This is a genomic window from Streptomyces sp. NPDC088254 (assembly GCF_044740925.1).
GTDB lineage: Bacteria > Actinomycetota > Actinomycetes > Streptomycetales > Streptomycetaceae > Streptomyces.
Map to the genome: position 1 here is coordinate 444,929 of NZ_JBIURQ010000005.1, position 57,671 is coordinate 502,599.

Consider the following 57,671-nt stretch of genomic DNA (forward strand, 5'->3'; position numbering starts at 1 on the left):
CGGCCTGCCGCAGGGCGTCCACGTAGTCGGCGACGACGAGCCAGTGGGCGCGGAAGACGCTGGCAGATGGATGACGGTGGCCCTACTTGGCGCCGGCCTCCGACACGTCGTTCGTCCCATGCTGGCACCGCCTCTTATTGAGCCTTTTCAGCGTGGCCACCGATCGGGTGATGGCCTTGGTGCCGCAACGGACGGGGCTCCCGTGCCGTTGGGTGAGGTGTTCGAAGTCTCAACCTGCCGGTCCAGGAGCCCTGTCGGTTCCCTATCCTGCCGCACTCGACCTGCCTCATGCGTTGGTCGAGTGGGTCACGATGCTTATCGTCACTCGTGAGGGTGACCGCCGCTGCAAGCTCCCGCCGCACCAGCGTGCACTCGTCGCTCTCGCCTATCTGCGCAAGCACGACACTCTCGCGCAGATCGCCGCCGGGTCGGCATATCCGTCGGCACCGCCCACGCCTACACCACCGCCGTCGTGCAACTCCTCGCCGACCGGGTGCCGGGCCTGCTCAAGACCCTGCGCGAGCACGACCCGGACTACGTGCTCCTGGATGGCACCCTCAACGAGTGCGACCGCCTGGGCGACGGACGCGCCGACTACTCCAACAAGCACCGACGCCACGGCGTGAACATGCAGGTCGTCACCGATCCCGAAGGCCAGCTTCTGTGGATCTCACCGGCCTTGCCGGGCCGTGCTCACCATCTGACCGCCGCACGCACCCACCGCATCATCCGAATCTGCGAACGCCAGGGCGTCCCGATCGTCGCCGACCGCGCCTACATCGGTGCCGGCTCATGGGCCACCACCGCCATCCGCCGCCCGCCCAACGGCGAACTGTCACCGACCGAACAGACGCTGAACCGGGCACTCGCCCAGGCCCGCGCTCCTGTCGAACGAGACGTCGCCCGCCTGAAGTCCTGACGAATCTTCCGCCGGAGCCGCTGCAGCCCGAACCGCATGACAGACATCGCCGCCGCGGTCCTCGCCCTGGAGAGGCAACGCTGAAAAGGCTCATTGACCCAGTCGTACATGGCCTCGATGAGCGCGTCGGAGGGCGTGCGCCTCTCGGCCTCGGTGAGCGCTTCGAATCGTCCGTGACGGTCGAGTGCAGCATGACCTGGGACTTCGTGGCCCGGATCTCCACCAGTTGCCGGGGGCGGACGCGGCGGGCGGGCACCGAGTAGAGGTTGCCGCCGAACGCGACCAGGCAGTCCTTGCCGACCGGCCGCAGATGCCGCTCGGCCACCAGATACGGGGTCGGCGGCAGCGGCTTGAGGGCCGCATGGTCACGGGCCGCCCGCTCCCCGATGACCTCCCGGTGCGTCTTGTGGATCTGTGACCTGCGCTGCGGGACCCAGGCGGTGAAGGCGGCGTCCATCTCCTCGATCGAGGAGAAGGCCCGGCCGGACAGGACGTGGTCGCGGACGATCAGCACCTGGCGTTCGACACGGCCCTTCCCGGTGGGCCGGTAGGCGGCCAGGACGTCGATGTCGAAGTCGTAGTGGCCGGCGAAGCCGACCGCTTCCGGGTGCAGCGGAACTGCCTCGCCCGGGGCCACGTGACGGCGCACGACGGTCTTGGTGCGGTCGTAGACGATCGTCATCGGCACCCCGCCGAAGTGCGCGAATGCCCGGCGGTGGCAGTCGAAGAAGGTCTGCAGGTCCTGGCTGGTGGTGAAGCAGCAGAACGGGTCGCGGGAGTATGACAAGGTCATGTGGAACGAGTAGACCTTCGCGATGCCCACGTGGGCGAGGACCTTGCCCTCGTCACCCCAATCCACCTGGGCCTGGGCGCCGGGGATCACCTCGAACCGGCGGTGCATGCCCGCCAACTCCTTTGGGGTGATGCCGAGTTCCTCGGCGATCCGGGGACGGGCTTCCTGGACGTAGAGCTTGACGCGCTGGTAGTTGCCGGTGAACCCGTACTCCGCGGCCAGCCGCTCGTGGATCACCGATGCCTTCATCAGGACCTCGGCCCGCAGCATCGAGTCGATCAGCGGCGCGAACTCGTCGATCTTCCTTGCCAGGGACCGCCCTTTCGCCGACCGGCGCGGCGGGGTCGCCGGGCCCGGCGCCGAAAGGTACTTGCGGACCGTCTTGCGGTCCAGCCCCGTCTCCCGGGCGATCTCCGACAGGCTCATCGCCCCGGACTCCAACAGGCCGCGGAATCGCCGCAGTTCCAACCAGCGATGCGGATCCAAAACCACCGTCGACCGCCCCTCCGCCACTTACACCGACCAAGCAGCAGAGTGCCGAGCAGCACCCGTCAGCGCATCAGGAACTGGCCGCGTTCATCCGTACGCGGGTGGGGACGTTCACGTGTACGCCGACAACTGCCGAACGGCAGCAGTTCCGCGAGGGGTTACGGCTCAAGGCGGCCGAGAGGTTCGCCCGGGGCGAGGCGAGTTCGGTGATCGCCAAGGACCTGCGGGTCAGCGTCCGCTCCGTGCAGCGATGGCGGCAGGGGTGGGAGAAGGATGGGCCGCGTGCTCTGCGGTCGCAGGGGCCGGCGTCGTTGCCGAGGCTGAGCGAGAAGCAGTTCGCGCAACTGGAGGCGGAGCTGGCCAAAGGGCCGACCGCGCACAGCTGGCAGGACCAGCGCTGGACCCTGGGCCGGAGCCCTCAAGCTCCACACCGCCGCGCCTCTTGCCCTGCTCCTGCGCGTGCTCGGTCACCGCGGCCTGGACCCTCGGCGAGGTTCCGCCAGGCCTGCCATGCGGCCTCGAAGGCGGGCGCATCGTCCTGGTCATGTAGGGCGCGGACGGTTGCGTGTGCTTGGTCGGCGGTGCGCTGCATCTGCACCAGTTCTTCGAAGGTGTGTGCCACGTGCAGGGATCCTAAGTGTGCCAGTGCTACGGGCAGGCACCGCCGCGCGGGCGTGTAGTGCGCGGCCGCAGCTCCTGGAGAGTGAGGGGAGCTGGGCCGCCGGCGCGGGCGGTACGCTCCAGTTGGCGTACCCCGGCCGTGGACGCGCTCCAGGCCGCCGGTCCCCAGCCCTTGGCCGTGGAGGTAGCACAGGCCCAGGTCGCCGTCGAGGGCGGCGAGCAGGGCCGCCACGCTGCGGATCTGGTGGGAGCACAGGGCTCGCTGTACCTGGTGGCCCTGCTTGTCGTGGCCGAGCAGATCCGCTCCAGTGCCGCAGCGCCCAGGTACGCGCACTGTCGACAGGGGTCGGCCGGCAGCTCGGCCTTCGCTTCACTCAGGAGCCGTTTGTACTCCTCGGGGTGCGCGGAGATCAGGCGCCGGACCGCGATGTCCTCCGCCTCGAAGTAGGTCGGCTCCCACCTCGCCATGCCCTCACCGTACGCCCGGCTCCGCGGTCAGGACTCGGCGATGCGCGGGTCTCCGCCCCCCCGGGAGCGGAAGGTGACCCCGGCATCGGCAAGCAGGCGGTGCACACCTGTGCAGGAGCGCCCGTCTCCTGCGCCGGTGCGCGGATACTCGTGCCGAAGTCGTTCTTCTTCAGGTCCTGGGCCTCCTTCAGGTACTGGGCGAACCGATGATCGGCGCCAGGGCCTGTATGGGGCCCTGATCGCGGGGAGTCGACCCGCCCCGAGTTCGGTCGCCTGCCGGAGAGAGCCGGGTGCGACCTGCGAAGATGGCGCCATGCTGCAGGTGTGCCTCAACGGTGCTCGAAGCCGTGCCGAGTGTTCCCGTTTGCCGGTGACCCCCGACGAGCTGGCAGTGGCGGCCCGTGAGGCTGTCGGCGCCGGCGCCGAGGACGTGCACCTGCACCCCAAGGACCGCGCGGGTCAGGACACGTTGGAAGCCACCGCCGTCGCCGCCGCTGTGAGCGCGGTGCGGGCTGCTGTCCCAGGCATCCCGGTTGGGGTCACCACCGGCGCATGGGCCACGGCAGACCCTTACGTCCGTGCCGCGCACGTCCGGTCCTGGACCGTGCTGCCTGACCACGCCTCCGTGAACTGGCACGAGGACGGCGCCGCCGATGTTGCCGCGGCCTTGCTGGACCGGGGGATCGGCATCGAAGCCGGCATCTACTCGGGTACCCCCGCGGCACGACGGTTTCTGGACTGGCCCGGATCTCGCCGAGTCCTGCGCGTCTTGGCCGAGATCACCGAGGCCACCCCTCGGGACGCGCTCCACGCCGCAACTGGCCTGCTGAATGAACTCAAATCGGTTGCCGTCCCCATTCTCTTGCACGGCGAAGACGCCACCGCGTGGCCCGTCCTGCGACTTGCAGCCTCCCGCCACCTGGATGCCCGTATCGGCTTGGAAGACGTGCTCCATCTCCCCGACGGCACCCCCGCCTCAGGCAACGCCGCCCTCACCCGCGCAGCACGCCAGATCATCCAGCACACACCGCAGCGCACGCCGTAGTGAGTCGTGGTCACATGCTCCGCGTGAGGTCCTTGATCCAGAGCATGGAGGCGCGGAGGTGGAGGCCAGCGAGTACAGCCCGGGCGCGGCGGGGCCGGCCCCGAGCACGCGTCGCCCGGCGAGCGGTTGCGCAGGCTTCCGCTCGGTGGCGGTCTGGACGGCGGGCAGGCGGTCGGCGGTGAGCTGGGCGCGCGGTGCCGGTGCCGGGTCGGTGTCTCGGGCGCGGGAGGCATCGGCGTGGACGGGTCCGGTGCCCAGGGGGGCGGCGGCCGGTCATTGCCCGAGCGTCTCGGCTGCGGACAGAGTTATCTTCCCCGACCCGACGTCTCGCCAGGTGCCGTGGTGGCGGCCGATGCGTTCACGGGTGCCGATGATGCGGAACCCGGCGCGGTGGTGCAGGGCGAGGCGGGCGGTGTTCTGGGGGAAGATGGCGGACTGCACGGTCCAGATGCCGACGGCGTCGGTGGAGGCGAGCAGGGCGGTCAGCAGCGCGAGGCCCACCGTGGCAGGGCTCCCGGTGGGTGTCAGGCCTGCGCCGGGGAGAACGGGTTTGTACCGCTGTCAGGATTCGGCGGCGGACACGTGGCGAGCCAACTCGGTGGCAAGGCGTCGCATGACCGTGCGGTTGGCGTGCCGCATCATGGTCCGCACGACTGGGGCCAGCAGCCGGTCGGCGAGAGGGGCGTGCACCCAGGTGTACGTGAACGAGATGTGGGTCCCACCGGTTCGCAGCGGTTCGATGGCGTAGGTGCCGTGAGCCAGTCGCCGACCGGCCGCGCTGACGTTGTGTTCGACGATGCGCCGCGGCGCATCGGCCTCGATGACCTTGATAGTGACATCGGTCTTCGTGCCGCTCAGCGCGGCGGTGACGGTGGCGCACGATCCGATGCCCCGGGCGGGGCCGCTGTAGCGCCAGTTGGTCAGGTAGTGGTCGGTGAACCGCTCGTGGTGGGCCATGACGTCGAGAAAGCCGTAAACCTGTTCGGGAGTCTGAGGAACGTCGATCCACACGGTGACAGGCTTCATGTACCACACGGTACATGCGGCATGTACCGATTGGTACAGTCGTGACGTGGTCACCATTGATGACTCGCACCCCGAGGGCGAGGCCGTGCAAGGCGCGCACGGGGATCGGCGCGCACAACTGCTGGACGCGGCTGTCGACCACGTGGCGGCACACGGCATAGCGGACCTGAGCCTGCGCGGGCTGGGCACCGCGATCGGTGTCAGTCACCGCATGCTGATCCACTACTTCGGTTCCAGGGAACAGTTGCTCGTCGAGATCGTCCGGACGTCGGAGCGACGCCAGCGCGATGTGCTTTCCCGGCTTCGCCTGGAGCCCGGTCTCTCGCCCGCCGATGTCGCGCGGCTGCTGTGGCGGCAACTGGCGGACCCTCGGCTGGCCGGTCAGGAGCGGCTCTTCTTCGAAATCTGCGGGCATGCGCTGCGCGGCCGCCCCGAGGCCGCCCCGGTCCTCGAAGGGCTGGTGACGGACTGGCTGGAGCCGCTCGTAACAGCCGAGGTCGGTGCGGGGGCGGAGCCTGACGCGGCCCGGAACCGGGCCAGGCTGGGACTCGCCACCGTCCGCGGTCTGCTGCTCGACCTGCTCGCTACCGGTGACCGCGCCGGCGTTGACGCGGCGATGGAGGAGTTCCTCCGGCTGTACTACGGCTGGGAGTGACGAGTCATCGGTCAGGCAAAGCGGCTGGGCCAGACATCGTGCAACCGTTCGAATTATGGTCCCGGAGCTCCGCGTGCGCCTCGACCTGCTTCGTCGGCTTTCTGGGACCCATAAGAAGCGTCTGGAGAACCATCACATTTCGACTTGGCCGCCCACCCCTGCGTCGGCCGGGGGTGTTCACGGTGGTGGTGAGTATCGGCTCGGGCAGCGGGTCCGGTGCCCAGTGGGCGGCGGTCGGTCATTGCCCGATCATCGCGGGTGCGGACGGAGTTCTTCTTCCCCGAGTCGGCCGTGTGCTTCGGGCTGGGCCACGATGCGCTGTGACGGGCGCGTGCGAGGGGGTGAACTTCGGTAAGCACCTGACCGTGGTCCTGGCGGCGGTGCTGCCCCGGGGTGAGCGGAGCGCGCCGGGTCCCGGCGGAACCGGGCCGGTGCTGCCCGTAGGGGTCTCCCAGGGAAGTTGTCGGCCGGCGCTGAGCCTCGCGCGGCATCCCTTGACCAGCAGGTCAGACCCTTGACCACGGGCCTGGCTGCTGACCGGCTGCGGCAAGTTGTGGAGCGACTTGTAGGGCATGTTGTAGAGCTACTCCGAGACGGCGGCGTTCTTCCGTATCGCCAACCTGGGCGGTTCGGCCGACAGTCTGATACGCGTCACCTCGCCCGATCGTTCCCCGTGGCATCTCGCTCGCCCGGCACCGAATGAACGAGGGGAACGGGGCTTACCGCACCGGCATCGATTCCGTCGCGATACCGGCGGGTGGCAGCCTCGCGATGTCGCCACAGGGGGTGGATCTGACGGTGCCGCTCCGGCCGGGAAGTGGAGTTCGGGCGATCTCGTGCCGTTCGCTCTGGAGTTCCGGCGCAGCGGCCGGGTCAAGGTCCTCGTCGTGGCAGTGTGTCTCAGGCCCAGAGTTGGCTGCCCCAGCGGGTCAGGATCAGCATGGCGATGATGCCGATGTGGGTGACCGGGATGACCCAGGTTACCGCCGGCCCGCACCCTCGGTTGCGGTCCTGGCGGCCGGGCTCGGGCCGGAGGCCTTCCTCTCACCGCAAGGTCCACGCCCGCGTCGACCACATCTTCGCCCGCATGAAGAGCTGGAAGATCCTCCGCGACTGCCGCCTCAGAGGCGACGGAGTCCACCACGCCATGCCCGGCATCGCCCGCCTGCACAACCTCACCCTCACCGGACGAGAGACAAACAAGCAGGTCAACCTGCATGCCTTAGGGCATATACGGGACAACCTCCAGGGCGGCGAGTGGACCGTGCCACTTGGAAGTCGCCGTCACCATCGACAGTGCGTCCTGACGAGCGGTAGACAGGCCATCGGGCCCCGGACATCCCATCGGAGGTTTGGGCCCGGACGTGTGACCGGCAGGCCGTCAGGTTGCGGGTGATGCCACATCCGCACCTTCCTGGGCCAACCCGAACGCCACCGCCGCGCTGATACCGCGGCTTTCTCGCGTGATCAAAGCCATGTTCGCAGGCAAGCACGGTGTCTGGCGGTAAGCCGCCGTGACGTTCGATCACTCCCATTCCGGAGTCGACTGGTCGCATAGGCGGCGCGACCGATACGCAACGCACGGTTGTGGAAGAGCTTTCTTCCATCTGTCGCCGACGCGATTATGACTGGAGATATTTATCGAAGTCGTGGCGTCCACCTGCGGTCGTCATAGCGCTCGCTGCTGTCGGCTCGATTTTCATACCGGCCGGCGAGGTATGGCGGTGGGGTTACCTGCTCGGGGTGCTCTTGGTCCTCAACGTGTTGGCCCGACGGGCGCACCGCGATGTGCCGCTGGGGTTGGCTATGGCGCAGTGGATATGGGGGACTGATCATCCGCGCGTCGTGCGGCTGCGTGTCGCGTGGGCGGCGCAGCTCTCACGGCAGGGCCGTATAGGTTTAGCGGTAACCCAGTTGGATGACATCTTGCCGGGCATGATCGAGGTGTGGGGGCCGGACCACCCGGAAACGCTGACGGTCCGCGCTATGCACCTGCGCTTGAGGGGCGATTACGGCGCATTGCCCGGCCGAGTCGCGGCTTTAGAGGAACTGACCGGTGAGATGCTCCGGGCCATGGGGCCGGGCCACCCGGAGACGTTGGCGGCCCGCGGCCTGATGGCAAAGTGGCTTGACCAGGATGGTGACACCAACAGGGCCCTGGCCCTGTACGAAGATGTCGTCAGCGTGAGCAGCGAAACGTTGGGCGCAGGTGACACGCTCACGTTGCGTGCCCGTAGGGCACTGATCGAGCTGCGTTACATCACGGCGAGTGATGCCAACAACATGGACGGCAGGTATGCGGCTTTGGACGAGATGACCGACGCCGTGCGCGACATGCTGTGGGTGCTCGGCCCGGCACACCCGATAACTGTAGGCTCCCAGCGCACTCTCGATCTGTGGATGGAAGAGACTCGCGTAGACATCGCCCTCGGCAAGATCAGGCCGTTCGACGCTCGCCGCAGGGGAGAAGCTGATCCCGGCAGCGTCTGACTGCCACCGAAAGGGCAGGTGACGGCGTCTTTAAGGCCCGGGACTTGGCTAGAGGTTGTCCGGTAACCCGTGTGGCGGTTGCTGCGTTGCCTGGGCATCGGTGGGGTGATCTCAACGGATGATCCGAAGTGGATCGAGCCGTTCTCCGGGCTGTCCGAGGTGCAGTTCGCCAGGCTGGTGGCGTTGGTACGGCGCCGTGGCGGCGACGTTCAGCGCGGCCGCCCCTGGCGACTGCCGCTCAAGGACCGGGTGCTGCTGGTGGCCACGTACTGGCGCACGAACCTCACATTGCGGCAGGTGGCGCCGCTGTTCGGAGTCTCGAAGTCCGCGGCGGACCGCATTCTCGATCACCTCGCGCCCCTGCTGGCCATCTCGCCGGCCCGTCGACCGCGCAAGGACACCATCTATATCGTCGACGGCACCCTGGTGCCCACCCGCGACCGCAGCATCGCCGCTTCCAGCAAGAACTACAGGTACTCGACCAACCTGCAGGTCGTCATCGACGCCAACAGCCATTTGGTCGTGGCGATCGGGACCCCACTGCCCGGCAGTCGCAGCGACTGCCGGGCCTTTGCGGAGTCCGGTGTCGACCGGGCCTGCCGAGGCGCCCCGGTCATCGCCGACGGCGGCTACCAGGGCACCGGCCTGCTCATCCCGCACCGCAAACAACGTGGTCAGACGCATCTCAGCCCGCAGCAGGAGGCGGAGAACGCCGTCCACCGCCGGGCACGGGCCCGGGTCGAACACGCCCTGTCCCGGCTGAATAATTGGAAGATCCTGCGCGACTGCCGGCTCAAAGGCACCGGCGTTCACCAGGCCATGCTCGGCATCGCCCGACTTCACAATCTCGCGCTCACAAGATGAGCTGGCTCGGGTTCACAGCGAAGGTGTCCCGTCCATCCGGCGTCGTGACCCCATCCGGTGAAGTGGAGATAGTCACGACTCCGTCGCCGGCCGTCGCCTCGATGTCGCCCTGGACCTCGCAGGCAACCGTGACCTTCACTGGGTAGACCGACTCGGGGGTCAGCTCAGCGAACCGCGCGAAGATCGAGCTCTTGTCGATCAAAGACCAACGTCGGCCCGGAGCGTCAACGAACTGAACCTCGATGATGCCGGGAAACGGCTCGTCATGCACCCAACGAACCGCTTTAACACCGCAGCTCAGGCACTCAGGCTCCCTTTTAGGTCCGGCCCCCAGCGACAACGAGCGCCAGTATGCCTGAGCCCCCGGGCCTCGTTACGGGACAACCCTTAGGCTGCGGGTTCTCCGGAATGATCACCGTTCCCTCACAGAAGTGGACCCCCCGATGCCTACCACCGCCGGTCCGTTCACCGCCAACGAGCGCCTGGACCCGCAGGAGATGGTCGTCCTGCACCGCGTCTTCCGCCGCGAGATCCCGCTCCTGGCCGACCTGATCGAAGCCGCCGCCCCGGGCGACCGGCGACGCACCGCCGTACTCGCCGACCACCTCGACCTGGTCCTCGGCGCCCTGGGCGAGCACCACGAGGGCGAGGACGATTTGCTGTGGCCCAAGCTGCGCGAGCGCGCCGCCCCCGGCGACAGCGTCGTCTCACGGATGGCCGGCCAGCACGAGGCCATCGCCGACGCGCTCGCCGCGGCCACCGAACTGTCGCACCGCTGGCGCGCCCAGGCCGACCGCGACACCGCCCTGCTCCTTGCCGAAGCGCTGCGCACACTCGACCGGCACGCCGCGGCCCACATGGACGACGAAGAAGAGCACCTCCTGCCCCTGATGGCCGACCACATCACGCCCCGTGAGTGGACCGAGGTCGGTGAACGCGGACGCCGCAGCGTCCCCAAGGCCAAGCTCCTGATCTTCCTGGGCGCGATCCTCGAAGACGCGACCGCACAGGAACGCCAGCTGTTCCTCTCGCAGATGCCCGTCCCCGCCCGCCTCCTGTGGCGCACCCTCGGCGCTCGCCTCTACAAGCGCACCACCGCCCGAGTTCGCCGAAGCGATGCCACGCTCCCCCGGACGTAGCACCCCGACCCCACGTGCAGGACGCCGGACGTCTGAGCCGTAGCCGACGGCGAGGGTGGGGCGCCGCGTCCTGGCCGAGGAACACCACTGGCGCGCCAGCCAGCCGGGGGCAGTGCAGGGCTGGGTCCTCGGCACCGGGCGGGCTGGGCCGCTGCAACTGGCTCCGGTATACCGGGCGCTGCGCAAGGCCTTCGAGGACGGAAAGCACGAGCCAGGGGCGGCGGACTTCTACTACGGCGAGATGGAGATGCGCCGCCACGCCGACGACATCCCCCGCAGCGAAAGGGGGCTACTGACCGCCTACTGGGCGCTGTCCGGCTACGGCCTGCACGCCTCCCGGGCCCTGGCCTGGCTCGGCGTCGCCATGCTCTTCACCATCGTCCTGCTGATGGCCTTCGGCCTCGCCCAGGACACCCCGAAGCAGACCGCGACCGGCACCGTCCCGGCCGGCGGGGGCAAGGTCACTTTCGAGATCGACAAGGACGATCCCCAGAACCCCACCGGCGACCGGTTCACCGGCAAGCGCTTCGAGAAAGCCGTGAACGTCACGCTGAACTCGGTGGTGTTCCGCGCCTTCGGCCAGGACCTGACGACCGCCGGCACCTACATCGAGATGACCTCACGCTTCACCGAACCCGTGCTGTTGGGCCTGGCCGTCCTCGCCATCCGCAACCGCGTCAAACGCTGACAGCCCTGCCCCGGCCAAGCGTGGCCCTGTGCAACGTTCGACGGAACCGTTCACGTGCCCTACTTGCCTGCACCGTCGATCATGCCTCTGAGCTGCACAGAAGCGACCCCTTAGATAACGCCGCTCGTCGCCACGCTCAGGGTTCGATGGCACGCGCTCAAGCTCCGATGTCACGGAACAGCGAGGCCCCGGAGGTGTGACCTCCAGCGATAGTTGGCCAGAGGCGGTGGCAAGACCGCTGGTGACCGGGTTGTGCTCAAAGACGGTTGGCCATTTTGCTCAGAGATAGTTGGCCACTGCGGCCTCGACGTCATCGCGGAGCTGCGTGGAGGCGTGCTTCTTGAGGTGGAGCCAGGTGCGTCCCCACTGCTTGGACGACTTCGCTGGTGCCGAGGGCAGCATGGTGCGCAGGGCCTCCCGGAGCGCTGGTCGTTCCAGGGCGAGCAGCGTGGCGGCTCCGTCCAGGAGGATGGCGGTGGCGACGGCAGAGCGAGGTGGGGCGTCCCACCTCAGTCTTTCCGCGTGGTCTTTTCTCTCGCCGGCTCGTCGTTTCAGCTGATCGACGTGCTCATCGAGTGCGTCCGACAGTCCAGTGGGTGTGAAGTGCCTGCCCTGCGGCCAGGTGGCCTGGAGGATGGCCGACATGACGCGTAGCCCGGTGAAGTAGCGGCTGGCTTCGAGTGGGTCGGTGGCTTCGTTGAGTAAGTCGGTGATCCGGTTCTGCAGACGCCAGAGCGAGGGGGTGATCTCGGGCTGAGGGGGCTGCGCGGCCATGGAATCGAGGCGGGCTCCGCAGAACTGGCGGGTCGGGGTGAGCCCTGTTTCCCGGTTGCGGCACTGGGCCGGGTGCAGACCGCCGTGGGGAGACAGCGGCAGGAGCCGGCTGCCGGCCTGGTCGAAAGCGTGGGCTGATCGTTGGCAGCGTGGGCAGCCATCCCGGAGGAAAGTCTGATGGTCCTGGCAGATGAAGATCACCGGCAGGCGCCATCGGATTTTCCAGGGGCCGCCGTGCCGTTGCTGAATCACTGAGCCGTCTCCGAGGAGGCAGCGCGGGCAGTACCGCGTGAAGGCGGTGAACACCCAAAGGTCGTAGGGGAAGAACCGGTTGGGTCGCGGGTGCAGGGACATGGAGATCGGTGGGTATCGCTCGCTGTCGGGTGCAAGGGTGAGACGTGCGGCTTCGACGGGAGTGAGCTGGGTGGCCTGGGCGAACGCCGTGAGGCGGTCGCCCAGGGCAAGAAGGAGCCGGCCCGAGGTGTAGGAGCCTTTGGACGTCTGGAGGCCGGTTCGTGCGAACAGCATGGTGGGCGACAGATCCAGGCGGTGGGACAGCCTCAGGGTGAGCCCGGGCAGTCCTTCCCCGGGCAGCGGGGCCAGGGCCCGCGGCAGCGGTTCAGGGAGTCGTGACACGGCTGGTCACCGGTCCGCGGCGGCGGGGCCGCAGTCGTCGAGGACGGTGTTCCGGGCGGCTTTGCCCGGCGTCCTCGGCATGGAGGATCCGGGGATGGAGGGGACCTCCCCGGCTTGTGGGTCGCGGTCGGGGTCGTCGAGACTGAGGATGATCTCGTCGAGCAGGTCCTCGTCGAGGGTCTCCTTGCCGCTGTCCATGGCTTCTTGGCAGCCGTCCTCGATGAGGCGTTCGAGAAGACCGACGACGCCATCGGTGCGGCGCATGAGGTACTCGGGCATGGTGCCGGCCGTGAGCAGGCCCGGCTCTGCCTTCAGCAGCCGCAGGCTGTCCTCCAGGCCGGCGAGGTGGTCGTGGAAGGCGGCGATCTGGTCGGGGGTGGTGTAGCGGAAGCGGTCGAGTTCGACCACGTCGAAGCGGCGTTCGGTCTGCGTGGCCTCCAGCCCGTGGACGCGCGTGTGCGTGGACGGTGGCATCACCCACTGGCGAGTCGTGGCATCCCAGTGTCCTTGCCGTAGGAGTCCCGAGCCGAGGATGTCGACGCCAACCAGGACCAGCGTGACGTTCATGCTCATCAGGGCGCGGATCAGGTCCAGGGTGTCCTGGTCGTCGGCCCGATGCATGCGCAGGCGGGTGATGTCGTCCAGGATCAGCGCCTGGGTGCCGTGGTCGTCCAGTGAGTCGGCGACTTGGCGGATCAGCTGGGGCAGGGTCAGCCGCCGGTTCTCGGCGCCGAAGAAGTTGAGGATCGCCTGGCAGGCACCCTTCGGCTTGGCGGTGACGGGTGTTTGGACGTAGGCGACGGGAGCGTGCAGGTCCCGGGCGCCGTCCACGGTGTTCGGGTTGAGGTGATCATGCAGGGCCAGCCAGGCGTCCTCGAAGGCGGCGGCGACCTCGCAGACCGTCTCCGTCTTGCCCTGATAGCCCCAGCCTGTCACCATCACCCCGGCCCGGGTGGATGGCCGTGTCTTGAGCGCGTTGTTGCGCAAGCGGCGGTTGACCAGCCGCGACACCTTCAATGACATGGGCGTTTCCTGCAACGGCAGGTGGACGTGGGTCGCGGTCCGGTGTAAGTCATAAAGCGACCGTTCGCGCGGGCTGAGCGCCTTCCACTCGGCGAGGGACAGCCTCGGCGCGGGAACGAACGAGCGGCGGTTCGTGCGCCAGTCCTGCCAGCCCGTGTAGGTGTCACGGCGCGGAGCCTGCCGCAGCAGCGCCTCAGCGAGATCACTTTCCGGGATGGCGTGACTCACCTGTGCTCCTCGCGTCGGGCGACGGCTTCGGGTTCGTCCTCGTCCGGCGGCAGCAGGAACAGCGTCCGGCGCCGTAGCGTCTCGCCGAGTCGTGGCGGACGGGTGGGCCGCCGCCCCGCAGTCGCGGCCTCGCGTCTGCGGCGCCGATCAGCATCGACGCTGTCCTGAATGGTGCGAGCCTGGTCGGGCCAGGCCAGCACCTCCGCGTCACCGCCCCGGCCGGAAGCCGTGGCCGGCGCCCGGTCGACCGCGACCGCCTCGGCCTGCGCGTGCTGCCGGGACCGTCTGCTGCGTTCACGCTTGGTCATCTGGGTCGGCCACTGGGCGACCGGGATGGCGGAGCCGAGCAACTCCAGCAGGACCGGGAGGAGTTCGGCATCGGAGCGGGGAGCAAGGCCCCGTCTGCGGGCTTCGGCGAGCAGCGTCTCGGCGGCGCGGTCGGAGAATGCCGGGATCTCGGTCGCGCGAGGTAGCCCGGTCCAGCTCAGCACGTGCCAGCGGTCGGGCTCGGCGTCGTCCTGGAAGAACACGGTGCGCCGGTCACGGCGATCCGAACGGATGAGCCACTTGCCCTTGTGCCGGCCGCCCCGGGTGGAGGGCAGGTGGAAACGCGGGTCGTCCAGGACGACGGCGTGATACCAAAGTCCGCCGATCTTCACCCCGCGCCGAGGGTGGATCTTGACGTAGTGGGCCTTCAGAAGGCGGTAGTAGAGCTCCGGCCTGGGGATCTGCAGGGCGAAACCGCCTTGCTGCATCGCCGCGGCGAACAGCGAGTTGGGGCTGTGATCCTCGCCGGGTCCCCAGGCCGGGGCGTACTCGCCCAGGATCCGGTTCTGCCATATCTTCACCACCCAGGTCGCGATCAGGTGCTCCATCCGGGACATCGACAACACCGCGTCGGCTTCCGGGTCGGAGCCGCGGTCGGCGACGTCCGCCCCGGTGAAGCCCAGCAGGTGCTCCAGCAGCAGACTGTTGATCGCGGAGAAGGCCCGCTCGACGGCGAATTTGTCCGTGGGCCGAAGTGTGCGGGCGGGAAGGATGTTGCAGCCCAGCGTCCGTTCCGCTTCCACCACGTGGTGGTTCTTGTAGGGGCTGCCGTGATCGGTGGTCACCGTCTCCGGGGCGAAGAACGGCAGAGCCGCAACCCGGTGTCCGGCGAACTGGGCAACCACCGTGGCCGGGACGCCCGGGTATGGCCACTCCATGTCCTCGCCCCAGTCCTCGCGCATCGGCAGCGGCAGCATTACGTCCCGCAGCAGCATCGCGATGTCCACCGACGTGTCCGACACCAGCGTCAGCCGAAACGCCACGATCGAGTGGGTGAACAGGTCCAGGGCCAGCGTGAGCATCACCGAGACCGGATCGCCGAACACCGACTCGCGGACCTTCACCGGCAGCGGCGTGGTGTCCAGGGCAACCACCTGGCCCGGCCGGTGCACGACCACCCGCTGCGAGGCGTCCCGGGCGGCGTCCGCGGAACGGACGTAACGCTGCCGGGCGCCGTCCGGCCCGAACCACTCCTTCCAGACCGTCCGCAGGGTGTTGCAGCATGGCACCTTCTCGGGCGGAAAGCCGGGGAACTTCTCGCGCATGTACTGATGGAGCAGGCGATGCTTGGCGCGCATGCTGATCCGCGACCGCTGGAGACTCTCCCTTCTCACCGCGAAGATCGCTTCCCGGATCTCCTCGGTGATGCTCGGGTGTCCGCCGCCCCGCCGCATCCAGCGGCCGTCCGCGCAGCCAGCCACGATGTCGTGGGAGCTGGCCGTGGCCAGCCGCCGCAGGGTGCGCTCGCTCATCCGGTCCAGTCCCAGCATGGCGGCCTCTTCCGGGCCGAGCGCCTTCAGTTCGGCGGCCTTCGCCCGGCGCCGCTGGGCCAGCGTCGTCCGCTCCGGATCGTAGGCCGGTCGCGGCTCACCCGGCAGAGCCCGTGATGCGTGACCGCCCCGGTAACCGGTCTCCGCCTCCAGCATGTGCGCCGCCCGCAACCGGGCCCGCTCTAGCTGCGATTCGGTCAGATCCGCCGTCCCCGCCGGCGGGTGCGGGCGTCCTTCGGATATCGGAGACACCCGCAAAGGACGGCAGTCCGGGTGGTGCATCAGCCACCGGATCGGCCGTCGCTGGCGCTCTCCCGCGCCGTCGCGCAGAACGATCCGTCCCAACTGCGGTTCCACCGCGTCGATGGTCCACTCGACCCCGTTGAGACGCACTGCGCCGCCCGCCGCCAGGTCCAGCAGCTCCCCTCGCATCTCACCCCTCCCGGCCCTTGCCGCCGGCCCAGACCAGCGAGCCGTCGCCCAGAGGCTTGCCCAGATCCACGGCGAGGCGCCGGTGCCAGAGCAGATGCAGGAGATGGGCGCGGGCCACCACCGGCCAGTCCATTGCTGCGGCCAACTCGCCTAAGGCCAAAGGCTGTCCGACCACAGCCTGCAGCAGCGGCTCCTGCACTTCGAGGAGATCCTCCAGCGGCCGGCGCTGGGCCGACAATGCATCCAGCCCCGCGAACACATGCGGACGCCACCCCGACACCACCGCGTAGCGCCAGCCGCAAGCCGCAGCCGCTTCCCCAGCCGCGGCGAACTTGAGCGCGTCGTCCAGGCCGATCAAGCGAAGCGGGCGGACATCGAACAGCCACCGGCCGCCGCCCGGCCAGATCACCAGGAAGTCCGGCGTGTGCGCAGCGCGGCCACCAGCGTGCTCGAACTCCAGCCGGAACGGCTGTGGCAGCACCTCGGCCACCCGCAGAAAGTCCAGTGCCAGCAGCAGCCGCTGTTCCTCCAGCGACTCAAACCCGTGATGGCGCCCCGTGGAGACCATGAACTGCAGTCCCGGCCGGTGCCGCTGACGAGCCCGCCAGGTGAACCGGCGCACCGGCTCGGACCCGAACACCGGCACTGCCACCAGGTCGCAGACCGGCCAGACAACCTCATCGCCCGCGAATCGCCAGGCCGTCATCCACCGCCGCAGCCAGCCCTCGCCCCGTACCAGTTGGTCCCGGACCTCGTCGGCGATCACGTACGGAGCGATCAGCTGATCCAGTCCGCAGGTATCCGATCGCACCCTGGCCTGCGTATCCACCTCACCAGGACAGCATCACCGCAGGTGCATTGGAACAGACTCCGTCAACATGCTCACTTCGCGCGCTGGCACGATCGCCAAATGTGCCGAAGTTGTCCCGTGGCCGTCGATTCTTGCCGCCAACTGACCGTTCGGCGTGGACAAAGTCTTCGTATCTCGCCACCGGGCCGCTCGGTTGGGACAGCCGCCGCCCGGCCCGGGGAGCATGCCTCGCGGTCGGAAGAAGGCCGTCAGTGATGGAACAGCCTCAGCCCGTTGCGTGCCAGCGTGATCCCGTGCTCGCGGCAGGCTTCCTCAACCTCGGCGGATCGGATGGATCCCCCTGGCTCCGCGATGTACTCAACGCCGTGGCGGTGGGCGTGATCGACGTTGTCGCGAAACGGCAGGGCGCCATCGGAGGCGAAAGCCACCCGATCAAGGCGTTGAATCCATTGAGCGCGTTCGTCCGCGGGAAGTTCCCCGGCCGGTGTAGAGAGTGCCTCCGCCAGGCGCCGGGTCTCCTCCGACGTGAGGTCGCCTTCGATGAAGCGGATCTGCCAGTTGATCCGGTCCTGGCGCCGGATACTGGGGCGGAAGGAAAGCGCGCGGACGCTGGGGTGGCACCGGAGCCACCAGGTGTCGGCCTTGGCACCGGCCAGACGGGTGCAGTCGACCCGGGACTGCTGACCGGCACCGATTCCCAGCGTCATGCCGCCGCGCAGGTAGCACACGGAATTGGACTGGGTGTAGCGCAGGACTGCCAGGCCCAGCAGCAGGTCCGCCACGGCCGTCTCAGAGAGCACGTCGTCTGCGACGCGCAGGAGGGAGGCAGACAGCTCCACCTCGTCATGCTGTTGGGCCAAACGCAGGCCGAAGACCTCCCGCGCTTCCTCGCGCGGAGACACGAAACCGTCGTCCGCCTCCATGATCAGGAAACGACCGTTCTTCTTCTTGCTGAGCCGCTCGACGGTGCCCGGCGCATACCCGGGAGCAACGATGCCGTCGCAGATCATGTCGGCCAGCAGCTCGGCGAGCTCGTCATCGACCGGATGCGAGACAGCGGCAAAGTCGCCGTACGAGGATTTCGGATCGGCATCCCGGGCCCGCAAGTAGGCACTGGCCAGCGCGCCGACCTCGTGACCAGCGACGCCGTAGAGCTCCGCGGTGACCTCATCAATGGCCCCGGAGACGGCCGCACCCGCAGGCGAGACATGCTTGAAGGAAGCGGCTGCCGGCCTGCCCAGGGCCTGGCCAGCCTCGCGTACGAGTTGCCATCCGTTCAGCGCGTCCAGCATGTTGATGAACGACGGCTCTCCGTGCAGCAGCCGGACCGGCCACCTGCCCGGCGTCACCGGTGCCGCGTGCGCAGCTTCCTGTTGCGGGTTGATTCCGTAGCGCAGCTTCACGTCATGGCCTCCTCAGCGGGACATCGCTGACGGAGACGCCCAGGCGGTCGACGCTCACATCGGAACAGACACGGCCGCTCCCCGGTGGTTGTCCACCCGCGCCAGTCACGGCCGGGCCCAACTCTATCGGCAGGCGAAACGCCAGGCTGATCTTTCGCAAGCAACAGCCTCCGACAGCGCAGGACACACGTGGCCAAGTATCGCTGCGCATGGCCAACTATCGCTGAACATCACAGGAGGGGGCACCGTCGGCCATCTCCTAGAACCGAACATATGATCGATTCAGTTCCTTCGCGTATCGCGCAGCTCCGTTTCCTGGAGCGGGTGCAGTTGCGGGACCTAGAGCGAACCCGGCGCTGGATCGCCGAAGAGGAGCGCCTGCTCCGGAGTCGCTGCTCGAACACGGCTTCAGCGGGCAGTCGCCGCCGGTCTGCGTCCACGTCGGGAACTGCTAGAACGCGGCCAAGAGATCGGTGGGTATATCCCAGGAAGGTGCCCGACGGGCGCTCTCCGAGGGAGTGGCCGCGTGCTCGCACTGCCGTCCCGACACCGCGCTCGGCTATGTAGAGGGCTGATCGGTCTGGGCCCAGAACCCGCTCTCGGTCCCTGAGGGTGTCCTCTAGGAGAGAGAGGGAACGGGCCGCGTCACCTTTGTACTCGTACGCCCGTGCAAGGTTGTTGCGCACGGCGAGGGTTTCGGGATCGGTCTCGCCCAGCTCCCGTGCGTTGTAGGTGAGGGCGCGTTCGTAATAGGTGATCGCGCGGCTGATGTCACCCTGGCGGGTGAGAAAGAGGCCGGCCTCGTTGAGCACCCTTCCGATGTCTCGAAGGTGTCAGTCTCGGGGCGCGAGTGGTCGATGAAGGCGTCGATGTGCGCCGTCAGAGCCCGCCAGGCGGGCCAGGTGGCGGGGTCCAGCGACGTGGCGGGCAGCGCCCGCCTGCAGGTGGGCGGCCGCGGCCCGGCGGGCCCGTTCGACGAGGTCCGGGGTGCGGTGAGGGTCGCGGGGATCGGCGGTGCGGGTCAGGGCCTGCACGAGCCGGTGTACGGCGAAGGTGCCGGTGCCGGGGTCAGCAGTCACCATGCTGTAGGCGGTGAGCAAGCCGAGGGCGCCGGTGACCTCTGGGGTGCCTGGCACACCGCCGAGGAGGCCGACGGGGATGCGGTCGGGGGCGTACCAGGCCAGTAGACGCAGCAGGTCGGTGGCCAGGGGCTGCGTTTGCCGGATCCGGTCCAGGGTCAGATTCCAGGCGCGGGCGACAGTGCGTTCGCTGTTGGCGCCGGGGACGCCGCCGGCCCCGAAGAGGTCGGCCGGGTACCGGGCCAGTAGAGCGAGATAGTCACGGGGCGTCAACAGTGGGGCTTGTGCGAGATAGGCGGCAGCCTGCTCGACGGCAAGGGGCAGGTGGCCGAGCTCGGCGCACAGTTCGGCGGCGCCGTCCATGTCGCGCGGGCCGGCACCAGCCGTGGCGACACGGGTGAGCAGCGCCAGTGACGCATTCTCCTCCAGGACTCCAGGCGGACCACGGTGGCGGTGTCGTGCCACACGGTCGCGAGCCTGCTGGTAATCAGGAAGCGGCCGCCGTGGGCCCGGTCGAGCAGAGGGGCGATGTCCCGGCGATCGTTGACGTTGTCCAGCACCAGCAGCCAACCGTCGTGGTGGCCAGCCACTGCACGGCGCGCTCGGTCAGGTCTGCGGCGGGCAGCGCCTCTGCCGAGGCGGGTTGCAGTGCGCCGGCCAGGTCAGCGAGGTCCCGCTGGACGGAGGCGGCGCTGTCGGCGGTGATCCAACGGATGGGCGCACAGCCCGCTGCACGGGCGCGGCTGACCGCCCAGTGGGCGGCCAGGGCGCTCTTGCCGATGCCGCCGAGCCCGTGCACCGCCTGCACCACCACCGCACCGGGCTGCGAAAGGACGGTCGAGTTCGGCAGTGCGACCCACAAAGGCGCCCCACCGGGGAACGTCGTCCAGCCCGGGTAGGGCCTCCACCTCAGCGGGCGGCAGCAGAGCCTGGGGCGGCCGTAGAAGCCGCCGTCCGTCGCGATGGCGATGGAGTGCTGGCCCGGCGCCTCGGCGTGGAGATGCGGGGGCGGACCCTGGGCATGCCGCTGATCACGCGCGGGCTGCTCACGTCGGCGCTTGCGGAACAGAGGCGGCACCCCCGTCGGGCGTCGACGTGTCCAGCTCTGCCCTGCGCTTCCTGTCCACCAAGCTCCGCAAACACCGCCGGGAGCTCGGTAGTCGGTGGAGGCGCCTGACTCCGGGCCGGCAGGCTCTGCTCACACTCGCCCACCTCCGCAACGGCCACACCCCTACGCCCAGCTCGCGGCCGGGTTCGGTATCGGCACCACCACCGCCTACCGATACGTCGCCGAGGCTGTCGACCTCTTGGCCGCACTCGCCCCGACCCTCGAAGAGGCTGCCCGTACGGCATCGACCAAGGCGCTTGTACTGCCGGACGGCACCTTGCTGCCCATCGACCGGATCGCCGCGGACCGCCCTTTCTACTCCGGGAAGCACAAAAAGCACGGGATGAACGTGCAGGTTATGGCCGATCCGTCCGGTCGGCTGCTGTGGGCATCGCCAGCTCTTCCCGGCGCTGTCCACGACGTCCGGGCCGCCCGTGAACACGGCATCGTCGGCATGCTCACGGACGCCGGCATCACGTGTTGGGCGGATAAGGGATACCGAGGTGCCGGAGGCACAGTCCGCGTTCCGTACTGGGGACGCTGGGAGACACTCTCCGACGGTCAGAGGGCCGTCAACCAGTCCCACGCCAAGATCCGGGCCCTGGTCGAGCAGGCCGTCGCCACCCTCAAGTCCTGGCGACTCCTCCGCAAACTGCGGTGCTCGACCACCCGCATCACAAGCCTGGTCCAAGCCGTCCTGACCCTGCATCTGGCGAGCTCAGGCCGATGATGGAAATAGCTCAGTGTCCTACGTGGTGAGGCGGACGAGTCGTTTGTAGCAGCAGAGGGCGGCGGCGAGGCCGAGAAATGCCAGGTAGTTGCGGGGGTCGCGTTCGTAGCGGGGGCTGAGTCTGCGGTAGCCGGACAGCCAGGACATGGTGCGCTCGATCACCCACCTGCGGCGGCCCAACCGTTCGCTGAACTCGATTCCTTTGCGCGGGATCCGCACTCCGATGCGCTTGCCGCGTAACCATTTCCGCAGGTCGGCGCGGTCGTAGGCTTTGTCCGCGTGGAGGCGCTGGGGCTTGAAGTGGCGGCCGCGCTCGGGGTCGTGTCTCGTTTGGTGACCCTCGACCATGGGCTTCAGCCCTTCGCTGTCATGGGTGTTGCCGGACGAGACGCCGACGAGAAGGGGCAGTCCGTTCGCGTCCGACAGGACGTGCATCTTGGAACCCGGCTTGCCGCGGCCCACGGGGCTCGGACCTGTGTGTTCGCCCCTTTTTTAGCGCGGACATGGGCGGTGTCCAGGACGACGCGGGTGACATCGATGAGGCCGGCGTCATCAAGGCGGTGCAGCACGGCCTCGTGCAGCCGCCCCTAGACGCCGGCTCTCGACCAGATCAGGAACCGGCGGTGAGCCGTCGACTTCGATATGCCGAAACAGGGCGGCAGTTGACGCCAGGCGCAGCCGCTGACCAGGACGTAGATGATGGCCGCGAAGAGCGTCTCATCAGGCGTGTCCTGCGTTCCGCCGCCCTGCGGCCGCACTCGAGACGGCGGGATCAGCGGCTTCGCGATCTCCCACAGCCCGTCCGGAACAATCCAACTCCACGTACCCCGCCCCATACCGAGACCAACGACGCCTCACCACGTAGGACACGGTCTGAGCGCGGAAACTGCTGACCGGCCAACGAGGACCAGGGGCGCTGTGGTTCCCGGCCGTCATCTGCGTATTAGGGACCAACCCCCACAGCGTCGGTCCGGCCGAGTACGCGGCCCCGACCATGGATACCGTGACATCAGTGCTGGAACTCGGAAGGAGCGACGTGGACCGACGGAACTTCCTGTCCGCCTCAACCGGCGCCGCCCTGTCGTTCCTCGGCATGCCCGACTCGGACGCCGTCACCCGTCGCGTCCGCTCAGCCCCTGCAACGGCTGTCCGGGTCGGCCGCGGCGAGGTCGAGGCGATCAAAACCATGGTCAAGACCCTCGGCGACAGCGCCGCCGAGTACGGCGGCGGCCACGTCCGCCACCTTGCCGTGCGCTACCTGACCGAGAACGCCGGCCCCTGGCTGAACGGCCGATACACCGAGGCCACCGCCGCGACCTGTACGCCGCCACCAGCCAGCTCGCCCACGTCATCGGGTGGATGGCACAGGACGAAAGCGACGACAAACGGCACCAGACCCTCGCACGCCACTACTACGCCCACGCCTGGCGCCTCGCCGACGAGGCCGCAGAGCCCGAACTCGCCGCCACCGCACTGCGCGGCCTCACCGTGCAGGCCATCAACCAGGGCCACCGGCACCGCGCCGAGGCCATCGCTCTGGCAGAGATGACCATGAACTACGCCGGACGTCTCGACGACCCACGCGCGGTCTCCTACTACCAGTCGACGCACGCCGACGCCGCCGCACTCGACGGTGACCACCGCACCGCCCCCCGCGCCCTGAACGCCTCCCAGACACAGATCGAGCGCACAGCCAGCACACCCCCCGGGCAGTCCTGGGCATCCCACTTCACCATCGGACGTTGGGCCTACGAGTCCGGCATGACGCTGGCCAGGATGGGCGACCTGACCGCCGCTGCCGAACAGCTCGATCAGGCCCTCGACGAGTACGGCCTGGACCGCCGGCGCACCCGGGCCAGCGTGCTCGGACACCTCGGCGAGATCCGCTTTCGCCAGGGCGACTTCGACGGCGCGCTCAGCGCCTGGTCGGAATTCGTCGACTGCGCAGAGGGCGTGCAGTCCGTACGGGTCCGCGACGCCGCCGAGGACATGCAGGTCCGTCTGGGCCGCTTCCCCGGGGACGCAACAGCGCACGAACTCGCCGCCCGCGCGAGCAGTCTCCTGACGGCAGGCTGACAGGCATTCCACGTCCGTTGAGCAGGTCGCCCCCCTTCCCGCCAGGGTGGCGTTCCGGTCCCCGCAGCGCCGCGGGGCGCGCTCCTGGAAAACCGGCTCCGCCGCGCAGCGCAGCAGGCAGACGCGAAGGAAAGGCCGCCCCGCTCTCCGCCGCGGAAGCCGGACGACCACGTACGGCGGTCGACCCTGCGGTCAGCAGCGACGTTGCTGATCACCCGCCCAGCCTTTTCGTTCACCCCTGAAACTCAATCGACTCGCAGTCGATCCGCACTGCTGACACTGTCCCCGCCGCCACACCGGCTTCGATGCGGGTAAGAAGGTCGACGCTCTCCCCGCACGCGGATCACGCGCGAGCTATCATCCGCGCATGCGCGGACAGTTCACCGGCTGGCCGGAACAGGCCATGGACGTGTTGTGGCAGCTCCAAGGCGAACCGACCCACGCGACCCGCGAGCGCTACCGCGCGGACCGCGAACGCCTGGTCCGGCAGCCGATGATCGCCCTGCTCAACGAGGTCGCGGACACCGACCCCCGGTACGAGGACTTCTCCGTCTGGCACTACCGCACCAACTCCTGGTGGTGGCAGCACCAGGGCGCGGTGATCCGGCTCGGCCGCAAGATCGAGATCGGTCTCCGGTTCGACCTGGACGGCCTGCGCATCCAGGGCGCCTGGTGGTACCCCGATCCCGGCCAGGTCGACATGTTCCGCATAGCCGTGGCCTCCGAGGGGAGCGGCCGCGAACTGTCCGCCATCGTCGAGGACGTGCGCAACAAGGGCTACGACATCTCGGGGGACGTGATGAAACGCCCCCCGCGCGGCTATCCGACGGACCACTCCCGTACAGACCTGCTGCGCCACCGTTCGCTGATCGCCGCCCGTCCCCTCGGCTGTGAGGAGTGGCTGCACACTCCCGAAGCGGTCGACCGGGTCCTGTCGGCCGCCGCCGACCTGGACGCCCTACTGATGTGGCTGGTCCGCCACGTGAAGCGCGCCGCCTGACACCACGAAGGCGCCGCGCGGCACGGGAGGAACCACACCCCTGCCGCCGGACCCCAGCGCTCAGAAGGTGATACACACCTTCAGCGCCGACCGGTCGTCCATCGCCCGATAACCGTCCGGCGAGCCGAGAGGCGACCTGGTCGGTGAACTCCGCTGGTGACACGATGTGTTGGCAGGAGGGAACGGGGGAGTTTGTGCGCACGGACAGGCGACGGATCCAGACGGCGGTGCTCGGCGGGGCGGACTCGGATGAGCCGTTGATGCTGCCGATGGAAGCGATCGAGCTGGATGCATTCCGCCGTGTCGACGAGGACGACACTTTCTGGTGCGGGACTCTGCTCGGCGGCTGCGGCGGGCAGTTAACCACGAAGCTGTACACGGACCGGGCCTGTTCCCTGTCAAGTCCAGCGTGTTGAGCTAGTGGGGCGTCACTGTCCAGCAAATCTGGTGCTGGCCGTCGCCCAGGAGGGCGCTGCTGGATATCGGTATGCCGTTTGCCTTTCAGGCCCACCGTCGACGTGCCCGACCGCGATTTCGGTGATGCCCCCTTCACCTGGGATTCCTGCGGCAGTCAGCCGAGGTAGAAGTCCTTGCGGACGGCGACGAACTCCTCGACAGTCAGGGGCCGCTTCCCGGTGATGCGCTCGACGTCGATGGTCGCCCTGTCGTAACGGTTCGCGCGGTGCAGCTGCGCCATGGTCGCGATGTGCTGCTCGGTGTGCTGTGTCAGGCCCGCGTTCGCGAGTACCTCTGTACGCCACCATTGCAGGGGGACGTCCAGATAGGTCACCGTCCGGCCGAGCGCCTTGGAGAACTCCTGGGCTACTTCGGTCATGTCGAGCGCCCGCGGTCCGGTCAGCTCGTACACCTTCCCGGCGTGTTCCCCGGGATCGCGCAGGATGGTCGCGACCACCTGGGCGACGTCGTCGGCAGCGACTGGCGAGGTGCGTCCGGTCCCGAACGGCAGCGCCAGCGTGCCGTTCTCGCGGATCGACCGCGCCGCGAGGGCTGTGAACAGCGGATTGTCGAGGAACGTTGTCGGGCGCACGTGCACCACGGGCAGGCCCGACCAGTCCAGCACCTGCTCCGCCAGCCAGTGCAGCCGCTGCTGGTGGGATTCCGCGGTGCTGGTGGCGGTCATCTGCGACACCGTCATCTGCGACATGTCCACCAGCAGGTCGAGTTCGCCGTGCGCCTTGGCGACAGTGGCCATGACGGTCGCCGCCAGCAGGTGGTCCGGGGACACACTGAGCCCGAAGTACGTCCGGCGGACGCCGTCGAGCGCGGCCGCCACCGTTTCGGGCCGGGTCAGGTCCCCGGTGACGACCTCGGCGCCCCATGCCCGCACCTCGGCCGCGCGGTCGTCCTCGCGGCGGACCAGGACGCGGACCGGCACGTTCTGCGCGCGCAGCCGCTCGGTGACGAGGCGGCCCATGCCGCCGGCGCCGGTGACGAGGACAAGGTCGTGATCAGCCATCGGTGGCTTCCTTTCGGAGGTGTTCGCCCCGGCCAGGTTTTGGCCGTTGCACGGGCTGCAATGTTGGTGCTCGGCGTCCCGATCGGTCCTCGCCGAACGGCCGGCCGTGATTCTCATGCCGGATCGGCTCAGTGACGGGCACGGCGAGCCATGGGTAAGGGGATGGGCACCGTGCTCGCGCGGGCTGGTGCTCGTATGAAGATCGGTCGGCGTCGCCTGCGGTCAGATCGAGGTCGCGCCGCCGAAGCAGAAGTCGGGGCTCTCCACGGTCACCAGCACGGGCGGGAAGGGCGATGGACGATGTTCGGCGCCACCCGGAGGCCGTCGAGGGGGCGCTTGTCGATGTGGTGTGGCGGTGGCCCGGAGGGGGTCAGTGGTGGCCGGGTCGGCTCGAGCGCATCTGCCACTGGGTCATCGCGCCGAAGGCCAGAACGTTGGCTCGGCGGGTGGTGAAGCGCGAGGTCAGGGTCATCACCCAGTTGAAGGTGCCGGAGACGACGCTGGGCGGCGGGTTACGCCGGTCCAGCGTGCGCAGCGCGGTCGTGACCACCTGACTCGGCGTCTGCAGCCGGACACCGCGGGCCATGTCATCGGAGCCGGCCGCATCGAAGAACTCGGTGCGGGTCGGCCCCGGGGAGAGAGCGAGCACACGCAGCCCGGTCCCCCGCGATTCCTGCCACAGCGCCTCGGTGAAACTCAGCACGAACGCCTTGGTCGCCCCGTAGACGGCGGCGTTCGGCCACGGCTGGTACCCGAGGGAGCTGGCGACGTTGACCAGGACACCGGTCAGCTGGCCGATGAACGCCCTGGTGACATCGACCAGGCTGGCCACGTTCAGGTTGATCTCCTGCTGGACCCGTGCCGGGTCCTCCTGCCGGAACGGGCTGTGGGTGCCAAAACCGGCGTTGTTGACGAGACTGGTGACGGTGATCCCACGCCGGGCCACCTCCTTGGCCAGCGCTTCACCCGCGGCCGGCACGGTGAGGTCGAGCGGCACCACCGTGACGGTGACCTTGTGCTTCGCGGACAACTCATCGGCCAGGGCTTGCAGGCGGTCGGCGCGGCGGGCGACCAGCACGAGATTCGAGCCGCGCGCGGCGAACTGACGGGCGAACTCCGCGCCGAGTCCGGCACTCGCCCCGGTGATCAATGTGGTCTGGGTACGGTAGTCGATCTTCTTCATGGCGGTCAGGGACACGGCGCCCTCGCGGGCCCTCTTCCCCTACTCCTTTCAATCCTTGCGACGGTCAGCGACCGTCATCGCGTGCTCATCTGTTGCCCAGGCGGGCACGGAGCCCGCCTCGGCGATGGTCGTGACGTTTGAGGTGTCCCCGGTGACGAGAAAGGGGCCGGTCAGTCATCGGGGCCTCCTTGCGGAGGTGTGGGCCTCGGCCATGTCCTGGCCGCTGCCCGGGCGGTAGTGCTGCCTTCTTCACCGGAGCAGGAAGTTGAGGAGGGCTTCGGTGCGCTTGTTGAAGGGGGCGCGCAGCATGCGGGTGGCGTTGAAGCGGCCGTGTACGTGGATGCCCTTGGGGTGACTGAGCGTGCGGAATCCTTCGATGCCGTGGTACTTGCCCATGCCGCTGGCGCCGACGCCGCCGAAGGGGAGGTCGTCCTGGGCGACGTGCATGATGGTGCCGTTGACGGTGACGTTGCCGGAGGTCGTGCGGTCGAGGACCTTGCGCCGGTCGGGGCCGTTGTCGCCGAAGTAGTAGAGCGCGAGCGGCCGGGGCCGTGCGTTGACGTAGTCGATGGCGTCGCCGATGGCGCGGTACCCGAAGATCGGCAGGATGGGGCCGAAGATCTCCTCGTGGGCGATGCGCATGTCGTCGGTGACGCCGAGCACGACGGTCGGTGCGAGGGTGTGCGGACGGCGGGCCGCCTCTTCCGGCCGGTGTCCGACCTCGATGATCCGCGCCCCGTGGGCGCGGGCGTTCTCTATCAGGCCGGTGAGGATTTTGTACTGCTTGTCGTCGACGATCGACGTGTAGTCCTCGCCGGTCGGGCCGTCGGGGTAGGCGGTCTTCACCAGTCGGTCGTAGGCGGTGACGAACGCGTCGATCTCGGATTCGTGCACCAGGGCGTAGTCGGGGGCGATGCAGGTCTGCCCGCCGCTGAGAAGCTTGCCGAAGACGATGTCTGACACGGCCCGGTCGGTCACGTGTCCCTTGGCCACGATGGTCGGGGACTTGCCGCCCAGTTCCAGCGTGACGGGGACGAGGTGGTCGCTGGCCGCCTTCATCACGGCCCGTCCGACCTCGGAGCTACCGGTGAAGACGAGGTGGTCGAACGGCAGGGCGGAGAACGCGGAACCGTCGCCGCTGACCATCGTGACCTGCTCCGGCGGGAAGAGCTCGCCGAGCATCTGCGCGAGCAGCGCGTTCGTCGCCGGGGTCAGCTTCGACGGCTTGAGCATCACACGGTTGCCGGCCGCGATCGCGGTGACCACGGGCATCAGCGACAGGTTGACCGGGTAGTTCCACGGCGAGATGACGCCGACCACGCCGAGCGGCTGGTATTCGATGCGATTGCTGCCGAAACGCAGCAGCAGCTCGATGTGACGGCGGGTCGGGCGCATGAACCGGCGAAGGTTGCGCTGCAGGTAGTCGATGCCCTGCACGACGCCCACGACTTCCATCAGTGCGGTCTCGTGTCGCGAGCGGTGTCCGAAGTCGGTGTTGATCGCCTCCTCGATGTCGCCGCGCCGGGCGATCAGCGCCGCCTTGAACCTGGCCAGATCGCTGCGCCGGGCCTGCAGGGAGGGCGCTCCGTCGCGGAGGTAGGCGGCGCGCTGAGTCTGGAGGATGTGGTGGAAGCGCTCCGCGTCGGTGGGCTGCGCGGTGATGTCGGTTCTGCTGTTCATGATCGTGTTCCTCAGCTGTGGGCATGGGTAAGGGCGACGGGGTGCTGGGGGCGCTGGCGGCGTTCCATCCAGCCCATGAGCCGGACCATCGAGCGGCGCGACAGGAGCCTTCCGAGGAGAGCGACTGACCGGCCGTTGGTGATCACCGACGGGGGCACGGACCGACGGTCGAGCGTGTCGAGGGCGATCTTCACGACCTGCTCGGGGGTGGCCCGCTTCGTGCCGTAGTCGGCGGAGCTGCCGGCTACGTCGTAGAACTCGGTCCGGGTGGCGCCGGGGCACACGGCCAGGACGCGCAGGCCGGTGCCGCGGGTCTCCTCCCACAGCGATTCGGTGAAGTTGAGGACGAATGCCTTGGTGGCGCCGTAGGCGCTCATGTAGGGAGTCGGCTGGAAGCCCAGCAGGCTCGCGACGTTGATCAGGACGCCGGTGTCGGCGGAGGACAGCGGGCCGATGTAGGCGCGGCTGAGGTCGACCAGCGCGCTGACGTTCAGCGCGATCATGCTCTGCAGGCGGTCGGGATCCTCGTCGGTGAACGCGTCGTGGGTGCCGAAGCCGGCGTTGTTGACCAGTCCGGTGGCGTAGATGCCGCGGGACTCGAGTTCGGCGCGCAGCGTGCGGCCGGCGTCGGGCCGGCCGAGGTCGCGGGCGACGGCGGTCACTGTGACGCCGTGGGCGCGGGTGAGGTCGGCGGCCAGGCTCTCAAGCCGGTCCGCCCGGCGGGCCACCAGCACAAGGTTGGCGCCGCGGCGGGCCAGCTGGCGGGCGAATTCGGCGCCGAGGCCGGAGCTGGCGCCGGTGACGATGACGGTCTGTCGGCGGTAGTCGATGTCGCTCATGACATTCACTCTACGCACGCTTTTGCACTGAGTGCAAGGAACTGCATCGTGTGAGACGACGTACCATCAGTGCATGGCTCAGAAACCTATTCGGGAACAGACCCGCTCCGTGGTCCGATCACTGCTGGCCCGGACCGCCATCGAGCTGTTCGCCGCCAAGGGCTACGACGACACGACCCTCGATGAGGTCGCCGCCGCCGCTGGCGTCTCCCGGCGGACCCTGTTCAACTACTTCCGCAACAAGGAGGACCTCGCGCTCAGCGGCCTGGACGAACAGGGCGAACTGATCGCCGCGCACCTCGCCGAGCGCCCGGCCGACGAGGACGCCTGGACGGCGCTGCGCGCGGCGTTCCAGGTGCTCGAGGAGATCGACATGACAGCCGAAGGGCGCCTGGAGTTCATCACGCTGCTGTTCGGCAACGATTCCCTACGCGCCGGACACGCCGAGAAGCAAGCCCGCTGGCAAGACCTGTTCGCACCGCTGATCGAGCCGCGACTGCCCGACTCCGACCGCCGCACCCTGCAAGCCCGCGCGATCGCAGCCGCAGCGATCGTCTGCCTGCAGGCAGCCAACGAGGAATGGGTACGCCTGGGCGGACAGGCCGAGATGTTCGACCTCTACGACACCGCCGTACAGGCCATCCGCCGCCCCACCTGAAACCGGCCGCATCCAGCTCCACCGCGCTCGTCGGCGTGGGAACCAGGGCCCTAACCGTCTAACCCGCGCCAGCAGGACCGAACGATCCGGCCACCGTAGGCCGCGCAGCCAGATGTCAGCCCTGGGCGGGTAGCCGCAGCGGCCGGTAGCCGTCGGCATCGAGCGTGGCCGGCTCGCCGTCAATGTCCACCGTGTGGCTGCCGTAAAACGAGCTGGGCCTCCGGGGGCCGGCTCGTGCCGGTGGAGTTTCCGCGTCGTCGACCTGTAGCCCGCCGAGCGGGCCGCGCTCGACTAGGGGTGGCAGGGCCCGCCGCGAGTAGGAGAGAACCGGGTCAGCGCGCTCGCAGGGTGTCGAAGCCGAGCGGCAGGAGGCTTACCACGCGCGCAGGAACTCAGTGGCTCGAGTCCGGGTGCGGTTGCGTTGGCAGCGCTCGGACCGGGGATGTGGGCTGAGGCAGGGCGTGGAGCAACTGCCGGTTGTGCGCGGTCAGTTGGTTGACAGCGCGGACGAGGTGCTCGACGTCGGTCCGCAGCTGGGCCAGTTCGGTGGCGTCCTTGGCGCGGAGTTCCTTCAGTTTGACGATCTGCTGGCGCAGGCGGATCTCGGAGTGCGGCGTCTGTCCGTGTGCCGTGACCTGCGCGTAGAAGTTAACGCTCGGAGGGGGGTTTGTTGGTGTACCGGGCGCTTGCTGGCCTGGGATGTTGTGGGTTCGCTGAGAGGCCGGATGTGTGGTTCGGGTGGGGTGGGCAGCGGGCGTGAGCTGGTCTTATGTGTTCTGCGCGGAGCGTGGCTGGGTGGGTTTTTACCTAGCAAATAGTGCAGAGGTCTGCACTGACAGGGCAGGGTTCTGCACCGTCGGATGGTGGGGTGACGATCTTGCCGCCCGACCCCGACCTCGCCGCGCGTGACACTCGCGCGCCTGAGGGTCGAGCGCAACTGGACCTTCGACGAACTCGCCCGCCGCAGCGGTCTGGCCCGGCGCACCCTCATCGACCTGGAACACGGCCGCACCACCGGCAGCGTCACCACCTGGCACGCCCTCGCCCACGCCCTCGGCGTCCCCATCGACGAGCTCCTCGGCTCCCTGTGCGCAGACCACACCCCACCCGGCACGCCGCAACCGTGAACCGCCCGTCAGGCACCTCCGTCACCCCGGTGCGATACCACCTGAACAGGCGACCCGTCCTCGATCACAGGTTCGTCCACTCGTGCGGGCGTTCCCCGGGATTGCGCCATCCGTAGGACACCGTGAGGAGCTGTCACGGCGCGGCGGTGCGCTGCCTGGCACCTTCACCGCCATGTGCCCCAACTCCGCCTCCACCGCATGCCGCTGGGACGGCAGCCCCCGCGACACCCGGACCCGACGCCCGCTGCGCGTGGCCGCCACCAGCCCCAGCCGCCTGTTGCGCACCGGCCAGAGCAGCCGCTGCCGCGCGTGCGGCAACCCCATCGACTTCTACCAGCGCGCAGACCAGCGCCCCATCGCCCTGCACCCCGCCGAACTGGCTGCTGCCCGCGTCCCCGTTTCCTGCCGCTGGCACCTGAGCTGCGGCATCGCCCATCCGCACGGTGACGGCAGCGCCTGGTGCCGCATTCCGCACGCCGTGCTCTGCCCGGCTCGCATCCCGACGCTCCGCTTGACCTCCCACGTCGAGGAGGTGCGCCGCCGACTCGGCGTCCGATCCCGCCGTCTGATCGACTCAGGTGTTTTCGCCCCGGCCGCGCCGCCTCCGCCCGAGCCGGACGCCGGTAGCGCCCGGCCTGCCCGTCCCGTCGTGCAGCTGCTGCTGGGTCGTTATCTCGCCGATCGGGCGGTAGAGGACATCCGGTGTGTGGCCCAGACCCGGCACCGCCGCCGCTGTCCGCTGCCCGTACTGGCTCCCGGCGCCCCCACAGGGGTCTGGAAGCTCCTGCCCGCCGGTCCCCAGCGCGGCCAACTCGCCCTGCCCGCCGGGACGATGGCCGTCTATGACCTCAGCCGCCTGCCGTACGGGGAGCAGGTGCGCTGGCGTACCCAGCGCTGCCCCGCCCACGCCGCCGCGCCGAACGCCGCCGACCTTGCCCTGGCCGGATGGCAGGTCTTCGACCCCCTCTTGCACGCAGCCCACATCCGCACCCGTCTTCCGCACGGCCCCGGCGGCCAGGTGTGACGATGGCGCACCACGCCCTGGAAATCACCCTGACCCGGCCCCTCATCGCGGCCGAGCTCCACCAGGCCGCCCGCACGATGCCGCTCGCCCCCAACCGCGACGCCACCCGGCTCATGACCGTCGTACGCGCCAAGACCCCGGGAAAAGCCCTCACCCGACTGCGCCGCCAGATCGGCACACGGCTGCCCGTCGACGTCATCACCACGCACTACCCCGACCGAAGCGGCAAGGTCCTCCTCAACGTCGCCTTCGCGCCCGCCGCACACACCGCGCTCAGGGCGGCGGCCGACCGAGCAGCACAAACACCCCAGCGCTTCCTGGAGCTGGCCGTTCACCGGGCCCTGGCCCAGCACGCCGACGCGGAGGTCGACCGCCTCGAACGAGCTCTGCAGCACCTGCTCGCCCACACCGCCCCAGCCCATCTCCTCACGGCCGTCGGGCACGCCTTGACCCGCACCTCCGGAGCCGCGCCGTGCTGAACCCGACCGACGAACAGGCCGCCGCGGCCGACGCCTTCCACGCCGGCGAACACCTCGCCCTGCAGGCCGGCGCGGGCACCGGCAAGACCACCACCCTGACCCAGCTCGCCCACGCCACCCAGCGCCGCGGCCGCTACCTCGCCTACAACCGGGCCATCGCCCAGGACGCCACCAGGCGCTTCCCCAAGAGCGTCCTGTGCAAGACCGCCCACGCCCTGGCCTACGCCGCCGTCGGCCACCGCTACGCCAGCCGCCTGGGCGCCCCCCGCCGCCCCGCCTGGCAGACCGGCCAAGCCCTCGGCATCACCAAAGCCATCCGTGTCGGCGATCGCGACCTGTCCCAGAAGACCCTCTCCTATGCCACCCTGCGCACCGTGGCCCGCTTCTGCCACACCGCCGATGCGACGATCACCCGCCACCACGTCCCCCAGCTGCGCGGCCTGGAAGAGCCCAGCCTGCACGTACAACTCGCCGCCCACCTCGTCCCGTTCGCCCGCAAGGCATGGCTGGATCTGCAGCACCCCGACGACGGCGCCGTCCGCTTCGACCACGACCACTACCTCAAGATCTGGGCCCTTGCCCAGCCGAAGATCGACGCCGACTTCCTGCTCCTGGACGAGGCCCAGGACACCAACCCCGTCGTCGAGAAGATCTTCCTCGCCCAACGCGACCACGCCCAGCTGGTCATGGTCGGCGGCTCCGCCCAGGCCATCTACCACTGGCGCGGCGCCAAAGACGTCATGGCCGGCTTCGACGGCACCCAGCTCGCCCTGTCCCGCTCCTTCCGCTTCGGCCCCCGCCTCGCCGAGGAAGCCAACCGCTGGCTGCACCTGGCCGACGCCCCCATCCGTCTCACCGGCGCCGACACCGTGCCCACCGAACTCGGCCCCGTCACCCGGCCCGACGCGGTCCTGTGCCGTACCAACGTCGGTGCCATGGCCCAGGTCATGGAGCTGCTGTCCGACGGACACCGGGTCGCGCTGGCCGGGGGAGGAGACAGCCTGCGCGCTCTGGCCCTGGCAGCCCGCGACCTCAAAGAAGGACGCCGCACCACCCACCCCGAACTGGTGCTGTTCACCACCTGGGGCGATCTGCAGGACTAAACGCCGCCTACGACCCCGCCGGTCGTGATCTGCAACCCCTGGTCGACCTGGTCGACACCCACGGCGCGGACGCCATCCTGGCCGCCGTGGCGCATCTCGCGCCCGAAGACCAGGCCGAGGTGACCGTCTCCACCGCGCACAAGGCCAAAGGCCGGGAATGGGCACAGGTGAAGATCGCCGACGACTTCGCCCCACCCTCCGACGGGCCGCCGCACGACACGGGGCAGGCAGCCGTCCGCCGGATCGACGACAAGGAGGCCTGCTTGGCCTACGTAGCCGTCACCCGTACCCGGCGCCGCCTCGACATCGGCGGCCTGTCCTGGATCAACGAGCATCCGGAAGGAGCATCGGCCGGTCCTCAGCCACCGCGGTGATGCCCAGGGCGGTTCCTGGCGTTCGGAGCCTCCGGGGAAGATGCACGGAGAGCAGCGGTACGGAACGCAAGGGGCGGGCGGCTGCCTCTGTCGGTGACGGCGCATGCGAGAAGTCCTCAATGGCCGCCCGCTGTCCACAGGAGGCCCCCGGCAGGCTTCTTGAGCCATGGACATCAGCTCGCCGGGCATCGCCCGGAACAACAAGAAGACGCCGCGCTGCGAACGCCACGACGTCCTCCTCCAGCTGGAGGAGCGCACCGAGTTCGCGGCCCGGTTTCCGGCCGGCCACCAGGCGCAGATGGCGTTCCTCCTGGCCCGCTACGCCGGCAACGCCTCCTTGGTCGCCGCGCTCTTGGGCACTGGAGTGCGTACGGTGCGCCGCCACTGCCGTGGGTGGCCGCCACCGCCCGGGCTCCGGCTGCGCCGGGCCCTGCGCCGCCGTGTCGTGGACCTCGTGTGCCCGCGGTGCTTGTCCGATCGTGCGGTGGAAGAGGCGCGCCAGGCGAATCGGGAAGCCCGGCGCGCGGCCCGACGGCTTCCGCGACATCGGAGCGGCATGGATCGCTGACACACCGCGTGCCCGAGAACCTTCAGCTCTCTCAGAACAATGAAAGCTTTTCTGCATTATTGATAGTGAAAAGCTGATTCAGATGCGGAAGTTGCATGGATTCGGGTAAGATGGTGGCATGGGATTGCGCTTGGAGGAGTCGCTGCGGCTGACGGTGGCTGCGTTGATGCAGGTAACGGGTGAATCGCAGCGGTCGGTTGCGGAGGTGCTGGGACTGACGCAGACACAGGTGTCGCGCCGGCAGTCGGGCGCCATCTCCTGGAGCCTGCGCGACGTCGACGTCCTGGCCGAGCACTATGGCATCGGCGCGCTGGATCTCCTGGCGGGTCCGACCAGAGCGTGCGAGGCGCTGCCCGCCGACAGGCGTCGTACTGTGCGGACCGAAGCGAGGGGGACGGACCGGTGAGCGACTTCGACGCGATCGACTCGCTGCTTGACGCCGTCGGCCCCCAGGCCGAACTCCCGCCCTGCCACGTGCGCCGCGAGCTGCGGGAGCGGGCTCGGCTGTCCAAGGCACAGGTGGCACGCGCGCTCGGCGTGAGCCCCTCAACCCTCAGCGGATGGGAAAGCGGCCGGGACCCGGCCGGCGAGATCCGCACCAAATACGCCTACCTGCTGGACGGACTGAACGCCAAGCTCGCCACCGAGACCGAGACCGAGACCGAGACCGAGACCGAGACCGAGACCGAGACCGAGGCGGCGCCGGCTGCGGAGCAGCCCGTCACGTCAGACACGGCCCCGACCGCCACTCCCTTGTCTTCGCCCGACCTCGGCCAGGACGGAGACGGGAACGAGGACGGGGACGACGTGGAACTGCTCGTCGCCCCCGAGCCCTGTGTGCTGTGCGGCCGTCCGGCCGGACAACGCGTGGCGGGGTTCGCTCAGCATCTGACCCCGGCCGACTGCCGGCCCACCGCCACCGGAGCCCCAGCTGCCCCGCCAGCCGGACAGCCCACCGCGCACACCTCGAAAGCGCCGCTGCGCACGACACGTCCGGCGCGTGCGACGGAGCGTTCCAAGGGCCCGGCCCGCCACGCGTTCCAGGAGTCGTCCGGCCCGGTCGACCTGATCCGTGAGGCCGTGCAGGGTGCGCTTGCCGAGCACCGGGGCGACGTCGACGCAACCACGGCGGCGCTGGTGAAGCGGGCCATCCCGGACGCGATGCGACTGCTGGACGAGACCCGCAAGGGCGCCCGCTACGACGTGATCGCGCACCCCTGGATCCCCGACATCCTCAAGAAGCAGACCGCGCGCGGCGCGGACCAGATCTGGGAAGCCCGCCCCAAGTGGACCCGCCACGAACTCCCGCCCGGCCGGCATCAGGTGACCGCGCTCGACATCAACGGCGCCTACCTCTCCGCCCTCAAGACGCACCTCCCCCTCGGCCAGCTCGAGCACTCCACCGGCCTCGCCCACGACCGCCGCCGCGCCGGAGTCCACCTGATCACCCCGCCCGAGTGGGAGCACGAGGCGGTGCTGCCCAACCCGATCGGCCAGCGGGACGAGCCCGGTCCCCTGTGGGTCACCGAGCCGACGCTCCGCCTCCTGCTGCGCCTGTCCGGCCCCAAGCACCAGCTGTGCGAGCCTCCTCAGATCCACGAGTCGTACACCTCCGGGGCCACGGAGAACCTGCTGGAGAAGTTCCGCATCGCCCTGAAGGACGCCCGCGACACGGCGATCGAGCAGGGCGACACGGTGACGCTTCAGTACGTGAAGGCGATGTACTCGAAGTTCGTCTCCACGATGGGGGAGTCGAACTACAACCGGGAGCTCTACCGTCCGGACTGGATGCACCTCATTCGCAGCCAGGCCTTCGCCAACCTCTGGCTCAAGGCACTCAAGGCCCATGACGAGGGCCTGGCCGTCGTCCGGGCGATGGGCACCGACGAACTCCACGTCATCGGTGACTGGCGCCGCGTCTTCGCCGAAGGCCGCGGTGTTACCGAGGTCAAGGTCAAGGACACGTACACCGCCGGAACCGACGCCGCTGAGCACGAAGGCGAGGAGGAGTAGTGCCGGAGAAGAACATCGACTTCGGAAGGTTCGGCGCACGGGGCATCAAGGGCAGCGACGCCGTCGCGCGCAAACTCGACGAACTCGCGGGCGGCATCGCCACTCCCGTGACCGCCAAGCGCGGCTGGATGGCGCGCCTGCACTACCTGACGAAGTCGACCCAGACCCTGAAGGCCGCCCGCGACGCCGGACTCACCGTGACCCACCGGACGCTGAAGGCCTGGCTGGAGGGCAAACGCCGCCCCTCCAAGACCAGCCTGGAACGCATCGACCAGGCGTACCGGACGCTGCGCCGCCGCTATGTCGCCCGCCATCTCCTCAGGCGCCTCAACCGCGACGGACGCGGGACGCGAGTGGAGATCCACCCGCTCAACCAGTCCCAGGTGCCACAGCCGCTGCAGCGCGTGGTGGAGTACCGGACGATGAACGTGCGCCGCTGGGACCGCATCGTCGGCTCCTGGGCGGCCGGCGACCACCAGAGTCTCGACGCCGCGTGGCAGGACACGATCGTCGACCTCGGCTCGCAGTGGGGCCAGTACGAGTACGTCACCAACGTCGGCTTCGCCGCGTAGAGCCCTGAAGGTGGTCTTCGGCGCCTGCTGGGATGGCGTACGGTGGGGGACACACCGACGCGGGGTGGAGCAGCTCGGTAGCTCGCTGGGCTCATAACCCAGAGGTCGCAGGTTCAAATCCTGTCCCCGCTACTGCGGAAGAAGCCCGGATCTACACGATCCGGGCTCTTTCGCGTTCCCTGGACGATCGTGACCGCGCCATCTGTTTTCTCCCGCCTGGCGCCGCCGCCGTGTCGGCACAGGTCACCATGGATATGCGGGCGTGTAGGGCAGCCCCTGACGTCCCCTCAGCGGCCGCTCTCTGTACACAGTCGAGACAGGCAGCCCCACAGCGCCCCCGTGTCGAAAGCCGCCCATCCTTGAAGGCACCCGACCTGCCTCCCAGAAGGAGCGCATCGAACACGTACTGCTTCATGCCATTTCTGCATGTGATCGAAGTGACGGAAACAGAGCACTGCGGTGCATGAGCACCTGCATCGGCCACCACAGCCGTACCAGAACGCGCCAGTCCAGTCCGCATGACGGGAGTTTCCGCAGACCCGTGAACCACTGTTCCGCATGTTCGAACCCCGCCGGACCCGTGACCGCATCACGGCGCGTTTTCGAGGCGCCGCCAAGGCCTCCATTGATCGAACCGGCGGATTTGTCAGTGCCCGCTGCTACACAAATTCCCAGAGAGCAGACCGCAGTTGGCGGCCTGACGACACGCAGGAGGAAGCAGTGGCGAAGCCGCCCGAGGGCTACTACAAGGTGCGAAGTCATTACCGGCGCAAACCCCGCCCGAGCGCGAAGAAACTGAGCGGCTGGTCGATCGCAGGGCTGATCGCGGTGGTGTGGCTATGGAGCCAGCTCATCGGCTTCGGAGAGGCCTCCCCGACACCACCGCAAACCCCTACACCATCAGTGTCAGCGAGCGTGGGCCACTGATGCCCCGCCGCTCGCCCCGGCTACGCCCACCCCGCGGCGGCAGGGAACAGGCCGCCGCCGCGGCCGTCGCCTGCGCCGCACTCTGGCTGCTGGCCAAGATCGCCACAGCCACATGGCAGGCAGCCGTCCGCATCTGGCCATGGCTCGCCGTCCTCGCGGCTCTCGCCCTCGGCTACGCAGCCTGGCGGTTCATCCGTGAACTGCAGGCCCGGAAGGTGCGGGCCCAGACGCTGGCCCGGCTCCGGATCACGCTCGCGCAACTCGACGCCATGAACGACCGGGCCTTCGAATTCGCCCTGCGTGACCTGCTCCTCCGCGACGGCTGGAACGCACGGCAGGTCGGCCGACAAGGAGACCAGGCCGCAGACGTCATCGGCGAAGACCGCCAACGCGGCAGGATCGTCCTGCAGGCCAAGCACACCACTGTCGCCGGCAAGGTCGGCTCATCCGTGATGTACCAGGTCAAAGGAACCGCAGGCCCCGCGCACGGAGCCGATATCGCAGTCGTGGTCACCAACGGCTCCTTCACCCGGGACGCCAAAGCATGGGGCGAACGCCACCAGGTGCACTGGATCGACCGGGACCGCCTGCGCCGGTGGGCCGAACACGGCACGCCCCTGCAAGACCTTCTGCGCCTGCCCACGGCACGCAAGACAGCCTTCCGCCGGGCTGCCTGAAACCAAGCGGAGCCCGAGCCCCGAGCATTCGCCCCCTGTCCGCATCCGACAACACTGATCATGGGGCGCGCATGGCTCGCAGCGCGCCCCCGCCAGAGCAGAGACCCCGCGCCGCACCCCTGCTGCACGCGAGAATGAAACGAGCCAGCCCTCACGTATACCGAGGAACGCGCGATGACCGCCAGCCCCACCGCCACAGAACACCCCGGGCGTCTGGTCCTGCGCACAGACCAGCAGGAGGGCCTCGCCAACACGGTTCGCCATCTGCGCCGCCCGCGCACCCGCGGGCACGCCGTCTCGGCCTGCGGCACCGGTAAGACCCTCTTCGCACTGCGCGTAGCCGAGGAACTCGGCGTGCGGCACCTGGCGGTGGCGGTGCCCAGCCTGGACCTGGTCGCACAGTGGGCGGCGGCCGCCCGCGCAGACGGCCGCCGCGAGCCGATGGTCACCGTCTCCTCGCTACGCGCCGCCTCCCACCCGTTGCTCGCCGAGGCCGAGGTCGACTCGGCCAACGCGGGGGAGTACCTGGCCTACTGGCTCGGCCGCCACCCCAAAGCGACGGTCTTCTTCACCTACGACTCGCTGTCCAAGATCGAAGAGGCCCAGCACTCCGCGATCTTCCCCGCCCCCCTCTTCGGCCTGCTGGTCGTGGACGAAGCCCACGCCACGGCCGGCACCTGGGAGAAGAACTGGACCGCGCTCCACGACAACGAGCGCATCCCTGCCGAGCGCCGCCTCTACCTCACCGCCACCCCCTATGTGTGGGACGCCCCCCGCCTGACCGAGCCGCCCACCACCAGAGCGCAACCCAAGCGCACCACCGCCACCGCACCCGCCTGGGACGACCCGGCCCTGCTGGCCACCATGGACCAGCCACAGATCTTCGGCCCCCGCCTGCACACCTACTCCCACGCCGACGCCATCGACGACGGCGTCCTGGCCGACTACCAGCTCGTCGTCCCCACCGTCACCGACACTGAACTGCACCACGCGCTCACCGACCCTGAAGCCGGGCCCACCGCGCGCCGCACCACCGCCCTGCACCTGGCCATCCTCAAAGCCATGCGCGAGCAGGACCTGCGGCACGTGTTCGTCTACTTCCAGCAGATCGCCGACGCCGCCGACTTCGCCCGCCAGTTCGCCCACACCCTGCGCACCCTCCCCGACGAACTACGCCCCGACTGGGCGGACGACGTCGTCGTGCAGTCCATCGACGGCACCCACAGCCCCCGCCGGCGCGTCGACATCATCGCCCGCTTCACCGAAGCCGACCGGGCCGTGCTGGCCAACGCCAAGGTCCTCGGTGAAGGGGTCGACCTGCCGGCCGTCGACGCCGTCGTCTTCGCCGACCGCACCGCCAGCGTCCGCCGCATCGTCCAGGCCCTCGGCCGCGCCCTGCGCAAACCACCCACCGCCACGACGAAGACAGCCAGCCTCGTGGTCCCCGCCTACATCCCGCCCGATGCCGACCCCACCGACCTCCTCGGCACCCCCTACGAAGCCCTCTGGCTGGTCACCGCCGCCCTGCGCCACCACGACCAGACCATCGCCGCCCGCGCCCCCCGGGCCAAGAACCAGCACCCCGCCCGCGACTCCCACACCTACATCACCCGCCGCTTCCGCTTCGACCACACCCTCGACCCTTCGGCGATCGCCCGCGCCCTCGACCTGCTGGTGTGGCCCTCCAGCGGCGCCGTCCTGTCCGCCCCCCGCCGCGCCGGTCTGGCCGCCGCCATCCGCTATCACGCCGAACACGGCCACCTGCGGGTGCCCGCCGACTACGAGGACGCCTACGGCTACCGGCTGGGCTCCTTCATCACCGGCCAGCGCACCGCCTGCCGCGCGGGCGCCCTCGACGCGGCGTGGATCGCCGAGCTGGAGGCGCTCGGCATGGTCTGGGACGAGCACGAGGCCCTCTGGCAGGGTCACATGGCCACCGTCGAGGCCTTCCACGCCGAGCACGGCCATCTCGCCATCCCCGCCCACCAGCCCGGCGGCCAGTTCCTCGCCGACCAGCGCACCGCCGCCCGCAAAGGCCGTCTCGCCCCCGCCCGCGCCGCCGAACTCACCGCCCTTGACCCGGACTGGAAACTCCCGCACGGCCCCGACTGGCACCGCAAGTACCACGTCATCCGCCGCCACATTGAAGCCGGCACCCACCCCGCCACCCTGACCCGCGACACGGTCATCGGAACGGTGAAGGCCGGCAGCTGGCTGCACCGCCAATTCACGACCTGGACCCAACTCGCCCCCGGGCAGCGCGACCTGCTCACCCGGATCGGCCTCACCCCCGACCAGGCTCCCCCCAGCTCCGGCGCCCCGAGGCGGCGCACCTTCGCCCAGACCGTGCGGATCCTCGGCCTGTTCGTCGAGCGCTGGGGACGCACCCCCGGCGCCCGCGAGTGGATGGAGGTCGACGGTGAACGCGTCATGATCGGCCCCTGGCTCGCCAAGGCCCACACCAGACTGAACGCCGGGCAACTCCCGCCCAGGCAGAGGCAGATGCTGGCCGCTACTCTCGCCGAGTACGGCATCGAGGCAATCCCCGCTCCTGGCACCACCGACCCCGAGAACGGGTGAGGATCGGCCGCCGAGCTCAACTCGGTCGCCGATCCTCGTACTCCGTGCCGCCCCGCGTGATCTGCCGGGGAGAAGTGCCATGGCGTGGGTCTTGTTGCAGAGCGTGGCGGAAACCAAGGGAACGCTGCGCATGCGGGGCCCATGATGGGCGTTCTGGCCATCTACCAGCGGTCGATGTCGTCGAAAAGACTGCGCTGTTCTGGAATCGGCTGGGTACTCTGCGGGCTCTCCCGTCGGTAGGGGGCAGGGCTGGGCCCCGCCGCGGGGAGCTTCGTCCGGCTCCTCGCGGACCTGCTGGTAGATGTCACGCGCGCGGCCGAACTCACCGGCTGTGCGATTGTCCAGTCGTCCCGCAAAGGCTTGGCTGTACCAGAACAGTGCGTCATCGACGGGGGCGTTGTCCGTGCCGCCATGGAACTCGTAGGCCGGGGCAGATGATCTTCGCCGCGCCCGGGCGCGCCGGGCGGTCGTGTCCGTGCCCCCTCGGGGGCCGCCGGTTCCGGCGGCTGGATCCCTGGGCGGTCGAGGGCGGGTCGGCGCTCCCGGCTTTCGCGTTTGGGTAGCGATTGCTCATGGTCTCTGTGTCGTCTGGAGGTCTTCTGGAAGGGACAGAAAACCCATTCCGGCTCCTCAGGCAGTGATCTCGATGAACACGACCACGATCTCGCGCCGGCAGCAGTGTCCCGAGCTGCAAGCGGCCTGCACCAGTGAGCACGTGTTCGGTCTGCTTCTGGAGCACGGGCCTCTCGCTCCCGCTTCGGCCCGTCATGAGGCCCGCCCTGTTCTGGCCGCGTGGGGACTGGACGACGACCAGATCTACGAGACCCTCCTGGTGATCTCCGAACTCGTCACCAACGCTGTCTGCCATGCGATGCCGCCCGTCGTGCTGCACCTGCGCGCCTGTGTCAAGGGCATGGGAGCCGTGGAAGTCCATGTCAGCGACGGTGGCCCCCAGGCCGCCCCGGACAACTGGGCAGCTGCCCGGCCCGCCGACGAACACGGCCGTGGCGGCATGATCGTCGCTGCCCTCACAAGCCAGGCCGGATCCGGACGCGAAAGCGAAGATCTCATCGACCACTGGGCGAGCTTCGAGGCGGCCTGACGACGCGCGCCCGCCGGCGATCTCGAGGGCGCGCCCGCAGGTGGCTCAGCCTCGGCAGCGGGCCGGCGTCCCCTCGGTCCCCAGCGCATCTGCGCCGCTGTTCCTCCCCGGGGAGGGCAGGGATTAGCGCATGACCTCAGCTCGTCTGCCCGGTGGCCTGGAGCCCGGATTGCGCCGCTGCCCCGGAGGCATCTCATGAGTGATGGCCGGCGTCGCACCGGCCGGCGAACCGTCAGGCTGTCTTCCTGCGCTTCGTCATAGACGCAGGGCGGGGTGGGTGCGGCATTCGGCATCCAGCGTGCGCTGATCCTGGGGGACGCCCGTCCTCCTCCTGGTGGTGGCCGATGCGCTGGTCAGCGTTGTCTCCCACGTAGCCGCCACCGAAGTCTGTCAGCGCGTTGCTTTCCGTGGCCTACTGGTGGGTGGTTCGCATGTCTGCCGAATCCGGGCGCGGCCCGTGATCATTCATGGTCACGGGCCGCGGGCCGTCCGGCCGACCGCGTTAGAGGGCCAGGACATCCAGGTACACGACGCGGCCCGTGCCTCCCAGGTGGCGTTCGGTCTCGGTGATGCACACCCTTCGCGGCGCGTTGCCATAAGGGCCGCCGGAGGTCACCACGGTGCCTGTCCATGTCGTCTGCGCGCTGCTCCCGGTCGCGGTCAGCGCGACAGCCGAGCCGGTGATCTCCTCCCACCGCAGGTGTGGGTCGGGAACGGCCGGGTTCGCCTGCTCGACCACAGCCCGCATCGAGGGACGGGTCGTGGCCAGCCACGAGTTCCCCGTGTACGCCGGCCCCGTTACCGAGATCGTCGCCGTGCCGGAGCCGCGCACAAGGGTGGCCTTACGCTCCGGACTCAGCTGGGCCATCGGGGCCTGGACAACCTTGGACACCGAGTAGCCGTCGAGCGAGTTCGGCTGGTACCGCACCAGTGCCAGTCGCACGAACGGAAGCCACGCTGCGGGCGGCGCCCCGTTCGGCGCGACCAGCTCGACGTCGGCGTACCAGAGGTCGCGGGCCGCGTCGAAGGAGACGTCATGGCCGGCGATGGTGACCGTTGTGCCTGGAACCTCTGCCAAGGTCACTCCGGTGGCCGACTTCGTGGTGCGAGGGAATGACGCCAGACGCGGGTAGGGAGGCAGGAGGTAGTCCGTCACCGTGGGGTCCACACCCTGCATGGTGAGGTACGGGCGCAGGGCCTGGGGCGGTTCGGTGCTGCTGCTCACCAGTACCACGCCGAGCTTTTCCCCGGCGCCCGAAGACCACCAGGGACGCTCCAGATAGATTCGGATGGCGTTACCGCGGCGCCTGCTCTGGTCGGTTGCCGGGGCGTCCCAACGGAACAGGGGTACGACCTGTCGCACCACCGGTGGTGCGGGCTGCGCGGTGCTCAGGATGGTGCGTTCTTCCTCGTCCGAGGACGCGTAGATGCCGGGTGCCACATAGCTGACCACGAGTTCGGCGTCATCTGAGAGCGTGCCGCCGGCGGTGCGTGTCAGCACCCGGGTCGCTGGGTCGAGAATGTAGTCGCCCTCGGCCGTGGCGGGATCGGTGCAGCCGCTCTTGCCATGGCTGCCGACGGTCACCTCCTCGAATCCGATCGGACCGAAGGCCCCGTCCTGAGTGAGGTCGTCGTAGGACGGCGGGGCGTCGACGCCCGTGGCACCGAAGCGTCCCCAGCGGTCGGAGAGGAACGACAGGACATGGCTGACGGGGTAGGAGCGGACCAGCCGGTTCTCGCGTCCGGTGAAGGAATGGCCGCGCACCAGGGTCGCCTGGTCGAACAGGGCACGCCAGCGGGCACTGTCCGGGGCCGAAACCAGCCGGGCAGGCTTGGCGCCGGTTTCGGGGAGGTGCAGCTTGAACCGGGCGTCCGCGAGCGTGGCAGGCCAATTCAGCCAGTCCGGGAAATCGCTGAGCCGACCGTTTCCGGTGTCGATGACGAGCCGGGGCGCGACATGCACGGTGAAGCGAAGCTTGGCGGATACGCCGCCTCGGGGCAGGACGGTCCACATGATGTTCTGTCGGGGCATGGTCAGGCTCCCACGGGGGCGAAGGCGGTGCAGTAGGAATCCCAGTGCTGCTGTGTGTAGGCGTCGGAGAAGCCCTGTGCCGAGGCTCCGGCGGTGGCCCCGGCGACGGCGGCGAGTCGCGCGCGGCTCGCCTCCTTGGCCGCACTGGTTCGGGCCGTCGCGGAGTGACCGCCGGCCAGTTCGCGGCGCACGCTGAAGCTCACCGAGGTGTCGAAGAAGCACAGGTCGATCGATATGGTCACCCTTGCCTCACCGACCAGTCGGTCGGGGGCCGAGTAGTAGGTGAGCGCGAGGTAGCAGTCCAAGGAGGCGGAGACCAGACCCAGTACACGCACACGGCCGCTGAAGCGGACGTAGGCAGAGAGTTCCACTTGCTGTGCGGTCAACTCGCCGGCCTCGACGGTGCGCACGCCGAAGTAGATGCCGATCTTCGCTTCAACGTGGCCGGAGACCGCTCCGGCCACGTTGAAGGACGTGCCAGCCCCCGCTTCCAGAGCCGTCTCCAGGCTTTCGACCCCGTCGGCTCCGGCTTCCAGGGCGAAGAAGCCGCCACCGCCGAGGAAGGAGATGGTCAGGGAGAACGGTGCCTCACGGGAGTTGACGGCGAACCGCAGCCGCACAGGCGATCCGTCGAAGGGCAGATACAGGCCTGCGAACAGGTTGAGCGCGCCGAGGGAGAAGACACCGAAAGCAAGCGACGGCAGGGCCAGGGACAGTTCGGCCTGGACCTGCTGCCCGACCACGCGCACATCCAGCGGCGACTGGGAGCCGGTGGGGGCCGCGGCAGCACGACTCGTCAGGCTGCCGGTGCGAGCGGTTGCAGGCGTACCGGGAACCGACAGTCTGCAGAGCTTGGCGATCTCCTCCAGGTACTTCAGCGGTCCGTGGAAGGAGACCTGCCCCAGCTCGCAGTCGATGTCGGTGGGGCGCCCCTTGGCCGCGGTGAACCGCAGGGACTTGATTCCCACGGTGACGAAGTGACGTGCGCCGCTGTCGCCCCATATGTTGATGGCGACATCGCTCAGCCGCCCCCGGACCGTGTAGTCCGCGTTCAGCGGCGGCAGCAGCCGTACGACGGAGACGGCCTCGATGTCCAACCGACCACGAGGGCCTGGAACGAACATGTTGAGACTTCCCGGGCCGGCCTTGAGTTCAGGGCTCCAGGAAAGCCGGGCCTCGACCCGCTCCAGCTTGCGGACGGCGCCTTCCAGACGGTCGAACTCCCGGGTCACCACCTTGATGGCCTGCTGTGGGTTCGGTACATCGCCCGCCAGGTTCTCCACCACGTCCGACAGCCGCACGCCACCCAGCAGGTTGACGTCCAGGTCGGACAGCATCCGGGACACGTCGAACCGCTCACGCGCCACCTGGACAAGGTCGCCGGCCACCGGTCCGAACCTCCTGGACAGACCGTCCATGATCAGTCCCGGGGTGGCGATGCCGCCGCTGCGCTCGGCAGCGAACTCCAGAGCAGTGCGTGCGCTGCCCTGCGCCTTGGCGAGGTACACACCTGCCGCGTTGTGTGCGTCGTCGAAACCATGGGTGATGTAGCCGTCGAAATACTGCAGCGCGGTCGCCGGTGCGTCAGGCGCGAACGCAACGACACTGGCCGGGAGTTCGGCGACTACCCGGCTCACCGACGGGAAAGCCGGCACGCCCTTCGTCGCCGGATCCGCCATCGCCATACCGAACGACAGTGTCCGGACCAGCAGACTGGTGTCGCCGGGCTTCGACGGTGCGGCGAGAGCGATGGACTTCCCTCCGACCCGTCCAAGCCGTGCAGCATCATCGGCGGAAGTCTCGGTGTTGTACTTCGTCGCCACGGAGCTGCGCAGCAAGCTGTTACGGGAGCCCCGTTCACTGATGAAGATCACTGGAGCCGCGAACGAAACACGCCGCCCCTGCCAGTCCACACCTGTGAAATGCAGCGGCAGCGGGGCGGAACCGGATTCTGCGAGGAAGGCGTAGGCGGTATCGGCTCCTGCGACCGGGTCGGAGGACATCCAGACGTAGGGCCGTGCCTGGTCGAGTGCAGGAGTGGTACGGGTAACGGCCTGGATCCGGCGGAACGGCAACGATCTGCCGCCGTTGGGCATGTTCTGATCGCCTTCGTAGCGACGCTCACGCTCGAGGACGACCAAGAACGTGCGGGTACGCAGGATGCCGCCGACGGTCCCGGCTCCGTCCGGCTCCATCTGACGCTCCGTGACCTGAACATACGCCGCGCGGTGACCAAAGGGCAGCAGATAGCCGTGCTGGGCGACACGCACCTTGTGGTCGCGTCCCAAGCCCATGCTGTGCGACCACTCAGACAGTCCTGAGGAGAAGGAACTGCCCGTCGTGTCCCAGGAGCCATGTGCTTCCAGTCCCGCGCCCAGGGCGGACAGCGACAGCAGATCAGCCTCGATGGGGGCGGGCAGTGACGCGGTCCGCACCGAGAAGTCGGACGACAAGCGCACCAGGTCGTAACGGTGGCGAGGGGTCAGCGAGGTCGGATAAGGACTGGAGGTGGGGACGGAGGAGGGGTTGCCGAGCCACGTCGGAAAGCGGGAGTCACGGAGCCAAACCGCTCTGAGAGGCCGGGCTGAATCGTCCTCCCGGACGGTCCGCTCGCCGTCCTCGCCGCCCTCCACTCGGGTGCCCAGCCGGGTGTTCCACAACTCGGTCCAGCCGCTGGGCGAAGACGGAACAGCGGCAGTCTCCACATGACACCACCCGCTGCTGCTGTCGGGAGAGACGACGACACCGAACGGTACTTCCAGTGACGTCTCGTGACTGGTGGGCGCGCGCAGCTCGCCCTGGAACGAGTCCGGTACGTCGCGTCCGAGCGCGTTCGGCACCAGCCTGGCGGGGAAACCGGCCCAGTGCAGCAAGCCCGACGTGGTGTAGGGCAGGGGAAGGTGATCGCTCACGTCGAAGGCCAGACGGCTCGCCGCGCCCCACTCCAGCGATACAGGTGCCTGGCCGACGGCGCCCGGATCGGGGAAGGAACGTTCCTGCGTCGACTGTGGGCCGAAGTCCACCACCAGGAAGGCGGGCTGGGTCGCGTCCTGCTTGACCAGCGCCGGCGCCCCGGTCTTGCCGCCGACCTGAAGGTTCACGAGCAGAATCTGCAGGTTCATCATGTCGTCGCGGCGACGCAGCAGCACCGTGCGGACCGGCACCGCAGTGGCTGGCGCAGCAGAACCGGTTCCCGCGAGGGAGTTGACGCCGTGCACTGTGCCCACAGCGGCAGCGACGGCTATACCCGCCGCCCCGGAGTAGCGCAGGAACAGCCGGCGGGAGACGTTCTTCTTCGGCGGGGGCGTAGGTGCCACGGCCACCTTCCTCGGTCGGTGATGAGATGACGCTGCGCGGGGCCTGGCACAAAGCCCGCACGATGGCAGGGGCACCGCGCCGGAACGGAGCCGGGCACTCCCGACACGCGACCGGCCCGGGACCGCTGCCGGCACATGAGGAGCCGGCAGAGCACTGACGACGCAAGCGGCCGGAGCGCAGGCGACCATCACTCACCGGGTCAGCACCTCCCGCATCCACCGTCCTCGCAGTGCCGTGCATGCCGGCGGCCCAGCGAATTTGACGTCCACCCCGTCCGCAGGCGGCGGCGGGTTGGAAGCAAGGCAACCGGTGTGCGGCTGGATCTGCCTGAGTAACCGTTACTCAGCGTCCTCGCAGACCGGGTGGTGTCCGCTTCGGTGTCGGCTTCGGGAGGGATGGGCCGTCCCGGTTGTCGGCGGGTGTGCTGGACGGGGAGTGGGTCGGGCGGGTGGCCTACCGGGTCTGCGTGAGGTGGCGGCAGCCGCTCGTGTGCCCTGCACGGCGTTGTGGCGGCGGCTGGTTCGACGCGTGCTGAAGTGGCCGGGCGTCCGCACGGCGGCACAAGTCGGCCGAAGCCGCGGACCGGTGGTCTCGGCTTTCGTGCGGGGCGTGGCGGCGCCTCTGGGCGTGCGCCTGCGACCAGCGGTGTGTGCCGCACCGATCGGGACGGGGCAGCCGGCATGAGTGAAGCGCAGGTGGGGGGCGAGGCCGGTTTCGGTCTTCTTCAGGGGCAGGGGGGTCACGGCCGGGAGGCGCAGGAGGAAGCGGGTGGGTGCGGGGTCGAGGGGTTGGGCGGGGATCAGGTGGGCGCGCGTGCGGTGAGTCCCGGACCCCGGGGCCGTGCTCAGCGCCGGGGTGACTGGGGCCGCGAAGTTCTCGTGCATTCGTGTGGCGGGGTGTTGTTTGGTGACCGTGGAGTGCGGTGCGTCGTCGGCCGGGCCGTCGCCCTCCCCGTGTTGGAGGATGTGCGGCGCTCTCGTGCGGCAGGGCACGGCTCAGCCGGGGCCCTCTGGGGTGCGGCGGCTGCGGGTCGATGGCGGGTGTCGCGTCGAAGAGCCGCCCTGAGGAGCCGCCCTGTGCGGGGGGGGGGGCGTCACTCTCGAGGGGGCGTTCCCGGCGTCGCAGGGCACGGCTCGGGTCGTGGTGCGTTCCAGGCCTGGGCTGCGGATGGTTCGCGGCGGGCAGGATCGCGGCCCTGGTGGGGTCGAAGCGCTTGGCGGGGCTGGTCTCGGGGTCTCGGTGTGCAGTGTGCCAACGATTGTAGGCCGACGTCTGTTGACTTTCCGGAGGAGGTCTGCGCACTATGTCAACACACGTTGGCCTACGAATGTTGGCAAACGTTCGTTGATCTGTTCTCCGGACCGGAACGGAAGACTCCGCCATGAACACCACCGAGCTCCCGGCCATCGTGCCCGCCGGCACCCTGGCGGCCCCGGGCGAACTCGGAGTCTGGGATGAGCTGACCGCGTACGGCTGCGAGGTCGTCCGGTGCGCTGTCGGGGGCGGCTCCCGGCGGCTGCCGGCTGTGCCGGTCGGCCGGCTGCCCGGCATCGAGTTCGCCGGCAACTCCCACGCCGAGTTCCACCACCCCGGGTACATCTCGCGGCGGGGTGGTGCGCGAGCACCCTGTCCGACGCGAGTCTCCTGCCACCACCCGGGGCCGGGCGACAGGAGAGACGCAATGGCCACGAACACCGTCCCAGACGACCCCCCAGAGACAGCCGTGACCCGCAGGGACGCGCTGAAGCTGGCCGGCCTGGGCATCGGCTCGGCAGCCGCCTTCGGCGTGGGCGTCGGCGGAGTCCGGGCCGTCACCAACGGCGCCTTCAGCGCCGGATCCGGTGATCCGTACGACCTCTGGCACGAGTGGAGTTCGATGTCCGGCGTCGAGCGGGTGGTCGCGGCCGGCGTCCTGGCGTGCAATCCGCACAACACCCAGCCCTGGCGCATGAGCGTCAACGGCAACGTCATCGACGTCCACTCCGACCCCAGCCGGCGGATGCCTCTCAACGACGCGAGCGGCCGTGAACACTTCGCCGGACTCGGCTGCGCCGTCGAGAACATGGTGATCGCCGCCGGATCGGCCGCCTTGACCGCGCAAGTGACCCTCTTCCCGGACGGCGTCGCCTCGGACCTGGTCGCCCGGATCGCCCTGAGCGGCGGCGGCAGAGGGCGGGACCGCGACCTGGCCGCCGCGATCCCGCACCGGCACACCAACCGCGGCCCGTACACGTCCAGGCCCGTGGACCTGAGCGGTTTCACCGAGCAGAGTTCCCGCGTCGACGGAGCGAGCGTGCTGTGGATCACCGACGGGACGGCGCGTCAGCGGTTGGGCCGGCTCTACGTGGAGGCCACCGAGGCGATCACCGCGGACTCCGCCCAGTCGACAGAAGCCTTCACCTGGTTCCGCAGCTCGCGCAGCACCATCGACAAGCACCGTGACGGGCTCACCCTCGACGGCCAGGGCCTCAGCCGCCTGACCCTGTTCGCGGCGAAACTCCTGCCGGCGCAGTCCCGCAAGGACGGCGACGCCTACTGGGTCAAGGCCACCCGCGAGGTGCACACCGCGACCGCCGCCGCGTACGGCGTCATCACCGTGGACGACGTCACCGACCGAACGGCGCAGGTCAACGGCGGACGGTTGCTGGCCCGGATGCATCTGACCGCGACCGCTCTCGGCCTCGGCCTGCACCACATGAACCAGATCACCGAACGCATCGACCGCGACGCCGCGTCCGGCAACCCCGATGTCTTTTCCGCACGCTGGGCCGCTCTGCTCGGCCGCCCCGCCTCGAGCGGCCTGCTGTCCTTCCGGATCGGTCACCCCGAGCGCACGCCGGGCCTCAGCCCGCGCCGCAGTCTCGACGACGTCGTGACCCGCTGACCTCTGCCCGGGCGGCGGGTCCGAAGCGCCGCCCGTCCACCAGTTTTTCGTACAAAGGAGATCCCCCATGCCCGCCTCACCCGTCACGGGCCCGGCCGCAGGACCGGTGCGCGCATTGCGCCCCGGTGCCGTTCTGGCCGTGACCTGCCTGGCCCTGGCGACCGTCGTATCGGCGATGGCTTCGCTGAGCGTGGCGTTGCCCGACGTGGCCCGGGAGACGCACGCCAACCAGACCCAGCTGTCGTGGATCATCGACTCCTACAGCTTGATCTTCGCCTCGCTGCTGCTGTTCGCCGCGACCCTCGGTGACCGCTTCGGCCGTCGCAAGGCCCTGCTCGGCGGCGTCGGACTGTTCGCGGTGATCTCGCTCGCCGCGACCTTCACGGACGAACCGGGCGTCCTGATCACCTTGCGCGCCCTGCTCGGCGTGGCCGCCGCGTTCGTCATGCCCGCCACGCTGTCCACGATCACCAGCACGTTCCCCCGCGACCAGCAGGCGCGCGCCATCAGCATCTGGGCGGCGGTCGCGGGCGCCAGCGCCGCGCTGGGACTGTTCGCCTCGGGCGCGCTGCTGGAGGTGTGGTCGTGGCGGTCGGTGTTCTGGCTGAACGCGGTGATGGCCGGGGTGGCGTTCATCGGCACCCACCTCTTCGTGCCGGAGTCCGCGCAGCCGGGCAAACACCGGGTGGACGTGGTCGGAGCGGCTCTCACCGTGGCCGGACTCGGGGTGCTGGTCTACTCGGTCATCGAGGCGCCCGAGCACGGCTGGGGCAGCACACGCACCCTGGCCGGCATAGCCATCGGGCTCGTCGTCCTGGTCGCCTTCGTCGCCTGGGAGCTGAAGCACCCTCACCCCCTGCTCGACCCGCGGCTGTTCCGCAACAAGCTGTTCGCGGCCGGATCGATCTCGACCACACTGCAGTTCTTCGCGTTCTTCGGGTTCATCTTCGTCACCATGCAGTACCTCCAGCTGGTGCGCGGTGACAGCGCCCTGATGGCCGCGGTGAGCGTGCTGCCGATGTCCGCGGCGATGATCCCCAGCGCCCGCCTCAGCCCGCTCCTGGTCGCCCGGCGGGGCATCCGTGCCCCCTGGACCGTCGGCCTCATCCTGGTCACCACCGGCCTGGCCGTGCTGGCCCAACTCGACGCCGGCAGCTCGTACTGGCTGATCGTGGGCGGGCTCGTGCCGCTCGGCGCGGGCATGGGCCTGGCCACCACGCCGGCCACCGCCGCCATCACCGACGCCCTGCCACCCCGTCTGCAGAACGTGGGATCCGCCGTGAACGACCTGTCCCGCGAACTCGGCGGAGCCCTGGGCATCGCCGTCCTCGGCAGCCTCATGAGCGCCCAGTACCGCGACTCCCTCGACACCGACGGGCTCCCCGCCCCGATCGCCCACGCGGCACGCTCCTCCCTCGCCGCCGCCAACCACATAGGCCACGCCACCGGCAACCGGGCACTGATCGACGAGGCCCGCGACGCCTTCGCCTCCGGCATGCACCTCGCCCTCCTCAGCGGCGCAGCCACCACCGTCCTGGCCGTCGTCGTCGTCACCCTCCTGCTGCGCCGGACCGGCAAGCCCGGCACGGACCAGGCGCAGACGCAGACCGACGGCACGGACCGGGAAGCGGCGCAGGCTACGGCGTAACCACCAACCGACTGTCGGGCACATCTACCACGACGTGCGGCGCGAGCGACCACGATTCGTCCCTCGCGCCGTACCCGGTAAGGAAACTGACATGACTTTGCTGCGCGCTCAGACGGCGCACCAACCCGGCCCTCCCCGATCGCCGGAGCCCCTGGAAGCCCTCACCCGCGCCTTCGCTCTCCTCGGCACACGCGGCACCGGTCTCATCGTCGCGGCCCTGGCCAAGGGCCCGGCCGACCTTCACCTGATTCGCGAGCGCGTCCCCGGCTTCAGTGACGGCCTGCTCACCCGACGCCTTCGGGAGATGACCGCCCTCGGCCTGGTGGCCCGAACCGCCTACCCGGGCACACCTACACGTACCTGCTACACGCTCGCCTCCCACGGCAAGGCGCTCCTCATTCCCCTGGCCGCCCTGACGGTGTGGGCGCAGGACCATCTCCCCGCGAACGCCTCCGAGGAAGCCCGTTCTGCCCGACGCGACCAGGCCAGGGCGGATTTGTGAAACGGCGTGAGGGCATGGAGACGGCAAGGCTGCTGCTTTGGAGGTTCGTGCCACAAGACGCTCCGGCCCTGTCTGCGTATCGGTCCGGGCCGGAGGGTGAGCCGGTATCAGCCCCGGTATACGCCGCTGCTGCGGGAGGATGCCCGGCAGCGGGCGGCCACGTTCTCGGCCGGGGATCCCCGCCACCGACCGCGTCTCGGCCAACTGGGACAGGCGCAATCTCCACCCGGCCGAACTGCTGCAGCGCGGGGGCTTACGGCGTGAGGGCCACCTCGTCGAGAGCACCTGGAACAAAGCAGTGGATCGACGACGTCCTCTTCGGACCCCTGCCACCGGTTCGTCCGTCATTCCACAACCGCTGTTCACGAAACTCGGAGATTTCTGAGCAACATCGCATCACGTCTCCAGGCCGAATTTCAGGAAATCGGTGTTCGGCCGGCCGATGCGATCCCTTTGGTGTGCACTGCCACGTCTGCAGAACCTGACTCGCTGAATCCTCTGAAAGGGAGAGAAAAATGAGCGCACACGAAAACGTGGACCTGGGGCATACGGTGGCCGGCTGGACCGGTACAGCCGTCGCAGTGGCCGGCTTCTGTGTCGCAGGTCTCGGAGTGATCGCTGTTTCCGCGGCGTTGGTGATCTCCGGTATCGCCGTGATCGCCCTGGCGGCGGTCATCACCTGGCTTCTCCACCTGGCGGGCTGGGGGAAGCCCAGCGGTCCCCGACCAGCCGACCAGTGGGACTGGCGGGTGAAGGACCCCGGCGCCCGGCAGGGGCACCCGGACTGCCTTGGGTGCCGCATGGCTGGGAGGCGGGTCGATGCGGTGGCGAAGCTCGCAGAGCCGACGTCCACAGCCGCCACCTCGCTGCCGCACCAGAGCATGCACAGCTCGAGTACTCAGGAGCAGGACCTTCGAGCCCGTCTGTGAGGGCGCGTCAGTCAGGGCCCGGCGGGTCTGTTCGAGTGTCGTTGGGATGGAGGGTCCGGTGACCTTGTCTCCACCGGTTGAGCTGCGCACGGCCCGTCTCGTGCTTCGCCCTTGGAAGCCGTCTGATATGGAGCCGTTCGCTCGTCTGAACGCTGACGAAGAGGTCATGGAGTATCTTCCAGGCCTCTTGGAGCGAAAGGACAGCGATGCTTTAGCTGAACGGATATCGGCGGGAATTCAGAGTGAAGGATGGGGCTGGTGGGCGGTTGAATTGGTCTCCACCGGTACTTTCATCGGCTTCACAGGACTGTCTCGGACAGCGTTCGATGCATCCTTCACTCCGGCGGTGGAGGTCGGATGGAGGCTGGCCAGACCAGCATGGGGGCATGGTTACGCCACCGAAGGGGCAAGAGCGGCCGTCCGCTTCGGTTTCGACGTGCTGGACCTGCCAGAGATCGTCTCCTTCACCGTTGCGGGCAACCGACGCTCCCGGGCGGTCATGGAACGCTTGGGCATGACACACGACCCACGCGAGGATTTCGACCATCCACGGCTTCCGCCCGGGCACGTCTTGCGTCGGCATGTGCTCTACCGGCTTGCTCGCGAAGCCCCGACCATCTCGGTGCGGCGCGGACAGGAGGCTGGAGATCGCCGGTATGGCCAGCCATCCGGACGGGACGTTCGGCGCGTGGCCGGCAGGACTCGGGCTCTCGGAGGCGATGGAGAAGGGCGTCATCGCGGACTTCGAGATGACGTACTGAGATCCGCGATCCCTCGCCGATTCTCGGCGTGAGAGGAAGTGCCGCGGGGCCGTGGCCTGGCCCTGTTGCAGACGGCGCTCCTGGAGCACACCGTCGCGCCCGACCTGCGTACGGTCATGACGGTCCACCAGCGGGTCGAGGAAGCCGAGGTGTTCGCGGCGCAGCTGCCGGAGTGGGGCCCGCCGCCGTGCTTGCCCGGCCGCGGACCGGGTGAAGGCCAGGGAGGCGCTGCGCGCCACCCTGGGGGGGAGACGCCGGCACCCTTGGTCCAGAGCATCCCCAGAAGCCGTTGATCATGTGGCTTTCGGCGTGGATGGTCGTTGCTCTGGTCGTGAGGAAACGGCAGTCGCGTCCTTGGATCGTGGAGCTGTGGTCGCCGATCGAGCCGTTGCCGCCCTGGCCGGCACCGAAGTCGGTGGAAGGCAGACTGCGGGTGCCGGACCGGCACGCTGCGCGGGATCCCTTTCATGCTGCATATCGGCATCCAACCGGTGATCGGCTTCTGTCGTGTCCGGGCCGTCCGGTGCGGACCCAAGGCGTGCCCAGCCCGATCGGCCGCGCACGGGGCGGTAAGCAGCCCGTCGTCACCGGCACCCCGCTCCCGCCGACCGACGGAAATCGCAACGACAAGCAGTCGCTCCCGCTGCTGGACATACTCCGGGGAAACCAGCGATGCACCGACCTGGCCTTGCAGGTCCGCTGGTTCTCCTATCGCGCGCCGCCCACATCCTTTGCACTCGCCGGTGGCCTTTTGCGTGAAGGGGCGCCGTCGCCGAGGTACCTGAGGGTGACCTCGGCTGCGGCGAGGTCCTGCACCCCGAGGCCGATGAGTTTGCAGACAGTGACCTCGGCGTTGTCCGATCGGCCGGGTGCGGTCCGTGCCAGGACCTCTCCGAGCTCTGCATGCTCCGCGGTGTCCATTCCGGCTCGCGCCAGGTCCCCGTGGACGCCGGCCAGTTCACGGCTGTCGACGACGATCCGATCGGCTTTCAGCAGGCAGTCGCGAGACAGTTCAGCCTTGGAAGGATCGTCGGCGCCGACTGCGGTGATGTGCATGCCTGGCGTGAGCCACGCGCTTTCGACCAGCGGTTCGGTGCTGGCGGTTGCGGTGACCAGGACGTCGGCCCCTTGACAGGCCCCTCGGACATCGGTCGCGGCCCTCACGTGCAGTTCAGGGTGGCGGGCCATGACAGCGGCTGTCAGGCGCAGCACATGGTCGGGGTTGCGCCCCCACACGCGTACCTCCCGCAGGGGAAGTTCATGGGCGGCCGCCAGGATCTGCAAATAAGCCTGGACACCGGTGCCCAGGACGGCGAGCACGGCAGAATCCGGTCGGGCCAGGGTACGTGCGGCAAGGGCGCCCGCAGCAGCGGTACGGATGTCGGAGATGTGGTGCTCGTCCTCCAGCAGCATCCGCAGATCACCGGTCTGGGCGTCGAAGACGGCGATGATCCCGGATGCCGGCGTACCGCCGCGCCGGGATCGCTCGAGGAACCATGTCGCCACCTTCACGGTGAACACGGGGCGCCCGGGCAGCCAGGCCGACTTCACGTGAACGTCGCCGTCCCGCCCGGCCGGTGCGAAGACCACCACCGGAGAGTCGCCCATGCCCCGGCTGTAGTCGGCGAGCGCCAGGGCCACCGGTTCCAGGACGTCTTCGTATCCGACTGCGGCCCGGATGGCGGCAGGGCCGACGTGGGGCAGCGCGGAGGGGCTCATGCGGGCAGCTCCCTCAGATGCCCTTCAGCGACGAACGCCACTTCGCCGCCCACCGTGACGGAGCGGATGTCCTGCCCTTCGCCGTGTGCGCTGATCGTCATCTGGCTGGCGCGGCCGGTGAAGCGCCCCTGGTGCAGGGTGACGCTCTCCCCGTCGCCGATCCGGCTGTGCCGGCGCAGGTAGGCGGCGGCGCAACCGGCGCCGGAACCGGTGGCCACGTCCTCCAGGACGCCGTCGTTGTTCCAGTGACGGCCTTCCAGCGTGGTGGCGTCGAGCAGGTAGGCGAATTGTGCGCCATGTGCAGCGAGGGGAGCTTCGAGGTCCCGGGCGATCCGGGCGCGTTCCAGCGCGTCGCCATGCACAGGAACCATGAGGTACCGAAGTCCTGTGGAGAGCACTTCCGCAGGAAGGTCCGGATCCAGGTCGTCGGTGTCCAAGGAGAACCAGGCGGCCAGCTCGGCGATGTCGGGGCGGCCGAGGAATGCGGCGGGGCCCTGGTCGAGAACGGCGCTGTAGCGGCCCGCTGCTCGACGTCGGGTGGTGACGTCGACCGCTCGGGCCTTGAGCTTCAGGGGCCAGGTCTCGGTCTCGTCGCCACCGTGCAGCGCGTGCAGGACGCATGCCGCGCCGATGAGAGGGTGGCCGGCGAAGTCGAGTTCCCCGGCAAGGTCGAAGACGCGCGCATGCCGGCTCCGGTCACCGGCGGGGTCCCGGGTCAGGAAGACCGACTCGAAGTGGCGCATCTCCTGGGTGATGCGCGCCATCTGCTCCGCGCTGAGCTGTGCGGAGTCCGGGAACACCGCCAGGCTGTTGCCGCTGTACGGCCGGCTGCTGAAGACGTCAACGTGTAGGTAGCGCATGTTTCGGACAGTACGGTCCGTCGCCAGGTTCAAGGAACCGGCAACTTTCCTAGGGCGGATATAACCTGTGCTTATGGGGCCGGATCTTGAGACATCGCTCCTGCGGGCCTTTGTCAGCTGCGTCCGTTCGGGGAGCATCAGCAGGGCGGCGAACGTGCTGGGGCACAGCCAGCCGGCGCTCAGCGGGCAGCTGAGGAAACTCGAACGCGCCGTCGGTCAACCGCTGCTGTACCGGTCTGCCACAGGTGTGTCGCTGACCAGGGCCGGGGAGGCTCTGCTGCCGTACGCGGAACGCATCCTTACCCTGTCGGCACAGGCTGT

At 69.1% G+C, this 57,671-nt stretch carries 43 protein-coding genes, 1 tRNA gene, 12 pseudogenes and 1 riboswitch (2 of these 57 running past the window's edge); of the genes and pseudogenes, 33 read left to right on the forward strand and 23 right to left on the reverse strand.

What is annotated here, in order from left to right:
• Positions 1–22, reverse strand: partial view of a hypothetical protein gene (locus ACIOC0_RS17850; protein ID WP_402155898.1) — the 5' end (the start) only. It extends 434 nt beyond the left edge of the window; 22 of the gene's 456 nt are visible here — the first part of the coding sequence; its start codon is at positions 20–22; its stop codon lies beyond the left edge, outside the window.
• Positions 23–311: 289 nt separating this feature from the next.
• Between ACIOC0_RS17850 and ACIOC0_RS17855 the strand changes: the two are divergent.
• A pseudogene (locus ACIOC0_RS17855) lies at positions 312–1,003 on the forward strand (transposase family protein).
• A gap of 28 nt (positions 1,004–1,031) precedes the next feature.
• Here the strand turns inward: ACIOC0_RS17855 and istA are convergent.
• Positions 1,032–2,204, reverse strand: a pseudogene (gene istA / locus ACIOC0_RS17860) (IS21 family transposase); the annotation flags it as partial.
• Between the two features lie 98 nt (positions 2,205–2,302).
• On the opposite strand from istA, the gene ACIOC0_RS17865 reads away from it, so the two are divergent.
• Positions 2,303–2,881 (forward strand): helix-turn-helix domain-containing protein, encoded by a 579-nt coding sequence (locus tag ACIOC0_RS17865; RefSeq protein ID WP_402155899.1) that lies wholly within the window; start codon positions 2,303–2,305, stop codon positions 2,879–2,881.
• On the opposite strand, the gene ACIOC0_RS17870 is transcribed toward ACIOC0_RS17865, so the two are convergent.
• Complete coding sequence (locus ACIOC0_RS17870) at positions 2,850–3,290, reverse strand: hypothetical protein (RefSeq protein WP_402155900.1); 441 nt, start codon at positions 3,288–3,290, stop codon at positions 2,850–2,852. The genes ACIOC0_RS17865 and ACIOC0_RS17870 overlap by 32 nt on opposite strands.
• A gap of 313 nt (positions 3,291–3,603) precedes the next feature.
• Between ACIOC0_RS17870 and ACIOC0_RS17875 the strand changes: the two genes are divergently transcribed.
• Entirely contained in the window at positions 3,604–4,335 is a 732-nt protein-coding gene (locus tag ACIOC0_RS17875) for a 3-keto-5-aminohexanoate cleavage protein (protein ID WP_402155901.1), read from the forward strand.
• Between the two features lie 273 nt (positions 4,336–4,608).
• On the opposite strand, the pseudogene ACIOC0_RS17880 reads toward ACIOC0_RS17875, so the two are convergent.
• Both ACIOC0_RS17880 and ACIOC0_RS17885 read right to left on the reverse strand, forming a co-directional pair.
• Positions 4,609–4,836, reverse strand: a pseudogene (locus ACIOC0_RS17880) (GNAT family N-acetyltransferase); the annotation flags it as partial.
• A 60-nt stretch (positions 4,837–4,896) separates the two neighbouring features.
• On the reverse strand, positions 4,897–5,361 hold the full coding sequence (locus ACIOC0_RS17885; RefSeq protein ID WP_402155902.1) for an SRPBCC family protein: 465 nt from the start codon (positions 5,359–5,361) through the stop codon (positions 4,897–4,899).
• A 46-nt stretch (positions 5,362–5,407) separates the two neighbouring features.
• Here ACIOC0_RS17885 and ACIOC0_RS17890 point away from each other — a divergent pair, with 46 nt between their 5' ends.
• The 4 genes and pseudogenes from ACIOC0_RS17890 to ACIOC0_RS17905 all read left to right on the forward strand — a co-directional run bounded on the left by ACIOC0_RS17890 (position 5,408) and on the right by ACIOC0_RS17905 (position 9,370).
• Positions 5,408–6,016: a TetR/AcrR family transcriptional regulator gene (locus ACIOC0_RS17890; RefSeq protein ID WP_402155903.1), complete on the forward strand. Its 609-nt coding sequence runs from the start codon at positions 5,408–5,410 to the stop codon at positions 6,014–6,016.
• A 1,042-nt stretch (positions 6,017–7,058) separates the two neighbouring features.
• Positions 7,059–7,205: pseudogene (locus ACIOC0_RS17895) on the forward strand (IS5/IS1182 family transposase); the annotation flags it as partial.
• Between the two features lie 398 nt (positions 7,206–7,603).
• On the forward strand, positions 7,604–8,506 hold the full coding sequence (locus tag ACIOC0_RS17900; protein WP_402155904.1) for a tetratricopeptide repeat protein: 903 nt from the start codon (positions 7,604–7,606) through the stop codon (positions 8,504–8,506).
• 96 nt (positions 8,507–8,602) lie between these two features.
• On the forward strand, positions 8,603–9,370 hold the full coding sequence (locus ACIOC0_RS17905; RefSeq protein WP_402155970.1) for a transposase: 768 nt from the start codon (positions 8,603–8,605) through the stop codon (positions 9,368–9,370).
• Here the strand turns inward: ACIOC0_RS17905 and ACIOC0_RS17910 are convergent.
• Positions 9,360–9,641 (reverse strand): hypothetical protein, encoded by a 282-nt coding sequence (locus ACIOC0_RS17910; RefSeq protein WP_402155905.1) that lies wholly within the window; start codon positions 9,639–9,641, stop codon positions 9,360–9,362. The two genes, ACIOC0_RS17905 and ACIOC0_RS17910, sit on opposite strands and share 11 nt — an antisense overlap.
• A 172-nt stretch (positions 9,642–9,813) precedes the next feature.
• Between ACIOC0_RS17910 and ACIOC0_RS17915 the strand changes: the two genes are divergently transcribed.
• On the forward strand, positions 9,814–10,509 hold the full coding sequence (locus tag ACIOC0_RS17915) for a hemerythrin domain-containing protein (protein WP_402155906.1): 696 nt from the start codon (positions 9,814–9,816) through the stop codon (positions 10,507–10,509).
• Positions 10,510–10,570: 61 nt separating this feature from the next.
• A pseudogene (locus ACIOC0_RS17920) lies at positions 10,571–11,197 on the forward strand (hypothetical protein); the annotation flags it as partial.
• Between the two features lie 279 nt (positions 11,198–11,476).
• Here the strand turns inward: ACIOC0_RS17920 and ACIOC0_RS17925 are convergent.
• The 5 genes from ACIOC0_RS17925 to ACIOC0_RS17945 all read right to left on the reverse strand — a co-directional run bounded on the left by ACIOC0_RS17925 (position 11,477) and on the right by ACIOC0_RS17945 (position 18,321).
• Positions 11,477–12,607 (reverse strand): TniQ family protein, encoded by a 1,131-nt coding sequence (locus ACIOC0_RS17925; RefSeq protein WP_402155907.1) that lies wholly within the window; start codon positions 12,605–12,607, stop codon positions 11,477–11,479.
• A gap of 6 nt (positions 12,608–12,613) precedes the next feature.
• Positions 12,614–13,858 (reverse strand): AAA family ATPase, encoded by a 1,245-nt coding sequence (locus ACIOC0_RS17930; protein ID WP_402155908.1) that lies wholly within the window; start codon positions 13,856–13,858, stop codon positions 12,614–12,616.
• On the reverse strand, positions 13,855–16,107 hold the full coding sequence (locus ACIOC0_RS17935) for a transposase (protein ID WP_402155909.1): 2,253 nt from the start codon (positions 16,105–16,107) through the stop codon (positions 13,855–13,857). Before ACIOC0_RS17935 ends, ACIOC0_RS17930 begins: the two co-directional genes overlap by 4 nt.
• 1 nt (position 16,108) lies before the next feature.
• Positions 16,109–16,936 (reverse strand): TnsA-like heteromeric transposase endonuclease subunit, encoded by an 828-nt coding sequence (locus ACIOC0_RS17940; RefSeq protein WP_402155910.1) that lies wholly within the window; start codon positions 16,934–16,936, stop codon positions 16,109–16,111.
• Positions 16,937–17,166: 230 nt separating this feature from the next.
• Positions 17,167–18,321, reverse strand: coding sequence for a phosphoribosylaminoimidazolecarboxamide formyltransferase (locus tag ACIOC0_RS17945; protein WP_402155911.1), 1,155 nt, complete (start codon positions 18,319–18,321; stop codon positions 17,167–17,169).
• Between the two features lie 30 nt (positions 18,322–18,351).
• Positions 18,352–18,440: riboswitch (ZMP/ZTP riboswitch) on the reverse strand.
• Between the two features lie 354 nt (positions 18,441–18,794).
• Here ACIOC0_RS17945 and ACIOC0_RS17950 point away from each other — a divergent pair.
• Positions 18,795–18,896 carry a DUF6233 domain-containing protein gene (locus ACIOC0_RS17950; RefSeq protein ID WP_402155971.1) on the forward strand — a complete coding sequence of 34 codons (102 nt, stop codon included), beginning with the start codon at positions 18,795–18,797 and terminating at the stop codon, positions 18,894–18,896.
• Positions 18,897–18,911: 15 nt separating this feature from the next.
• On the opposite strand, the pseudogene ACIOC0_RS17955 reads toward ACIOC0_RS17950, so the two are convergent.
• The 3 genes and pseudogenes from ACIOC0_RS17955 to ACIOC0_RS17965 form a co-directional block, all read right to left on the reverse strand.
• Positions 18,912–19,133, reverse strand: a pseudogene (locus tag ACIOC0_RS17955) (tetratricopeptide repeat protein); the annotation flags it as partial.
• A 21-nt stretch (positions 19,134–19,154) separates the two neighbouring features.
• Entirely contained in the window at positions 19,155–19,865 is a 711-nt protein-coding gene (locus ACIOC0_RS17960) for a hypothetical protein (RefSeq protein ID WP_402155912.1), read from the reverse strand.
• A 22-nt stretch (positions 19,866–19,887) separates the two neighbouring features.
• The gene (locus ACIOC0_RS17965) at positions 19,888–20,478 is read right to left on the reverse strand and encodes a hypothetical protein (protein ID WP_402155913.1); all 591 of its coding nucleotides are present in this window, start codon (positions 20,476–20,478) and stop codon (positions 19,888–19,890) included.
• Positions 20,479–20,495: 17 nt separating this feature from the next.
• Here ACIOC0_RS17965 and ACIOC0_RS17970 point away from each other — a divergent pair.
• Positions 20,496–21,238: pseudogene (locus ACIOC0_RS17970) on the forward strand (IS5 family transposase).
• An 18-nt stretch (positions 21,239–21,256) separates the two neighbouring features.
• Here ACIOC0_RS17970 and ACIOC0_RS17975 read toward each other — a convergent pair.
• Positions 21,257–22,074: pseudogene (locus tag ACIOC0_RS17975) on the reverse strand (IS5 family transposase).
• Positions 22,075–22,597: 523 nt separating this feature from the next.
• Between ACIOC0_RS17975 and ACIOC0_RS17980 the strand changes: the two are divergent.
• Both ACIOC0_RS17980 and ACIOC0_RS17985 read left to right on the forward strand, forming a co-directional pair.
• Positions 22,598–23,314, forward strand: coding sequence for a hypothetical protein (locus ACIOC0_RS17980; RefSeq protein ID WP_402155914.1), 717 nt, complete (start codon positions 22,598–22,600; stop codon positions 23,312–23,314).
• A gap of 367 nt (positions 23,315–23,681) precedes the next feature.
• Complete coding sequence (locus ACIOC0_RS17985; protein WP_402155915.1) at positions 23,682–24,314, forward strand: DUF2461 family protein; 633 nt, start codon at positions 23,682–23,684, stop codon at positions 24,312–24,314.
• A 571-nt stretch (positions 24,315–24,885) separates the two neighbouring features.
• Here ACIOC0_RS17985 and ACIOC0_RS17990 read toward each other — a convergent pair.
• The 4 genes from ACIOC0_RS17990 to ACIOC0_RS18005 form a co-directional block, all read right to left on the reverse strand.
• Positions 24,886–25,791, reverse strand: a complete 906-nt coding sequence (locus ACIOC0_RS17990) for an NmrA family NAD(P)-binding protein (protein WP_402155916.1) — start codon at positions 25,789–25,791, stop codon at positions 24,886–24,888.
• A gap of 370 nt (positions 25,792–26,161) precedes the next feature.
• Positions 26,162–26,974, reverse strand: a complete 813-nt coding sequence (locus tag ACIOC0_RS17995; protein WP_402155972.1) for an SDR family NAD(P)-dependent oxidoreductase — start codon at positions 26,972–26,974, stop codon at positions 26,162–26,164.
• Between the two features lie 249 nt (positions 26,975–27,223).
• Positions 27,224–28,654 (reverse strand): coniferyl aldehyde dehydrogenase, encoded by a 1,431-nt coding sequence (locus ACIOC0_RS18000; protein ID WP_402155917.1) that lies wholly within the window; start codon positions 28,652–28,654, stop codon positions 27,224–27,226.
• Positions 28,655–28,665: 11 nt separating this feature from the next.
• Positions 28,666–29,493 (reverse strand): SDR family NAD(P)-dependent oxidoreductase, encoded by an 828-nt coding sequence (locus ACIOC0_RS18005; protein WP_402155918.1) that lies wholly within the window; start codon positions 29,491–29,493, stop codon positions 28,666–28,668.
• Positions 29,494–29,566: 73 nt separating this feature from the next.
• Between ACIOC0_RS18005 and ACIOC0_RS18010 the strand changes: the two genes are divergently transcribed.
• From ACIOC0_RS18010 to ACIOC0_RS18070, 13 genes and pseudogenes are all read left to right on the forward strand, one after another.
• Positions 29,567–30,151, forward strand: a complete 585-nt coding sequence (locus ACIOC0_RS18010; RefSeq protein WP_402155919.1) for a TetR/AcrR family transcriptional regulator — start codon at positions 29,567–29,569, stop codon at positions 30,149–30,151.
• 868 nt (positions 30,152–31,019) lie between these two features.
• Positions 31,020–31,278: pseudogene (locus ACIOC0_RS18015) on the forward strand (helix-turn-helix transcriptional regulator).
• A gap of 172 nt (positions 31,279–31,450) precedes the next feature.
• Positions 31,451–32,302: a DUF6083 domain-containing protein gene (locus ACIOC0_RS18020; RefSeq protein ID WP_402155920.1), complete on the forward strand. Its 852-nt coding sequence runs from the start codon at positions 31,451–31,453 to the stop codon at positions 32,300–32,302.
• 2 nt (positions 32,303–32,304) lie between these two features.
• On the forward strand, positions 32,305–32,781 hold the full coding sequence (locus ACIOC0_RS18025; RefSeq protein WP_402155921.1) for a hypothetical protein: 477 nt from the start codon (positions 32,305–32,307) through the stop codon (positions 32,779–32,781).
• Positions 32,778–34,258, forward strand: a pseudogene (locus ACIOC0_RS18030) (UvrD-helicase domain-containing protein). The gene ACIOC0_RS18025 and the pseudogene ACIOC0_RS18030 overlap by 4 nt, the downstream one beginning before the upstream one ends.
• A gap of 166 nt (positions 34,259–34,424) precedes the next feature.
• A complete protein-coding gene (locus ACIOC0_RS18035; protein WP_402155922.1) occupies positions 34,425–34,826 on the forward strand; it encodes a hypothetical protein in 402 nt (133 codons plus the stop codon).
• 118 nt (positions 34,827–34,944) lie between these two features.
• Complete coding sequence (locus tag ACIOC0_RS18040) at positions 34,945–35,232, forward strand: helix-turn-helix domain-containing protein (protein WP_402155923.1); 288 nt, start codon at positions 34,945–34,947, stop codon at positions 35,230–35,232.
• The gene (locus ACIOC0_RS18045) at positions 35,229–36,839 is read left to right on the forward strand and encodes a helix-turn-helix domain-containing protein (RefSeq protein WP_402155924.1); all 1,611 of its coding nucleotides are present in this window, start codon (positions 35,229–35,231) and stop codon (positions 36,837–36,839) included. Before ACIOC0_RS18040 ends, ACIOC0_RS18045 begins: the two co-directional genes overlap by 4 nt.
• A complete protein-coding gene (locus tag ACIOC0_RS18050) occupies positions 36,839–37,411 on the forward strand; it encodes a transcriptional regulator (RefSeq protein ID WP_402155925.1) in 573 nt (190 codons plus the stop codon). The genes ACIOC0_RS18045 and ACIOC0_RS18050 overlap by 1 nt, the downstream gene beginning before the upstream one ends.
• A gap of 58 nt (positions 37,412–37,469) precedes the next feature.
• Positions 37,470–37,543: transfer RNA gene (locus ACIOC0_RS18055), tRNA-Met, on the forward strand.
• Between the two features lie 794 nt (positions 37,544–38,337).
• Entirely contained in the window at positions 38,338–39,015 is a 678-nt protein-coding gene (locus tag ACIOC0_RS18060; RefSeq protein ID WP_402155926.1) for a restriction endonuclease, read from the forward strand.
• A gap of 174 nt (positions 39,016–39,189) precedes the next feature.
• Positions 39,190–41,595, forward strand: coding sequence for a Helicase associated domain protein (locus tag ACIOC0_RS18065; protein WP_402155927.1), 2,406 nt, complete (start codon positions 39,190–39,192; stop codon positions 41,593–41,595).
• Between the two features lie 646 nt (positions 41,596–42,241).
• Positions 42,242–42,697 carry an ATP-binding protein gene (locus ACIOC0_RS18070; RefSeq protein WP_402155928.1) on the forward strand — a complete coding sequence of 152 codons (456 nt, stop codon included), beginning with the start codon at positions 42,242–42,244 and terminating at the stop codon, positions 42,695–42,697.
• A gap of 502 nt (positions 42,698–43,199) precedes the next feature.
• On the opposite strand, the gene ACIOC0_RS18075 is transcribed toward ACIOC0_RS18070, so the two are convergent.
• Together ACIOC0_RS18075 and ACIOC0_RS18080 are read right to left on the reverse strand one after the other, a co-directional pair.
• Positions 43,200–44,729, reverse strand: a complete 1,530-nt coding sequence (locus ACIOC0_RS18075; RefSeq protein WP_402155929.1) for a hypothetical protein — start codon at positions 44,727–44,729, stop codon at positions 43,200–43,202.
• Positions 44,730–44,731: 2 nt separating this feature from the next.
• On the reverse strand, positions 44,732–48,046 hold the full coding sequence (locus ACIOC0_RS18080; protein ID WP_402155930.1) for a hypothetical protein: 3,315 nt from the start codon (positions 48,044–48,046) through the stop codon (positions 44,732–44,734).
• Positions 48,047–49,428: 1,382 nt separating this feature from the next.
• Here ACIOC0_RS18080 and ACIOC0_RS18085 point away from each other — a divergent pair.
• The 5 genes and pseudogenes from ACIOC0_RS18085 to ACIOC0_RS18105 all read left to right on the forward strand — a co-directional run.
• Positions 49,429–50,931 carry an Acg family FMN-binding oxidoreductase gene (locus ACIOC0_RS18085; protein WP_402155931.1) on the forward strand — a complete coding sequence of 501 codons (1,503 nt, stop codon included), beginning with the start codon at positions 49,429–49,431 and terminating at the stop codon, positions 50,929–50,931.
• A gap of 67 nt (positions 50,932–50,998) precedes the next feature.
• Entirely contained in the window at positions 50,999–52,579 is a 1,581-nt protein-coding gene (locus ACIOC0_RS18090) for an MFS transporter (RefSeq protein ID WP_402155932.1), read from the forward strand.
• A gap of 91 nt (positions 52,580–52,670) precedes the next feature.
• Entirely contained in the window at positions 52,671–53,081 is a 411-nt protein-coding gene (locus ACIOC0_RS18095; protein ID WP_402155933.1) for a winged helix-turn-helix transcriptional regulator, read from the forward strand.
• 515 nt (positions 53,082–53,596) lie between these two features.
• Complete coding sequence (locus ACIOC0_RS18100) at positions 53,597–54,010, forward strand: HGxxPAAW family protein (protein WP_402155934.1); 414 nt, start codon at positions 53,597–53,599, stop codon at positions 54,008–54,010.
• A 46-nt stretch (positions 54,011–54,056) separates the two neighbouring features.
• Positions 54,057–54,518 (forward strand): annotated as a pseudogene (locus ACIOC0_RS18105) (GNAT family N-acetyltransferase); the annotation flags it as partial.
• 961 nt (positions 54,519–55,479) lie between these two features.
• On the opposite strand, the gene ACIOC0_RS18110 reads toward ACIOC0_RS18105, so the two are convergent.
• Positions 55,480–56,490: an ornithine cyclodeaminase family protein gene (locus tag ACIOC0_RS18110; RefSeq protein WP_402155935.1), complete on the reverse strand. Its 1,011-nt coding sequence runs from the start codon at positions 56,488–56,490 to the stop codon at positions 55,480–55,482.
• The gene (locus ACIOC0_RS18115; protein WP_402155936.1) at positions 56,487–57,350 is read right to left on the reverse strand and encodes a PhzF family phenazine biosynthesis protein; all 864 of its coding nucleotides are present in this window, start codon (positions 57,348–57,350) and stop codon (positions 56,487–56,489) included. The genes ACIOC0_RS18110 and ACIOC0_RS18115 overlap by 4 nt, the downstream gene beginning before the upstream one ends.
• 73 nt (positions 57,351–57,423) lie before the next feature.
• On the opposite strand from ACIOC0_RS18115, the pseudogene ACIOC0_RS18120 reads away from it, so the two are divergent.
• Both ACIOC0_RS18120 and ACIOC0_RS18125 read left to right on the forward strand, forming a co-directional pair.
• Positions 57,424–57,609 (forward strand): annotated as a pseudogene (locus tag ACIOC0_RS18120) (LysR family transcriptional regulator); the annotation flags it as partial.
• Positions 57,610–57,669: 60 nt separating this feature from the next.
• On the forward strand, positions 57,670–57,671 hold a 2-nt sliver of the coding sequence (locus ACIOC0_RS18125; protein WP_402155973.1) for a LysR substrate-binding domain-containing protein. Its footprint extends 586 nt past the window's final position; only 2 of the gene's 588 nt are visible here; the start codon is cut by the window's right edge — 2 of its three bases fall inside, at positions 57,670–57,671; its stop codon lies off the right edge, out of view.

Bases quoted from the DNA above. Each gene is read 5' to 3' on its own strand.
- ACIOC0_RS17870 (WP_402155900.1), bottom strand. From the start codon at position 3,290: ATGGCGAGGTGGGAGCCGACCTACTTCGAGGCGGAGGACATCGCGGTC.
- ACIOC0_RS17875 (WP_402155901.1), top strand. From the start codon at position 3,604: ATGCTGCAGGTGTGCCTCAACGGTGCTCGAAGCCGTGCCGAGTGTTCC.
- ACIOC0_RS17885 (WP_402155902.1), bottom strand. From the start codon at position 5,361: ATGAAGCCTGTCACCGTGTGGATCGACGTTCCTCAGACTCCCGAACAG.
- ACIOC0_RS17915 (WP_402155906.1), top strand. From the start codon at position 9,814: ATGCCTACCACCGCCGGTCCGTTCACCGCCAACGAGCGCCTGGACCCG.
- ACIOC0_RS17935 (WP_402155909.1), bottom strand. From the start codon at position 16,107: ATGCGAGGGGAGCTGCTGGACCTGGCGGCGGGCGGCGCAGTGCGTCTC.
- ACIOC0_RS17980 (WP_402155914.1), top strand. From the start codon at position 22,598: ATGGCACAGGACGAAAGCGACGACAAACGGCACCAGACCCTCGCACGC.
- ACIOC0_RS17985 (WP_402155915.1), top strand. From the start codon at position 23,682: ATGCGCGGACAGTTCACCGGCTGGCCGGAACAGGCCATGGACGTGTTG.
- ACIOC0_RS17990 (WP_402155916.1), bottom strand. From the start codon at position 25,791: ATGGCTGATCACGACCTTGTCCTCGTCACCGGCGCCGGCGGCATGGGC.
- ACIOC0_RS17995 (WP_402155972.1), bottom strand. From the start codon at position 26,974: ATGAAGAAGATCGACTACCGTACCCAGACCACATTGATCACCGGGGCG.
- ACIOC0_RS18000 (WP_402155917.1), bottom strand. From the start codon at position 28,654: ATGAACAGCAGAACCGACATCACCGCGCAGCCCACCGACGCGGAGCGC.
- ACIOC0_RS18005 (WP_402155918.1), bottom strand. From the start codon at position 29,493: ATGAGCGACATCGACTACCGCCGACAGACCGTCATCGTCACCGGCGCC.
- ACIOC0_RS18010 (WP_402155919.1), top strand. From the start codon at position 29,567: ATGGCTCAGAAACCTATTCGGGAACAGACCCGCTCCGTGGTCCGATCA.
- ACIOC0_RS18020 (WP_402155920.1), top strand. From the start codon at position 31,451: ATGTGCCCCAACTCCGCCTCCACCGCATGCCGCTGGGACGGCAGCCCC.
- ACIOC0_RS18025 (WP_402155921.1), top strand. From the start codon at position 32,305: ATGGCGCACCACGCCCTGGAAATCACCCTGACCCGGCCCCTCATCGCG.
- ACIOC0_RS18035 (WP_402155922.1), top strand. From the start codon at position 34,425: ATGGACATCAGCTCGCCGGGCATCGCCCGGAACAACAAGAAGACGCCG.
- ACIOC0_RS18040 (WP_402155923.1), top strand. From the start codon at position 34,945: ATGGGATTGCGCTTGGAGGAGTCGCTGCGGCTGACGGTGGCTGCGTTG.
- ACIOC0_RS18060 (WP_402155926.1), top strand. From the start codon at position 38,338: ATGCCCCGCCGCTCGCCCCGGCTACGCCCACCCCGCGGCGGCAGGGAA.
- ACIOC0_RS18065 (WP_402155927.1), top strand. From the start codon at position 39,190: ATGACCGCCAGCCCCACCGCCACAGAACACCCCGGGCGTCTGGTCCTG.
- ACIOC0_RS18070 (WP_402155928.1), top strand. From the start codon at position 42,242: ATGAACACGACCACGATCTCGCGCCGGCAGCAGTGTCCCGAGCTGCAA.
- ACIOC0_RS18075 (WP_402155929.1), bottom strand. From the start codon at position 44,729: ATGCCCCGACAGAACATCATGTGGACCGTCCTGCCCCGAGGCGGCGTA.
- ACIOC0_RS18085 (WP_402155931.1), top strand. From the start codon at position 49,429: ATGAACACCACCGAGCTCCCGGCCATCGTGCCCGCCGGCACCCTGGCG.
- ACIOC0_RS18090 (WP_402155932.1), top strand. From the start codon at position 50,999: ATGCCCGCCTCACCCGTCACGGGCCCGGCCGCAGGACCGGTGCGCGCA.
- ACIOC0_RS18095 (WP_402155933.1), top strand. From the start codon at position 52,671: ATGACTTTGCTGCGCGCTCAGACGGCGCACCAACCCGGCCCTCCCCGA.
- ACIOC0_RS18100 (WP_402155934.1), top strand. From the start codon at position 53,597: ATGAGCGCACACGAAAACGTGGACCTGGGGCATACGGTGGCCGGCTGG.
- ACIOC0_RS18110 (WP_402155935.1), bottom strand. From the start codon at position 56,490: ATGAGCCCCTCCGCGCTGCCCCACGTCGGCCCTGCCGCCATCCGGGCC.
- ACIOC0_RS18115 (WP_402155936.1), bottom strand. From the start codon at position 57,350: ATGCGCTACCTACACGTTGACGTCTTCAGCAGCCGGCCGTACAGCGGC.